Annotated in this window: 58 protein-coding genes and 1 riboswitch (2 of these 59 cut by a window edge); of the genes, 34 read left to right on the forward strand and 24 right to left on the reverse strand. The window is 43.6% G+C overall.

The features are described from left to right. From P8629_RS09495 to P8629_RS09515, 5 genes are all read left to right on the forward strand, one after another. On the forward strand, nt 1–468 hold the 3' portion of the coding sequence (locus tag P8629_RS09495) for a sensor histidine kinase (protein WP_278165894.1). Its footprint begins 1,710 nt before the window's first position; the window shows 468 of its 2,178 coding nt (coding positions 1,711–2,178); the start codon falls outside the window, past its left edge; the stop codon is at nt 466–468. A 24-nt stretch (nt 469–492) separates the two neighbouring features. Next, nucleotides 493–1,851 (forward strand): sigma-54-dependent transcriptional regulator, encoded by a 1,359-nt coding sequence (locus P8629_RS09500; protein WP_278165895.1) that lies wholly within the window; start codon nt 493–495, stop codon nt 1,849–1,851. 204 nt (nt 1,852–2,055) lie between these two features. Then, nucleotides 2,056–3,453 (forward strand): Trk system potassium transporter TrkA, encoded by a 1,398-nt coding sequence (trkA, locus tag P8629_RS09505; RefSeq protein WP_278165896.1) that lies wholly within the window; start codon nt 2,056–2,058, stop codon nt 3,451–3,453. A gap of 21 nt (nt 3,454–3,474) precedes the next feature. After that, on the forward strand, nt 3,475–4,926 hold the full coding sequence (locus P8629_RS09510) for a TrkH family potassium uptake protein (protein ID WP_278165897.1): 1,452 nt from the start codon (nt 3,475–3,477) through the stop codon (nt 4,924–4,926). Then, nucleotides 4,926–5,531, forward strand: coding sequence for a class I SAM-dependent methyltransferase (locus P8629_RS09515; RefSeq protein WP_278165898.1), 606 nt, complete (start codon nt 4,926–4,928; stop codon nt 5,529–5,531). The genes P8629_RS09510 and P8629_RS09515 overlap by 1 nt, the downstream gene beginning before the upstream one ends. Nucleotides 5,532–5,571: 40 nt before the next feature. Here P8629_RS09515 and thpR read toward each other — a convergent pair whose 3' ends face one another. The 6 genes from thpR to P8629_RS09545 form a co-directional block, all read right to left on the reverse strand. Then, nucleotides 5,572–6,129 (reverse strand): RNA 2',3'-cyclic phosphodiesterase, encoded by a 558-nt coding sequence (thpR, locus tag P8629_RS09520; RefSeq protein ID WP_278165899.1) that lies wholly within the window; start codon nt 6,127–6,129, stop codon nt 5,572–5,574. Nucleotides 6,130–6,169: 40 nt separating this feature from the next. Then, complete coding sequence (locus P8629_RS09525) at nt 6,170–7,084, reverse strand: lysophospholipid acyltransferase family protein (protein WP_278165900.1); 915 nt, start codon at nt 7,082–7,084, stop codon at nt 6,170–6,172. 5 nt (nt 7,085–7,089) lie between these two features. Beyond that, nucleotides 7,090–7,929 carry an ATP-binding protein gene (locus P8629_RS09530; protein ID WP_278165901.1) on the reverse strand — a complete coding sequence of 280 codons (840 nt, stop codon included), beginning with the start codon at nt 7,927–7,929 and terminating at the stop codon, nt 7,090–7,092. 81 nt (nt 7,930–8,010) lie between these two features. Continuing rightward, nucleotides 8,011–8,652 carry an MOSC domain-containing protein gene (locus P8629_RS09535; protein WP_278165902.1) on the reverse strand — a complete coding sequence of 214 codons (642 nt, stop codon included), beginning with the start codon at nt 8,650–8,652 and terminating at the stop codon, nt 8,011–8,013. A 34-nt stretch (nt 8,653–8,686) separates the two neighbouring features. Then, a complete protein-coding gene (locus P8629_RS09540) occupies nt 8,687–9,463 on the reverse strand; it encodes a heme ABC transporter ATP-binding protein (protein ID WP_278165903.1) in 777 nt (258 codons plus the stop codon). Nucleotides 9,464–9,475: 12 nt separating this feature from the next. After that, a complete protein-coding gene (locus P8629_RS09545) occupies nt 9,476–10,507 on the reverse strand; it encodes a FecCD family ABC transporter permease (protein WP_278165904.1) in 1,032 nt (343 codons plus the stop codon). A gap of 109 nt (nt 10,508–10,616) precedes the next feature. On the opposite strand from P8629_RS09545, the gene P8629_RS09550 reads away from it, so the two are divergent. The 3 genes from P8629_RS09550 to P8629_RS09560 all read left to right on the forward strand — a co-directional run bounded on the left by P8629_RS09550 (nt 10,617) and on the right by P8629_RS09560 (nt 12,825). After that, entirely contained in the window at nt 10,617–11,132 is a 516-nt protein-coding gene (locus tag P8629_RS09550) for a HugZ family pyridoxamine 5'-phosphate oxidase (RefSeq protein WP_278165905.1), read from the forward strand. Between the two features lie 90 nt (nt 11,133–11,222). Beyond that, on the forward strand, nt 11,223–11,726 hold the full coding sequence (locus P8629_RS09555; RefSeq protein WP_278165906.1) for a ferritin: 504 nt from the start codon (nt 11,223–11,225) through the stop codon (nt 11,724–11,726). Nucleotides 11,727–11,997: 271 nt separating this feature from the next. Next, nucleotides 11,998–12,825, forward strand: a complete 828-nt coding sequence (locus P8629_RS09560; RefSeq protein WP_278165965.1) for a DUF3616 domain-containing protein — start codon at nt 11,998–12,000, stop codon at nt 12,823–12,825. Between the two features lie 6 nt (nt 12,826–12,831). On the opposite strand, the gene P8629_RS09565 is transcribed toward P8629_RS09560, so the two are convergent. The 3 genes from P8629_RS09565 to trmA are packed head-to-tail and all read right to left on the reverse strand — an operon-like array spanning nt 12,832 to nt 15,688. Beyond that, complete coding sequence (locus P8629_RS09565) at nt 12,832–13,791, reverse strand: lipid A deacylase LpxR family protein (RefSeq protein ID WP_278165907.1); 960 nt, start codon at nt 13,789–13,791, stop codon at nt 12,832–12,834. Nucleotides 13,792–13,802: 11 nt separating this feature from the next. Further along, complete coding sequence (locus P8629_RS09570) at nt 13,803–14,567, reverse strand: sulfite exporter TauE/SafE family protein (RefSeq protein ID WP_278165908.1); 765 nt, start codon at nt 14,565–14,567, stop codon at nt 13,803–13,805. Then, nucleotides 14,564–15,688: a tRNA (uridine(54)-C5)-methyltransferase TrmA gene (trmA, locus tag P8629_RS09575; protein ID WP_278165909.1), complete on the reverse strand. Its 1,125-nt coding sequence runs from the start codon at nt 15,686–15,688 to the stop codon at nt 14,564–14,566. Before trmA ends, P8629_RS09570 begins: the two co-directional genes overlap by 4 nt. A gap of 286 nt (nt 15,689–15,974) precedes the next feature. On the opposite strand from trmA, the gene metH reads away from it, so the two are divergent. Beyond that, the gene (metH, locus tag P8629_RS09580; protein WP_278165910.1) at nt 15,975–19,694 is read left to right on the forward strand and encodes a methionine synthase; all 3,720 of its coding nucleotides are present in this window, start codon (nt 15,975–15,977) and stop codon (nt 19,692–19,694) included. A 25-nt stretch (nt 19,695–19,719) separates the two neighbouring features. Here the strand turns inward: metH and P8629_RS09585 are convergent, their stop codons facing one another. The 3 genes from P8629_RS09585 to P8629_RS09595 are packed head-to-tail and all read right to left on the reverse strand — an operon-like array spanning nt 19,720 to nt 20,503. Beyond that, on the reverse strand, nt 19,720–20,007 hold the full coding sequence (locus P8629_RS09585; protein ID WP_278165911.1) for a hypothetical protein: 288 nt from the start codon (nt 20,005–20,007) through the stop codon (nt 19,720–19,722). A 34-nt stretch (nt 20,008–20,041) separates the two neighbouring features. Continuing rightward, complete coding sequence (locus P8629_RS09590) at nt 20,042–20,293, reverse strand: hypothetical protein (RefSeq protein ID WP_278165912.1); 252 nt, start codon at nt 20,291–20,293, stop codon at nt 20,042–20,044. 24 nt (nt 20,294–20,317) lie between these two features. Then, the gene (locus P8629_RS09595) at nt 20,318–20,503 is read right to left on the reverse strand and encodes a hypothetical protein (protein ID WP_278165913.1); all 186 of its coding nucleotides are present in this window, start codon (nt 20,501–20,503) and stop codon (nt 20,318–20,320) included. Between the two features lie 202 nt (nt 20,504–20,705). Between P8629_RS09595 and kdpA the strand changes: the two genes are divergently transcribed. The 14 genes from kdpA (at nt 20,706) to P8629_RS09665 (ending at nt 37,304) form a co-directional block, all read left to right on the forward strand. After that, nucleotides 20,706–22,388, forward strand: coding sequence for a potassium-transporting ATPase subunit KdpA (kdpA, locus tag P8629_RS09600; RefSeq protein ID WP_278165914.1), 1,683 nt, complete (start codon nt 20,706–20,708; stop codon nt 22,386–22,388). 21 nt (nt 22,389–22,409) lie between these two features. Continuing rightward, complete coding sequence (gene kdpB, locus P8629_RS09605; protein ID WP_278165915.1) at nt 22,410–24,443, forward strand: potassium-transporting ATPase subunit KdpB; 2,034 nt, start codon at nt 22,410–22,412, stop codon at nt 24,441–24,443. 10 nt (nt 24,444–24,453) lie between these two features. Then, the gene (gene kdpC, locus P8629_RS09610; protein WP_278165916.1) at nt 24,454–25,056 is read left to right on the forward strand and encodes a potassium-transporting ATPase subunit KdpC; all 603 of its coding nucleotides are present in this window, start codon (nt 24,454–24,456) and stop codon (nt 25,054–25,056) included. Further along, entirely contained in the window at nt 25,053–27,680 is a 2,628-nt protein-coding gene (locus P8629_RS09615) for a sensor histidine kinase (protein WP_278165917.1), read from the forward strand. The genes kdpC and P8629_RS09615 overlap by 4 nt, the downstream gene beginning before the upstream one ends. 3 nt (nt 27,681–27,683) lie before the next feature. Then, entirely contained in the window at nt 27,684–28,370 is a 687-nt protein-coding gene (locus P8629_RS09620; RefSeq protein ID WP_278165918.1) for a response regulator, read from the forward strand. Between the two features lie 476 nt (nt 28,371–28,846). Further along, a complete protein-coding gene (locus P8629_RS09625; RefSeq protein WP_278165919.1) occupies nt 28,847–29,335 on the forward strand; it encodes a YeeE/YedE family protein in 489 nt (162 codons plus the stop codon). A gap of 12 nt (nt 29,336–29,347) precedes the next feature. Further along, nucleotides 29,348–29,854, forward strand: a complete 507-nt coding sequence (locus P8629_RS09630) for a DUF6691 family protein (RefSeq protein ID WP_278165920.1) — start codon at nt 29,348–29,350, stop codon at nt 29,852–29,854. A gap of 204 nt (nt 29,855–30,058) precedes the next feature. Beyond that, entirely contained in the window at nt 30,059–31,882 is a 1,824-nt protein-coding gene (gene typA, locus P8629_RS09635) for a translational GTPase TypA (RefSeq protein ID WP_278165921.1), read from the forward strand. A 136-nt stretch (nt 31,883–32,018) separates the two neighbouring features. Further along, nucleotides 32,019–32,990, forward strand: a complete 972-nt coding sequence (gene pip / locus P8629_RS09640; RefSeq protein ID WP_278165922.1) for a prolyl aminopeptidase — start codon at nt 32,019–32,021, stop codon at nt 32,988–32,990. Nucleotide 32,991: 1 nt separating this feature from the next. Beyond that, nucleotides 32,992–33,441 carry a D-aminoacyl-tRNA deacylase gene (gene dtd / locus P8629_RS09645; protein WP_278165923.1) on the forward strand — a complete coding sequence of 150 codons (450 nt, stop codon included), beginning with the start codon at nt 32,992–32,994 and terminating at the stop codon, nt 33,439–33,441. A gap of 84 nt (nt 33,442–33,525) precedes the next feature. After that, entirely contained in the window at nt 33,526–35,619 is a 2,094-nt protein-coding gene (locus tag P8629_RS09650) for a two-component system response regulator (RefSeq protein WP_278165924.1), read from the forward strand. 39 nt (nt 35,620–35,658) lie between these two features. Continuing rightward, nucleotides 35,659–36,012: an Hpt domain-containing protein gene (locus tag P8629_RS09655; RefSeq protein ID WP_278165925.1), complete on the forward strand. Its 354-nt coding sequence runs from the start codon at nt 35,659–35,661 to the stop codon at nt 36,010–36,012. A 9-nt stretch (nt 36,013–36,021) separates the two neighbouring features. After that, nucleotides 36,022–36,651, forward strand: coding sequence for a hypothetical protein (locus tag P8629_RS09660; RefSeq protein ID WP_278165926.1), 630 nt, complete (start codon nt 36,022–36,024; stop codon nt 36,649–36,651). Further along, complete coding sequence (locus P8629_RS09665; protein WP_278165927.1) at nt 36,648–37,304, forward strand: hypothetical protein; 657 nt, start codon at nt 36,648–36,650, stop codon at nt 37,302–37,304. Before P8629_RS09660 ends, P8629_RS09665 begins: the two co-directional genes overlap by 4 nt. A gap of 23 nt (nt 37,305–37,327) precedes the next feature. Here the strand turns inward: P8629_RS09665 and moaC are convergent, their stop codons facing one another. From moaC to P8629_RS09705, 8 genes are all read right to left on the reverse strand, one after another. Next, nucleotides 37,328–37,819, reverse strand: a complete 492-nt coding sequence (gene moaC / locus P8629_RS09670; RefSeq protein ID WP_278165928.1) for a cyclic pyranopterin monophosphate synthase MoaC — start codon at nt 37,817–37,819, stop codon at nt 37,328–37,330. A 14-nt stretch (nt 37,820–37,833) separates the two neighbouring features. Then, nucleotides 37,834–39,039 carry a molybdopterin molybdotransferase MoeA gene (locus P8629_RS09675; RefSeq protein WP_278165929.1) on the reverse strand — a complete coding sequence of 402 codons (1,206 nt, stop codon included), beginning with the start codon at nt 39,037–39,039 and terminating at the stop codon, nt 37,834–37,836. A 64-nt stretch (nt 39,040–39,103) separates the two neighbouring features. Continuing rightward, nucleotides 39,104–39,571 carry a molybdopterin synthase catalytic subunit MoaE gene (gene moaE, locus P8629_RS09680; RefSeq protein ID WP_442908697.1) on the reverse strand — a complete coding sequence of 156 codons (468 nt, stop codon included), beginning with the start codon at nt 39,569–39,571 and terminating at the stop codon, nt 39,104–39,106. A 3-nt stretch (nt 39,572–39,574) separates the two neighbouring features. After that, nucleotides 39,575–39,826: a molybdopterin converting factor subunit 1 gene (gene moaD / locus P8629_RS09685; protein WP_278165930.1), complete on the reverse strand. Its 252-nt coding sequence runs from the start codon at nt 39,824–39,826 to the stop codon at nt 39,575–39,577. A 43-nt stretch (nt 39,827–39,869) separates the two neighbouring features. Next, entirely contained in the window at nt 39,870–40,865 is a 996-nt protein-coding gene (moaA, locus tag P8629_RS09690; protein WP_278165931.1) for a GTP 3',8-cyclase MoaA, read from the reverse strand. A gap of 182 nt (nt 40,866–41,047) precedes the next feature. Next, nucleotides 41,048–42,121: a c-type cytochrome gene (locus P8629_RS09695; RefSeq protein WP_278165932.1), complete on the reverse strand. Its 1,074-nt coding sequence runs from the start codon at nt 42,119–42,121 to the stop codon at nt 41,048–41,050. After that, nucleotides 42,108–43,469, reverse strand: coding sequence for a sulfite dehydrogenase (soxC, locus tag P8629_RS09700; RefSeq protein ID WP_278165933.1), 1,362 nt, complete (start codon nt 43,467–43,469; stop codon nt 42,108–42,110). The genes P8629_RS09695 and soxC overlap by 14 nt, the downstream gene beginning before the upstream one ends. 228 nt (nt 43,470–43,697) lie before the next feature. Continuing rightward, the gene (locus P8629_RS09705) at nt 43,698–44,144 is read right to left on the reverse strand and encodes a hypothetical protein (protein ID WP_278165934.1); all 447 of its coding nucleotides are present in this window, start codon (nt 44,142–44,144) and stop codon (nt 43,698–43,700) included. 121 nt (nt 44,145–44,265) lie between these two features. Here P8629_RS09705 and hemB point away from each other — a divergent pair, with 121 nt between their 5' ends. Together hemB and aroE are read left to right on the forward strand one after the other, a co-directional pair. Next, a complete protein-coding gene (hemB, locus tag P8629_RS09710) occupies nt 44,266–45,267 on the forward strand; it encodes a porphobilinogen synthase (RefSeq protein WP_278165935.1) in 1,002 nt (333 codons plus the stop codon). Between the two features lie 4 nt (nt 45,268–45,271). Beyond that, complete coding sequence (gene aroE / locus P8629_RS09715) at nt 45,272–46,105, forward strand: shikimate dehydrogenase (protein WP_278165936.1); 834 nt, start codon at nt 45,272–45,274, stop codon at nt 46,103–46,105. Nucleotides 46,106–46,133: 28 nt separating this feature from the next. Here aroE and P8629_RS09720 read toward each other — a convergent pair whose 3' ends face one another. Both P8629_RS09720 and P8629_RS09725 read right to left on the reverse strand, forming a co-directional pair. After that, nucleotides 46,134–48,032, reverse strand: a complete 1,899-nt coding sequence (locus P8629_RS09720) for a putative bifunctional diguanylate cyclase/phosphodiesterase (protein ID WP_278165937.1) — start codon at nt 48,030–48,032, stop codon at nt 46,134–46,136. A 6-nt stretch (nt 48,033–48,038) separates the two neighbouring features. Next, nucleotides 48,039–48,578 (reverse strand): gamma carbonic anhydrase family protein, encoded by a 540-nt coding sequence (locus P8629_RS09725; protein WP_278165938.1) that lies wholly within the window; start codon nt 48,576–48,578, stop codon nt 48,039–48,041. A 304-nt stretch (nt 48,579–48,882) separates the two neighbouring features. On the opposite strand from P8629_RS09725, the gene P8629_RS09730 reads away from it, so the two are divergent. Then, nucleotides 48,883–49,215, forward strand: a complete 333-nt coding sequence (locus P8629_RS09730) for a PilZ domain-containing protein (RefSeq protein WP_278165939.1) — start codon at nt 48,883–48,885, stop codon at nt 49,213–49,215. A 39-nt stretch (nt 49,216–49,254) separates the two neighbouring features. Here P8629_RS09730 and P8629_RS09735 read toward each other — a convergent pair whose 3' ends face one another. Further along, nucleotides 49,255–49,737 carry a hypothetical protein gene (locus P8629_RS09735; RefSeq protein WP_278165940.1) on the reverse strand — a complete coding sequence of 161 codons (483 nt, stop codon included), beginning with the start codon at nt 49,735–49,737 and terminating at the stop codon, nt 49,255–49,257. Between the two features lie 155 nt (nt 49,738–49,892). Next, a riboswitch (TPP riboswitch) is annotated at nt 49,893–50,016 on the forward strand. Nucleotides 50,017–50,249: 233 nt separating this feature from the next. On the opposite strand from P8629_RS09735, the gene thiC reads away from it, so the two are divergent. From thiC to P8629_RS09775, 8 genes are all read left to right on the forward strand, one after another. Beyond that, nucleotides 50,250–52,142 carry a phosphomethylpyrimidine synthase ThiC gene (thiC, locus tag P8629_RS09740; protein WP_278165941.1) on the forward strand — a complete coding sequence of 631 codons (1,893 nt, stop codon included), beginning with the start codon at nt 50,250–50,252 and terminating at the stop codon, nt 52,140–52,142. Between the two features lie 55 nt (nt 52,143–52,197). Further along, nucleotides 52,198–53,250 carry a glycine oxidase ThiO gene (gene thiO / locus P8629_RS09745; RefSeq protein ID WP_278165942.1) on the forward strand — a complete coding sequence of 351 codons (1,053 nt, stop codon included), beginning with the start codon at nt 52,198–52,200 and terminating at the stop codon, nt 53,248–53,250. A 22-nt stretch (nt 53,251–53,272) separates the two neighbouring features. Continuing rightward, on the forward strand, nt 53,273–53,482 hold the full coding sequence (thiS, locus tag P8629_RS09750; protein ID WP_278165943.1) for a sulfur carrier protein ThiS: 210 nt from the start codon (nt 53,273–53,275) through the stop codon (nt 53,480–53,482). Continuing rightward, entirely contained in the window at nt 53,483–54,304 is an 822-nt protein-coding gene (locus P8629_RS09755; RefSeq protein ID WP_278165944.1) for a thiazole synthase, read from the forward strand. Between the two features lie 28 nt (nt 54,305–54,332). Continuing rightward, a complete protein-coding gene (locus P8629_RS09760; RefSeq protein ID WP_278165945.1) occupies nt 54,333–54,989 on the forward strand; it encodes a thiamine phosphate synthase in 657 nt (218 codons plus the stop codon). After that, nucleotides 54,982–55,827: a bifunctional hydroxymethylpyrimidine kinase/phosphomethylpyrimidine kinase gene (gene thiD / locus P8629_RS09765; protein ID WP_278165946.1), complete on the forward strand. Its 846-nt coding sequence runs from the start codon at nt 54,982–54,984 to the stop codon at nt 55,825–55,827. The genes P8629_RS09760 and thiD overlap by 8 nt, the downstream gene beginning before the upstream one ends. 66 nt (nt 55,828–55,893) lie before the next feature. Then, a complete protein-coding gene (locus P8629_RS09770) occupies nt 55,894–56,658 on the forward strand; it encodes a TIGR01458 family HAD-type hydrolase (protein ID WP_278165947.1) in 765 nt (254 codons plus the stop codon). 69 nt (nt 56,659–56,727) lie between these two features. Beyond that, complete coding sequence (locus tag P8629_RS09775; protein ID WP_278165948.1) at nt 56,728–57,048, forward strand: hypothetical protein; 321 nt, start codon at nt 56,728–56,730, stop codon at nt 57,046–57,048. Nucleotides 57,049–57,096: 48 nt separating this feature from the next. Here P8629_RS09775 and gorA read toward each other — a convergent pair whose 3' ends face one another. Next, nucleotides 57,097–57,671 carry the 3' portion of a glutathione-disulfide reductase gene (gene gorA, locus P8629_RS09780; RefSeq protein WP_278165949.1) on the reverse strand. The gene runs 796 nt beyond the window's last position, so the window shows 575 of its 1,371 coding nt (coding positions 797–1,371); its start codon lies beyond the right edge, outside the window — the gene reads right to left on this strand; its stop codon occupies nt 57,097–57,099.

A 57,671-nucleotide genomic window follows, 5' to 3' on the forward strand; every position in this document is an offset into this window, starting at 1 on the left:
GATACACCTGAAATTGAACTCAGCCAATTGAATCTTAACGTACTCATCAAAGATGTTGTGAGCATGTATAAAGATCCCAAAGCAAACTGGAAAGTGTCTTACAAAGTAGATGTCCAATGCCCAAAAATTACGGCAGATGCCTCAAAACTAAGACAACTGCTACATAACTTAATTAAAAATGCCATTGAAGCTTGTGGTGAACGGCCTAACACACGAATTGATGTTCAAACCAATTGTGCGCATGATGAGATTGAGTTTTCTATTTGCGATAATGGTCCCGGTATCCCTGAAAAAGCCAGGAATTGGATATTTGAACCCTATTCAACCGATAAACCTAAAGGGACAGGGCTGGGGTTAGCAATCGTGAAAAAAATTGTTGACGAACATCAAGGACAAATTCATGTAGAATCGGAACCCGAGCAAGGAACCTGTTTTATAATAAACTTACCACAACACACTAAAAGATAGCTGTCTAATAAAAATGACCCCACTATGAAACCAGGCAAATTACTGATCGTTGATGATGAAAAAGACATTCGTAGCCTCATGCAAGAAATTTTTTCTGAAGAAGGTTATGAGGTTATGGTGGCCGCCAATGGGCAGCAAGCTCAAGCTATTTGGCGCGATAAAGCGCCCGATTTAATTTTTCTAGACATATGGATGCCTGACATTGATGGTATTTCGCTTCTCAAAGAAATGATGGCCGAAAATGTGCTTGATCACAGCAGCGTCATTATGATGTCAGGGCATGGCACGATTGAGACGGCCATTGAAGCCACCAAACTCGGCGCGTATGATTTTTTAGAAAAGCCCTTGTCACTCGCGAAGCTTTTGATTACCGCTGAACGAGCAATGGAGCACCTCCACCTCCATAGTGAAAACCGTCACTTAAAACAGAAATTGCCGGATCAAATTTTACCGATTGGAAAAAGCAAACTGATTGTAGAGTTAAGAGATTCCATAAATCGGCTTGCCAAATATTCCATGCCAATTCTGGTCAAGGGTGAACCGGGCACGGGAAAGCATCGCTTGGCAGAAGCCATTCACAAATTAAGCGAACGCAAAGAACAGTCTTTATTCGAAATTCATGCCCCTGACTTTGATGAACAAGAAGAACTTATTCTTGGTTTAGAAACCGAACAAAACACCTTTCCTGGAGAGTTAATCCATGCATCTGGTGGGACTTTAGTCATTTCAGATGTCGAACAGCTCAGTACAAAAGGTCAGAATTTTTTCAGCCAGCTTTTATTCGACCAGTCTTTTGTTCGTCCCGGTTCCAATAAAAAAATTGCGTTAGACGTCCGAATCATTGCCTTAACAAAAGTGGGGTTAGAAGATTTAGCAAACAGTGGCCACTTTCGTAACGATTTATTTCAGCGTTTGAATGTCATGCCTTTGGAAATCCCTTCTTTACGCCAGCACACAGAAGACATTCCCGATTTGATTGATTATTTTTTGGATTACTTTCTCATGCATGAAGGACTGGAATACCGTGAATTTAATGTCGCTGCTAAAAATGTACTTCGGCAATACAGTTGGCCTGGAAACTACCGAGAACTGCAAAATCTGGTCCAACGTCTTCTGATTCTCGGAGAAGGAGAAGTCAATGATGACGAAATTCGCCGTGCACTCGAAAGCACCAAAAATGCCGATACAGTGTCTTTTTCCAGTATTAATACCTCCGTTAATTTAAAACAGGCCAAAGAACAATTTGAAGCAGCTTATTTGAGCCAACTACTCCGTGAAACCGGAGGGAATGTTACAGAAACGGCTAAATTATCAGGCGTTGAAAGAACCAATTTATATCGTAAACTAAAAGCACTCAAAATTGACCCGAAAAACCCGAAATAACTGAACCGCCTCATGCCACGACTTCTAAAGGTATAATCGGTTGTGATAAAAGCAAGAATTAGGGTTAATTTCAGGCTTAATACAGCGTAGAATACATAGCAGTAATATATGAACATGCAATCAATTGGTTACTTGGAAAGTGCAGGTAACACCATTTAAAATGCTTAGACAGCTTTTTAAGGAAAATTTAAATAACGCGCCCTTATGAACATAATTATTCTTGGTGCCGGACAAGTCGGTACATCCCTTGCAGAACTGCTTGCCATCGAAAACAATGATGTCACAGTGGTTGACCTTGATCGAATCAACCTTCAACGGTTACAAGATCGATTGGACATTCGAACGGTGAATGGTCATGCCTCTAATCCAGACGTCTTAAACCAGGCCGGCTTGGAAGAAGCCGACATGCTGATCGCAGCCACGCATGAAGATGACACCAATATCGTCGCGTGTCAGCTTGCTCAGATCATGCATAAAACGCCCACTAAAATTGCACGCGTGAGAAGCCAAAGCTACTTAAACCACCCCGAGTTGTTTGACCGAGAGCAAAATACGGACGCGATCCCTATCAATGTTTTAATCAGCCCTGAAACGCTGGTTAAAAACTATATCCTGCAACTGATTAACTACCCCGGTTCTCTTCAGGTCGTTGATTTTTCAGAAGGAAAAGTTCGATTGGTCGCCATTCGAGCCCACTCTGGCGGGATGATTGTTGGCAAAAAAATCCGGGAAATCAAACATCATTTACCCGATGGGGTACAACATCGGATCGTTGCGATTTACCGCCGAGATGAAATTGTCATTCCCACCGGCAATGTCACCATTCAGGTCGGCGATGAGGTTTTCTTTCTAGCCGAGCCTTCCAATATTCCTAAAATTGTTCAAGAATTAAGACGTGATAAACTTCGTCCTTCTAGAAACATCATGATCGCGGGAGGGGGGAACATTGGCTTCAACCTTGCCAAAGAGTTGGAAAAAGAGCATCAGGTAAAAATTATCGACCACAACATGACGCAAGCACGGAAAATCTCTGAACAGCTTGAGCAAGCCATTGTGATCCGAGGGGATGTCTCCGATAAATCCTTGCTCATTGAAGAAAACATTGATGAAATCGATTTATTTTTAGCACTGACGAATTCCGATGAAGCCAATATTATTTCCGGCATGCTGGCAAAAAAACTAGGTGTTCGTCGTGTCATTGCCTTGGTGAACAATCAATCTTATGTGGATTTAATTCAACTGAACAGTATCGATGTGGCCATCTCAGCCGACCAGATCACCACCAGTCGTTTACTGCACTACATGCGTCAAGGTGATACTGTCAAAGCGTTTACATTACGCCGAGGTGCGGCAGAAGCCATGGAAGTGATTGTGCATGGGAGTGAAAATTCTTCTGCCATTATTGGTAAAACCATTGGTGAAATTCAATGGCCAACCAGCATCACCATAGGGTGCATTGTGCGTGAAAATGAAGTCCTGTTTTCGCACCGGGATCTAACGATTGAAGCAGAAGACCACGTCATCCTTTTCTTGAATGACCCGAGCCAGGCAGCACAAATAACAGAGCTCTTTACCCCAAAGGAAAAGAAAAGTTGGTTTTAATTTTTAAGCAGTCCCGACCGTATGCACCCTAAAATTATTTTAAAAGTTCTGGGCATTTTATTAATGGTTTTCAGTTTAACGCTGATTCCACCGATTATCATTGCTTTAATTTATCAAGATGGTGGTATGTCAGACTTTGCATTGTCTGCCATTGGGCTCTTTATTGCCGGCTTTTCACTGTGGCTCCCCTCACGCAAAGAGCATCATGATTTAAAAATTCGAGACGGTTTTTTAATTGTCGTTATCTTTTGGACAGCCTTAGGCTTTGCCGGTGCCATTCCGATGTATTTTGCAACTGGCATCAACTTATCTTTGTCGGATGCTATTTTTGAATCCTTTTCGGGTTTGACAACCACCGGGGCCACGGTTATCAACGGCTTGGATAACCTACCGCATGCGATTCTATGGTATCGCCAACAGTTGCAATGGCTCGGTGGGATGGGAATAATTGTATTGGCGGTGGCCATTTTACCCATGCTGGGCATTGGGGGGATGCAGCTCTATCGTGCAGAAACCCCCGGCCCGATAAAAGATAATAAACTCGCACCGCGGATTTCGGAAACCGCCAAATCTCTCTGGTATATTTATCTGGGCATTACCACAGCTTGCGCTGTCAGCTTCTGGGTAGCCGGCATGAACTGGTTTGATGCGATTGGCCATAGTTTTTCGACCGTCGCCATCGGTGGATTCTCTACCCATGATGCCAGCATAGGCCACTTTGACAGTGTGCATATCGAAGTCATTACGATGATTTTCATGTACATTGCAGGCATCAATTTTGCTCTACATTTCACGGCTTTTCGTCACATGACCGTCCAGCGTTATTTGTCCGACCCGGAATACAAGGTTTATACGCTAATCTTGCTGGGGGGCATCCTCATTGTCAGCACCTATCTTTATAGCTCGCATACCTATGCCAGTTGGGAAGACGCTTTACGCTTCGGCAGCTTTCAAGTCATGTCAATTGCCACGACAGCCGGCTTTGCCAGTGCCGATTTTAGCAGTTGGCCGGCCTTTCTACCGATTTTCCTGATTTTAATGAGTTACATTGGCGGCTCAGCCTATTCCACCGGGGGCGGCATGAAAGTCATTCGAATCATGCTGTTGTTCAAACAAGGGCTACGAGAAGTGCATAAACTTCTCCACCCGAATGCGCTGATGCCAGTCAAGCTTAGCGGCAAACCCGTCTCGGAGAAAATTATGGCCGCTGTTTGGGGGTTCTTTTCGTTGTATGTGTTTATCGTGGTCTTGGCAACGCTCTTGTTAATGGCTATGGAGCTGGATCCTTTAACGGCTTTTTCCGCCGTTACCGCCACCATCACCAATTTAGGTCCCGGGCTGGGCGAAGTGGCGGCTAATTTTTCAGAGCTTTCCGATCCAGCCAAATTGATACTCTCCTTTCTAATGGTATTGGGACGTCTGGAATTATTCACCATACTGGTGCTGTTCACAGCTGCTTTCTGGAGAAAATAATGTCCCTTTCATTATCTGAAAAATGGGATCAGAAGTATGCCGATGTCGATCCCAAAAAACCCGTGCGCCCTGCATGGGCATTGAAACAACATCTTCACCAATTGCCTCTCACAGGGAAGGCACTTGATCTGGCCTGTGGCTTAGGGGGCAACGCGCGTTTTTTGGCGCAATGCGGCCTCACGGTGGATGCTTGGGATATTTCCGATACCGCGCTCACTCACCTCAATAATTGGGCGGCCGTGAATCGGTTACCCATTACCCCGACCATCTGTGATTTTGAACAAATGCTATTTCCTTATCAGCAATACGATGTGATCGTGGTCAGTCGATACTTAAATCGAAACCTCTGGCCTCAGATTGCACAGGCATTGAGACCCAATGGCAAAATATTGATCCAAACTTTTTTAGCACCGGTTCAGGAAAATGCACCAAGCAATCCGCATTTTTATCTTCAGACAGGTGAGTTGAGCCAACTGCCACAAACACAGCCTAGTTGGCGCGATTTTGAGATCAATGTTTATGGAGAAGGCTGGCTTGCAGATAATACCTCTAGCAAAAATCGCTATGCTTGGTTAATCGCGACTAAACCACCCGCTCAATCTTAATCGAGTGATTCAACCTTCGATTAGGTGAGTTAGAAAGATTTTAATCATAAGTATCTAATAGCTGACTCGCCAAAAGCTTATATTGATGGCGGCCGCGCCCTTGAGCACTTTCATAAAGATTCAGTCGATCCACACGCAACCAGGCCTGATCAAGAGGAACCTCTAACTCAGGAAAAGCGTCTTGCTCCCCTTGCCATTTACCTAAAGTGATATGAGGTCGGAATGCACGCTTTTCTTTGGGGATTTCAAAAGAGCGTAATTGGTCTTCTATTTCTCGAACCAGAGATTGTAAAAGCAGCGTTGCATCGAAAGTGGCGACAATAAAAGGACCCGACTTGGCTTGCGGAAACCCTTTAATCGCAAGAGCCTCTGCGTCAAAATAACTCATGCCTTCAGCAAACCAGTTTTGCATCGCTGTTTCAATAGATTTTGCCTGATCTGACGTTATTTCACCTAAGAATTTTAACGTCAAATGCCAATTTTCTTCTGGTACCCAATGCACAAGTGATGTCCAAGGTTGTGATTTTAACGTTTTAAGCTGACTCAGTAATACTTGCTTAAGAGTTTCGTTAACAGGCACCGCAAAGAAAGTTCGCATCGTTAACCTCAAACATACCTAAAACAGCCAGGCCTGGCTATTATTTTGTTTTTTTATACACATCTTCAACCCCTTCCGGAGGGTGTTTATAACGTTTGTAATTCCATTGATACTGAGTAGGAAGCGCTCTGGCACACTGTTCAACTCCGTGATTCAAGGCTGTTGTTGCCACCAGTTCATCTTGAGCAGCAACGTTTTCATCCGCTGGTATGAAATGAATATCATACCCTTGTCCTTTAGGCAGTCGTTTGGCATAAGCGAAAAACACAGCGCATTTCGACTTTGACGCCAGTTTGGACACCAACACCATTGTTCGCGCAGGATGTCCAAAAAAAGGTGCATAGGTACTACCATTTTTTCCGGGATCCTGGTCCGGTAATATCCCAATCATTTCATTTTTACGCAATGCTTGGCGCAAGGCTTTTACGCCGGATAAATCGGTGGGAACTAACGTGGAACCCGACCTTTCTCTAACTTGTCGCATAAAGTCTTCAATGGACGGCAGGTTGGGTGGGCGGTAAAGCGTTGTCATCGGATAGTGGCGGGAAAGATAAATGCCCATCACTTCCCAGGCCCCAATGTGCGGCGATAAAATAATAACCCCTTTCTCTTGTTGAAAAGCCTCATCAACCAGATGGGCGCCTTGCACCGACTGAATGAGGTCAAACACTCGCTTCGCATCCCATAACCATATAGGACCGAGTTCTGTTGTGGTTTTCCCCAGTTCAAGCAAACTTTGCTTTAAATACGTTTGCTGATCAGCCTCAGGCAGCTCTGGAAAAGCGATTTTTAAATTAATCTCAGAAATTCGTTTGGGCGATGATGGCAGCCACCACAATAAATAACCAATGGCTTTTCCCATCGCGTGATTAACAGGCAAAGACCACCAAGAAAAAAACTTCAGCAACCCAATAAAAAGCTTACCTTGCCATTTCTGTTGAGATTGATTCGTCATAACGCCTACTTCAAATCTGCCTTGCCAGCATGATTATCATCTGCCACCAACGGTTGCATGGCACGCCACAAGTTGGCATACAAATGTTGATTATGCTTTTCTTGTTCAAGCAAAAGCTCTTTCATACGCTGACGCTCTTGGGGTTTGGAATAACAGGCCGGACAATTATCTGGGATAATCGGAAGTTCTGCCATTTCTGAAAATGCTCTCGTCTGACTTTCTCGAACACGAACCAGCGGTCGAATAATACGAATATCTTTTTCGTTGTTTAAATAGTGAGCCTTCATAGTTCGAAGCTCTCCAGCATTGAACGCCGACATCAACAAACTCTCAGCCAGATCATCCAGGTGTTGCGCCAAAGCCAAAACGTTATAGCCTTCACGACGGCAAACCGTATAGAGTTTACCGCGCTTATGGCGTGCACAGAAACTACAGAAAGAATCGCCTTTCATATGGGCATCGGCTAAGGCCACCAAATCTTCTGATTCATAAAAGTATGGAACCTCCATCGAGGCAACCCATTCTTTCAAGGGTGATGGATCAAACCCTGGAATTTCAGGATCAATCGTGCAGGCAGCCAATTCAAACTTGACCGGCGAATGGCGCTGTAAATGTTTTAAAACAACCAATAAAGCCATGGAGTCTTTACCACCAGATAACCCCAGTAAAATACGATCTCCTTCTCGGATCATCTGATACTGAGCTACGGCTCGACCCACCAACTTTAAGATCGACTTAGGCGGCTTAATCCAATCTTTTTTCTTTTTCGATACGTTCACAACCTCACTGGCAATTTCTTCAACCAGTGCGTTTGCATTTTCGGGGAACTGTTCAATCTTTGACATGAAATACTTTGGTTCTTTATTTAAAAACGATGACACATATTTTACACGCTCACCGTTTTAACAGGCAATTAATACCCGACTTCAGTCGTCTTTAAACCTGCGAGTCAATGTTTGCCTAATGGATTGACTCCAGGAATCCGATAAGGCGGGATTTTCCAATGCCTCTTGCAAAACAGCATAATCATCCATGCTAGAAGCATTGAATTTAGCCAAAAATAAAGTCTGAATATTTTCGCCCTGCCCAGTTTTAAGGTGTTTAACAGGCATTGAAGCTTGAATTTCTCCAGCTGCCAGCACACGACAACAAAACCCAACTCGACCTGAAAAACTATAATTTTTTACAAATAGTTGTGACCCATTCATTTCGCCTAATTTCCAACAAGGAGAGCGAGGTTGAGTCACTTCTAATATCACATCATCGATTTGAAACCGATCCCCGACTTTCACTTGGCTTTCATCCACCTCGGAAAGAGAAATGTTTTCTCCCAAGAAACCAAAGGCATGCTGACTGACGCCGTGAAGGACATAGTTTGCAGTCGGAATGATTAATACCGCTTTATCCTCTCCGCCGTGATTTTTGAGGTCGGCCTGATGATCGCCTTCCAAACCCTTTTCAGTCACTAACACAGCTGTGTCAAGTGGTGTTTTATGAATACCTGATCGCGTTCCACCTCGCCATGGATAAGACTGAACTTGGCCGACATTTACCGAAACAACTTGCATGATATTCTCCTAAAGTCTTTTTAAGGTATAGAGATTAAGCCGGAACAATCATTGGCCAGCCCTTTGGATGGGGTAAAACTTGAACAGGAAAATCATACAGCTCTTCTATCTTGGATGGTATCAGCATGCTTTCAACCGACCCTTGATCTAATACTTTTCCCTGTTTTAACAATACTAAGTGATCTGCATATTGCGCCGCTAAATTCATATCATGCAACACCACTACAACCCCCATTTGATAGGTATTCGCTAATTTTTTGACCACTTCAAATACCTGATGTTGATGAGCAAAATCTAAATTCGAGGTGCATTCATCTAACAACAAATAACGCGGTGCGTCGGCCTGGGCAACGGGGGTTAGTAATTGAGCAACCACCCGAGCTAACTGCACTCGTTGCTGTTCTCCGCCGGATAACGTTTGATAATCGCGCTGCTTCAATGTCTCAATGCCAAACAACGCCAGGGCTTCATCCACTCGCAGTTGTTTATCGAATTGCCGTGGGATTTGCCACAGTCCCATTTCAACCAGTTCAGAAACTAAAAAGGCAAAATCCATTTGCACACGTTGAGGCATAACGGCCCTCGACATGGCCAACGCTTGCGAGGTATAAGAATCTAAGTTTTTTCCGTTTAAAAATACGTGCTGTTTCGCTTCACTTACATCGCCACTTAAGCAATGCAAAAGTGTCGATTTTCCAGCTCCATTTGCTCCTAAAATAGCGACAACCAGCCCTGGAGAAATCTCAACGGACACATCCGATAAGATACGATGCCCTTGCCGTTCAACACACAGTTTTTTCGCTGTTAACATAGCATCCCCCCCTTAAAGACCGACTCGTGAACGACGTTGTAACAACAACCACAAAAAGAAAGGGCCTCCAATAGCGGACATCACAATACCGATCGGAATTTCTGCAGGAGAAAGCAAGGTCCGCGCTAACAAATCCGACACCACAACGAGCATCGCCCCCATCAAGGCACTGCCAGGGAATAACCAGCGATGATCCGGCCCCAATAGCAACCGGATTAAATGAGGTGCAACCAAGCCGACAAACCCGATAATGCCACTGACAGAGACCGACGCGCCAACGGCTAAAGCACTCAACCCAATGACACCCCACTTCAATCGTTTAACTTGAAATCCCATGTGAGCGGAAACCGCTTCCCCCATCGAAAACGCATTCAATCCTCGAGCAAAATAAGGTAACAGAAGCACCGCGGCTAATATTGGCACAAACGCCATTGTTAAATCTGACCAAGTCGCACCAGAAATTGATCCCATTGTCCAAAAGGTTAAGTTTCGGAGTGCTTCATCTGTTGCCAAATAGGTTAAAAGCCCCGTTGCTGAAGCCGCAATCGCATTCACCGCTACACCAGTCAACAACATCAAACCAACGTCCGTATGGTCATTCCGGGTGGCAACTCGATAAATAATCCAGGTTACCAACAGTCCACCTAAAAAAGCCGCCACTGGCACCGAAGCCCCCTGTAATAATCCGACCCACCCCACCAACAGGGAGTGCCCAAGCACAATCACAGTGACGGCAGCTAACGCGGCACCACTGGACACCCCGACCAAAGCAGGATCGGCCAAAGGATTCCGAAACAATCCTTGCATAGCTGCACCAGCAACGCCTAACCCCGCACCAACCAGCATGCCTAATAAAATACGTGGTAGCCGTATTTCAGAAATCACCAGTGCGGTTTGTGCCGAATCAGATAAACCAAAAAGGGTCTTCAAAACATCAAAGGACGATATCTCAATCGGCCCAATACTGAGAGCATAAGTGCCCATCACAACCAACAATATACCCAATCCCGACAACACGGAAAAGGGTCGATAGCGCCTATTCAAAATAGAGAACTCTTTTTCATTGAAATTAAAAACTATTCTACTCTTTTACACCCCTAATAGAATCCTCTATCATAGAGTTGCTTTTACTTTATTATGCTCAGGAAAGCTTATGCCGCAACCCAAATTTCCCAAATGGTCTAAAACCACTTATCAAAGTTGTGCTGCTTTAATACAATCCCAGCAAAGCCTTCTACTATCAACTCTTGGTGAATTACAAACCCCGAATGCGAGTTATGCTCCCTTTATTCAATATCAAGAAGCCTTCTATATCTTTGTTTCTGGGTTAGCCGAACACACACAAAACTTATTGAATCATCCGCAAGCCAGTTTATTGATAATGGAAGGAGAAAAAGAAGCCGGAAATATTTTTGCACGACAACGCATCCAACTCCAAGTCAACGCTTTTTTTATTTCAAGAGAAGACGCACATTGGGAATCTAGACTGGAGGCATTTGAATCCAAATTCGGAGACCTTATCCTGACCTTAAAAGCTCTACCTGACTTTCACTTATTCCAACTTTCTCCTATATCCGGTCGATATATCAAAGGCTTTGGACAAGCCTACCCCTTGGCCTCTAACGAACTAAAAACCTTATTTTCTTTAGTAAATCAAAGTGTTAATTAAGTTTGAATTCCGTCTATTGTCTCCTCTATAATGAAGTTAACTTTATTTCAATTCTGAAATAATTCTTAACGCAAAAAAACAGGAGGCTACATGATGCTTAAACCTGAGATTGCAACCCTACTAAATAAACAAGTCAATGCTGAATATTATGCATCCAGCGTTTACCTCCAACTCAGCGCCTGGTGCGAAAATGCGGGATTAGAAGGTGCGGCCCTTTTCTTCCGGGGCCACAGCATGGAAGAGCGCACGCATATGGATAAGGTTTTTGATTATATGTCCGAGTGTAGTCTTCCCGTTAAGATTGGAGCCATTGAAGAACCACCGAGTGAATTCGACAACTTAATGGATGTTATTAATGCCGCCTATCAGCATGAATTAAAAGTCACTGAGATGATTAATCATCTTGCAAAAACGGCTTTTGAGTTACAGGACTATACGACTTTTAACTTCATTGAATGGTTTATTGCTGAACAGCACGAAGAAGAAGTGCTTTTTGGAAAAATCATCAGTAAAGCGGAAATGCTTGGATTCACAGGACAACCTGGGCAGCAATTACATATTATGGATAATTATTTACGCTTTATTAAAGGCTAACCCAACCCGCTCAGCACCATACAAAAGGGTGCTGAGTTCTTTCCTTTTATACTCATACAATGTCACACCTTTTATTGTATTCACACTATAATCTTAATCATGATTGATATGAATGCGACCGAAAAGGCTTTTTAAGATGACTCCCCCTAACCTAGTTATTTGCTTAATACTCGGGCTGCTCATTCCCTGCTTAAGTTCAGCTTCACCTGCTAACATTGACTCTATTTTCATCAAAGGGAAACTTTCCATCGATCCTAACAATATCAGTGGTATGGTAATAACAGATGACTTCATGGCTCTCGCAACAGATGAAGGAACAGCCATTCAAATTTTACCGCGCCAAAAGCATCAGTTCATTGCGCGGACAAGTAATAGAATCGTCCTCTCATCAGGAAAAGACGAGTTGGATATTGAAGGGTTAGCCTGGCAGGAACCTTACTTGTATGCTGTTGGCTCACATTCTAAAAAACGAAAAAAAATCAAAGCCGATTTTTCTAATAAAAAGAACCTTAAACGCCTCAGTCAGATTCATGACGAACCGGCGCGCAACCAACTATTTCGAGTCCGGCTGGATGATCAACTGAAAGTGCGTCAAATAGAGTCGCTCTCATTGATGCTGATTATAAAAAGTTTCCCACTTCTCAGTCCTTTTACGGCGCTTCCTAGCAAAGAAAATGGTGTCGATATTGAAGGTATTGCCGTACGTGGAAACCACTTATTCATTGGTTTCAGAGGGCCGGTTTTAAGAGGTGACTTAGTACCCATCTTAAAATTGAAAATGAACGATAAAAAATTCGCGGTACAAGCGTCTAAATTAAAGTTGGTCAACCTTGGTGGACTGGGTATTCGAGACATGATGACCTTTGAAGGAACCGTCTACCTGCTATCCGGCCCCGTCAATCATTTACCTAATGATTACCATATCCATGCATGGGATGGCAAAACGCAATTAACAATGCTACCGAAATTAAAAACCGTCCCCCATTCTATTGGAAAGCCAGAATCCCTAGTCGTCAAACGACGTTCAAAACAGTCCGATTTAATTTTTTGGATTGGACAAGATGGTCTTTATAACGGTGGTATTCAATCCTTTAATTAAAAGGCGCTACACCGGAAAAGAAATAATCAATGATGCAAAACGGAAAATGTCCTCCGTTTGCTCTCGATAAAACTTACCAAAAGAACTGCCAGAAAATACCACTGAAACCTCATTATAAACAAAGCCAGCGCCATACTGCACCGATGGAATCAAATCATTTGCGGGTTTCAGTGAAGTTTTTTCATCGACAAATAAACGTCCATCTCGAAAAGCGTTGTAGGCTTCATATCGAGCCGAGGCATCAACAAAAATCAACCAACCAAATCCTTTTTCCGGAGCGACAATATGATTTAAGCGGTTAAAACTCATTACCGCTTTCATATCAACACCGTATTGCATACCGACTCCGGCTGCGGCATAAATTTGGGGCGACCCGACCACGCCAGATAAAGAATGCACAAGCCTGAAGCGTTCATCTTTTGTGGTAAAAACAGTATGTCTATTTTCAAATCCAACTTGCAGTGTCGGTTGATCAGGCACTTGTCTATCCCAACCTGAAGCGTTGTCATTTCCAATTACCTGATGAATGGCATTTTGAATTTGTCGCCCACCGCTACTCGGGCCAATCCAACCGGCTCGAAAATCGAGAATGGATTGATTCTTTCCATACCAATAAAAGCGACGCCAGTCGACATGAGTCCAAGCGGAGTTGCTGACGGTTTCATTGCCGTGTTCGGTTTTTTGTTGCAACGTATAAAGCTCCGTACCCACCGTTAATTGGTCGGCTTGCTTGTAACCGGCAATGTTTTTATCCGGCAAAAGTCCTTCAAAAGGGGAAATCAATGCATCAACGAGCGCAATTTGATCGTCTGTCCAGCGAACTACAAAGCCGCCGGTATACTGTCGATCGGTACCAAATACAACGTCATTATCTAACTGAACAGTGATTTGACCGGCAGAGACTGAAGAAGCCATCAGGCCTGTACTGATAAAAGTTAACGAGACAATGAGCGTGCGCCAGATCATCAGCATCCTTTCTAGAAAAGGGATGGCATATTTTTGTATAAAATATACGCCCCCATTATGACCAAGAAAATCGCAAAGATGCGCTTCAGCATCGCTTGATCAACACGGCTACTCACACGATGACCGAGCCACCCCCCTACAATACCAATGGCAGAGAACATACCAATAATATGCCAGTCAATCGACAAAGACAGCGACTCCAAAACATGCAGATATTCATAAAACCCGACAAAAGATTTAGCGGCAATAATCACCAAACTGGTTCCAACCGCCAAACGCATGGACAAACCACCGAGCAATACCAATGCGGGAATAATCAGAAAACCACCGCCGACACCAACCAGCCCTGTCACGGCACCTACTGCTAACCCATCTAAAGCAATTTTATAAATAGCACGTTGTTGCGTTGAATCCTCTCCATCAAGCTTCACCGGTCTAAACATCAGGTAAGCGGCTGACAACAATAACGCGGCAAAAATTAACATTTGCACAGCGCTTGAAACATAATGCGCGCCCCAAGCTCCCATAAAGGCACCTAACATACCAGGAATCCCAAAAATAAAGACCGTTCGCCATTTCACCAACCCTTGTCTAGCATACGGCAGTGCCGAAAAGACACTGATGATACCAACAATCATCAAGGAGCCAGCAATAGCGACTTTTGGGTCTTGACCCACCACATAAACCAAGACGGGCACCGTTAAAATAGAACCACCAGAGCCTAATAAACCAAGACTTAAACCAATAAAGAGCGCACCAATCCAAGCTAAAATCATTTGGGTTTCCTTTTTAAAAATACACCGCTTTCAATATGATGAGTATAAGGGAACTGGTCAAATAAAGCTGTTTCCATCACTTCATGCGTTCGTTTAATTGCTTCCAGGTCAACTGCCAAGGTCTCTGGGTTACAAGAGATATAGATAATATACTCAAATTCGGTCACCATTTGGCGAGTCAAATCATCAAGCCCTGAACGTGGCGGATCGACAAAAATCGTATTAAAGTCATAAGCCTTTAAATCAATATCTTTTAATCGAAAAAACGATGTTCCTTGCAACGCGGCTGAAATTTCTTCGGCTGCCATTTTCACAACCGTCACATTCTCGACCTGATTGGCATCCATATTGAACTGCGCCGATGCCACGGAAGTTCTGGAAATCTCGGTGGCCAATACACGATGAAACCGATCTGACAAGGCAATTGAAAAATGACCATTCCCGCAATAGAGTTCGATAAGATCTTTTTGTCGGTCGGGATTTGCTTTCGCCGCCATTTTGCGAGCCCAATGCAACATATTCTGAGCCATTTTGGCATTCGGTTGAGTAAAACTGTTTTCAATCTGCTGGTAAGTAAAGATTTGATCATCTACCTGAAGTTTTTCGACAACATAGTCCTTATCCAAGCAAATCTTTTGTTTACGGGCGCGACCAATCACATGAGTAATCGGCAACCGATCTCGCAAAGCATTCGCCGCTCCAACCCAAGCAACATCATCCTCAACCCCCGTATCGGTTTTTTCTTGTAAGGATTTTCGATAAATTAACGTCACCAGCATTTCGCCGCTCAGTGTTGCTAAGAAATCCACTTGAAATAATTTCTGTCTTAAAACAGGGATTTGTTCAATGTCAGTCATCAATTTAGGCATTAACGTTGCAATCGACTCCAACGCCATAGGACAGTTTTGGATAATCACTTTTTCTTTGCTGGTTTGATCAAACATAATGTAATTGGATTGATCACCTTCATGCCACACCCTAAACTCGGCGCGAGCACGATAATGTTCTGGGTCAGAAGCAAATGCTTCAAAATTCGGTAAATCCCCCAGCAACTGCTCTAAACGGTGGTTTTTTTCCGCGAATTGCTCCGCGTAAGTCTCAGGATAGGTTTGGCACAACATGGCTTATGATTTCTTATCGTTATAAAAGGCGTGACATTAACGGCAAATTATAACAAACCCCACCGCAACAATAAATCGACTAAAGCATTTATCCCAACGCTGTCGCCAGCAACAAACCAAAACAGACACCCGATGATGACGTTATTTCCCTTAAAAATAACCAGGCCTGGGCATTTTTTCCAAAAAACCTTAATAAAAGCAGAGGATTTAAGCCTTCGACTCCTTATGATGCGCTGGTTTGAATTATGTTAAAATATCGCTTTTTCATTGCCTTAGAAGAAGTGTTATGTCCGAATTTGAAAATCGCCCAACCAGAATTGCTCAATTAAGAAGTTTACTCAGCCAGCGTATCGTGGTGCTGGATGGAGCAATGGGGACGATGGTTCAAGACCTAAAACTCAGCGAAGAAGACTTTCGCGGAGAACGCTTTTCCGACTATCACATGGATATCAAGGGCAATAATGATATCTTGGCCATGACACAGCCCACAATGATTCGGGATATTCACTTGGCGTTTTTACGCCAAGGGGCAGACATCATTGAAACGAATTCTTTCAATGCCACCACCATTGCTCAAGCCGACTATGACATGCAGGACATCGTCACCGAACTTAATATCGCCGCGGCAACCGTCGCCCGAGAAGCTTGTGAAATCGCTGAAAAAGAAGATGGAAAGCCCCGTTTCGTGGCCGGCGTGCTGGGACCAACAAATCGAACTGCCTCGATTTCACCAGACGTAAATGATCCTGGTAAACGAAACACCCATTTTGACGAGTTAGTGACTGCTTACAAGCAAGCCACACATGCCCTATTAGAAGGGGGCACCGATGTTATCCTGATCGAAACTATTTTTGATACTCTGAATGCCAAAGCCGCTATTTTTGCGGTAAAGGACGTTGAGGAAGAAATCGGTTACGAAGTACCCATTATGCTTTCCGGCACAATCACCGATGCCTCTGGCCGCACTCTTTCAGGGCAAACCACCGAAGCGTTTTATAACGCCATTGCTCATGCCCAGCCTTTATCAATTGGTTTAAATTGTGCCTTAGGGCCACAAGAACTTCGTCAGTATGTAGAAGAACTTAGCCGTGTCTGCGAGACCTATGTTTCCGTGCATCCAAATGCCGGCCTTCCGAACGAATTTGGAGAGTACGATGAAACTCCTGAGCAAATGGCGCACGAAATTGCCATTTGGGCTGAAAAAGGCTGGTTAAATATAATCGGTGGTTGTTGCGGCACCACGCCAGATCATGTCGAAGCCATGGCGAACGCTGCATTAGCGCACCCTGCCCGTGCCTTGCCTAAAATTGCGCCTGCTTGCCGTTTATCCGGTCTGGAGCCACTCAACATAGATGACAATAGTTTGTTTGTAAATGTTGGGGAGCGTAATAATGTCACTGGATCCGCTAAATTCAAGCGCTTGATTATCGAAGAAAACTACAACGAAGCCATTGATATTGCGGTGAAACAAGTGGAAGACGGCGCTCAAATCATCGATGTCAATATGGATGAAGGGATGTTGGACGCAAAAGCCTGTATGGTGAAATTTTTGAACCTGCTGGCTTCCGAGCCTGAAGCCTCTCGTGTTCCGATTATGATTGACTCCTCTAAATGGGAGGTGATTGAAGCCGGCTTAAAATGCATCCAAGGCAAAGGCGTAGTGAATTCCATTTCGTTGAAGGAAGGTGAAGACGCCTTTATCCAGCAAGCCAAGCTGGTCAAAAAATATGGCGCCGCGGCCATTGTGATGGCTTTTGACGAAGACGGCCAGGCCGACACCCTAAAGCGAAAAATTGAAATTTGTGAACGTTCTTATAATGTTCTGACGCAAAAAGTGGGCTTTTTACCCCAAGACATCATTTTTGATCCTAACATCTTCGCCGTCGCGACCGGGATTGAAGAGCATAATAACTATGGTCTGGACTTTATCAATGCGGTCACCTGGATCAAACACAACCTGCCTTATGCGAAAATTTCCGGTGGGGTGTCCAATGTCTCTTTCTCTTTCCGTGGCAATAACCCGGTACGAGAAGCCATTCACTCGGTCTTTTTATACTATGCCATCAAAGAAGGCATGGATATGGGGATCGTGAATGCCGGCCAAATGGCGATTTATGACGATCTGCCGGAAAAACTGCGTGTGGCGGTTGAGGACGTCATCCTCAATAAAGACCCTGACACGGGAGAACGTTTATTGGAAGTGGCTGAAGAATACCGAGGCGACGGTCAAGCCGCTTCCAAAGTCACCGATACCGCTTGGCGCGAAACCACTGTTGAAAAACGATTGGAACATTCTTTGGTGAAAGGCATCACTGACTACATTGAAGCCGATACTGAAGAAGCCTATCAAAAGCTAGGCGCACCGATTAACGTGATTGAAGGACCATTAATGGACGGCATGAATGTCGTTGGCGATTTATTCGGCTCCGGGAAGATGTTTCTCCCTCAGGTGGTAAAATCGGCACGCGTCATGAAGCGCGCGGTGGCATACCTTGATCCGTATCTGGAAGCGGAAAAATCAGCCGGACAGGTTCAGGGGAAAATTGTCATGGCCACCGTTAAGGGCGATGTACACGATATCGGTAAAAACATTGTCGGCGTCGTGCTGCAATGTAATAACTTCGAAGTCATCGACTTGGGGGTCATGGTGCCTGCTGAAAAAATCCTCGACACCGCCATTGAACAAAATGCCAATGTCATCGGGCTATCAGGCCTCATCACCCCTTCTCTCGAAGAGATGGTCAATGTCGCCAAACTGATGCAGGAACGCGGCATGAACCTTCCTTTATTAATTGGCGGTGCCACTACATCCAAAGCACATACAGCCGTCAAAATCGAACCTCAGTATGATCACCCAGTGGTTTATGTAAAGGATGCCTCTCGTGCCGTTGGGGTCGCACAAAGCTTAATTTCAAATGATTTGAAAGAAACGTTTGCCGCTAAAATCAAAGCCGACTATGAACAAGTCCGAGAAGAACGTAAGGCTCGCGCCAAGCAGGTTAAACGTATCCCGATTAAGCAAGCTCGATTGAATCCGGCGTTAAATGACCAGGCCTGGGAGAATTACACACCGGTTAAGCCAAGCTTCCTCGGCACCAAAGTGCTTGAGAACTTCCCTTTGGAAAGACTGCTTGAACGCTTTGACTGGTCACCGTTCTTCCAATCCTGGGAACTGCATGGCCTTTATCCGAGAATTTTAGATGACAAAGTGGTGGGAGAAGAAGCGCGCAAAGTGTTTGCCGATGCCCAAGCATTACTGAAAACCATTATTGATGAAAAATGGCTGACGGCCAAAGCCGTGTATGGATTCTACCCCGCCAACCGCGTTGGGGATGATATCGAAGTCTACACAGATGAAAGTCGAACTGAAGTGCTTCATACCTTCCATCATTTACGTCAACAAGCCGAGAAAAAGCGTGGCGGTGCCAACAACTGTCTTTCAGACTTTATCGCACCCAAAGAAAGCGGTGTCGCGGACTATATTGGTTTCTTTGCGGTCACGGCGGGTATTGGTATTGAAGAACATATTACGCGCTTTGAGAAAGAATATGATGACTATCATTCCATTATGCTGAAAGCACTCGCGGATCGATTTGCTGAAGCCTTTGCCGAAACGTTGCATGAAATTGTTCGTAAGGAAGATTGGGGCTATGCGCCCGATGAACAGCTTGAAAACGAAGACATCATTCGTGAACGCTATCAAGGTATTCGCCCAGCCGCTGGTTACCCTGCCTGCCCGGATCATACCGAAAAAGGCATTCTCTGGGATTTAATCAAACCGGATGAGGCAATCGGATTGGAAATCACTGAAAGTTTTGCCATGACACCGACTGCCGCCGTTTCAGGAACCTATTTTGCCCACCCAGAATCGCGTTATTTCGGCGTCGGATCAATTGGTCGAGATCAAGTGGAAGACTATGCCGTTCGCAAAGGCTGGTCGATTGAAGAAGCCGAAAAATGGCTGGCACCGAACTTAGGGTACGATCCTGAAGATTTTGCGAACTAATTCGGTTATCCTCGGAAACCAACAGTTAAATCGTTTGTTTTGAGGCCTCTGCAAGGGCTTCAAAATAAGGCGTTGCCAACCCTGGTTCTTCAACGTCCACAGCAATACTTTCGTAGCCTTGCGCGATTGTCAAAAGCTCACCATAAACGCCCTGTTCATCAACGAAACTTATTTTTATCGCATCATTGATAGGTAACTGTGACAAAAGCTCTTCCAACGCTTTTCCTATCAGGGTATCCAGCAACGAAAAAAGTCCGGCTAAATAATAACTGTCAACATTCGTTAAGCCTTTATTTTGAGCTAATCGGCGCATAAAAATCGCTCGCACTCTTGCAAGATTAAACAGTTCAGGTAAACCATCGTTTAATGCCGCAAGCGACAACATCTTCGCCCACGACTGTACCCGCTTTAATCCAAACAAACGCATGACTTCTTTTAAACTGTAAAGCCGGCATTCTTGCATTTCGGTACTGCTCAGAAAATTTCATTAACTTATGTGACAACCCCACATCTTTTTCAATGACATTGACCAGCTCATCCAAGTTAATATTTTCATTCGCAATCTTTTCAAGTAACTGCATCAAATTCAATTGGTTCACACTGAGTTGCTACCCCGTGATAATTTAGAGCTTGGCAAATAAATACCCCTGAAAATAATCTGCTCCGGCGTTTTTACACGCGTCAAACATCTCTTTGCTTTCGGCTCGCTCAGCGACGATTTTTGCTTGGGTCACTTTTTTCACTTTATTAAACAACACCGGCAAGTTCTCTAATTTGACATACTGAACATCCAACTTAATCAAAGGCACCTGTTTTTGCTTAAAAATAAAATCACCTAATGCAATGGTACAGCCATTTTAAATAATGTCGTTTTGATCAAGCTTAAGATAGGAATCTAAATTTTTACGTAAATTTTACGCTTAACGCCTACGTTACCAATAGAATTTTTATACCTCTTTCGTCTATTCTATAGCTACAAATTTAACATGTGCCTGGGAGGGGCGTGAAACCATGAATGAAGTCATTCTTATTTACTTAGTTACATTACTATTGGCATGGCCATTAGGGTTGTATATTGCACGAATTTATCAAACGGGTTCCGCGCCCTTGGATCGAGTTTTTTTACCGATTGAAAAAGGTGTTTACAAGCTGATGGGAGTCAATCCAAATGTTGATATGCATTGGAAGCACTACTTTAAGATTCTAATTATTTTTCATGCTTTTTTGGCCTTAGTGGTGTTTTTAATTCTACGGTTTCAGGGGCATTTATTTCTGAATCCCGACCAAATTCCAAACATGAGCTGGGACTTGGCTTTGCATACCGCCTTGTCTTTTTTAGGCAATGCGGATCAACAACATTATTCCGGGCAAGCACAACTGTCTCACTTAGCGCAAGGCACCGGGTTAGTCACCATGCAGTTTGTCGCACCCGCCGCCGGAATCGCGATTTTATTTGCGATTTTGCGTGTTCTGTTTAAAACGAAAGAAAACGTGGAACAGGGTCTGGTCGGAAATTTCTATCAAGATATGATCAGAGCCATTGTTCGATTGCTTATCCCTTTAGCCTTCATTCTATCCGTTATATTGACAAGCCAAGGGGTTCCGTCCAGTTATCAAGCAGCCGCACAAGTTGAAACGCTTGAATCATCTGAAGAGCAAGCCATCCCGCTTGGCCCAGTAAGCCCAATGGTTGCCATTAAGCAACTGGGTACCAATGGTGGGGGTTGGTACGGTGCAAACAGTGCGGTTCCGCTTGAAAATCCAACCGCCATCAGTAACTTTTTTGAGGCGATGGCCATTATGCTCATTCCAATGGCCCTAGTGTTTGCTTTGGGGTATTTCTCAGGGCGGAAAAAACTGGCCACCGTGGTAATGGGCGTAATGCTCAGTTTGTCGGTTGTTTCGAGTTCTTTAGCGATCTACTCAGAAAACCAACCCAATGCTGCGACGGCTGAATGGAGTCATCAAGCCAACATGGAGGGTAAAGAAGTACGCATCGGTGAAACCGCCACCGCGCTTTGGGGGGCTTGGGCCACGCAAACGGGTAACGGTTCGGTCAATGGTATGCACGACAGCTTTAACCCAATCGGTGGGCTCGTGGTCATGAGTAATATGCTGGTTGGGGCTATTTTTGGCGGCATTGGATTTGGATTGGTTTTATTTTTAGCTTATATGATGTTGGCCGCTTTTTTAGGATCCTTATTGATTGGCCGAACGGCCAGCTTTATGAACAAACCGCTTGAAGGCCATGAAATGAAACTGTTGGCCATGGTGTTCATGTTACAACCGTTCGTGTTATTGGTTTTTAGCGGCTTGACCTTAGCCATGCCCGCCTTGTCAGGCATTTCCAACCCAGGATATCACGGCGTCACACAAGTCATCTATGAATATACTTCGGCCTTTGCAACCAATGGCAGCGGCTTTGAGGGCTTGGGAGACGACAGTGTCTGGTGGAATTTGACCACGGCCGTGACCATTCTGTTAGGTCGGTTCGTGCCCATGTTTTTGGTTTTGGCAACGGTTGTCTCTTTGGTGTCTAAAAAAGCCACACCCAGTACGCGTGAATCCTTGCAAATCGAAACACCGACCTTTGCATTGGTCATCATCTTACTGATTGCATTTGCCTTCTTGAGCTATCTACCCTTTATTGTGTTTGGGCCGATTGCCGAATGGGTCAGCTTAATTAATCATTAATATCAGAATCAGGAATACATTATGAAAATGACAAATACTCAAGTTTTCTGGCGAGATGTTCCTATGAGGCAAGTTTTCTGGGACTCATTACATCGTTTTATGCCCAACCGTTTGATTAACCAACCCATTATTTTCCTGGTTGGTATTGGGATGACTCTGAGTTTTATGACAACACTCTACTATGCTGCGCTAGGACAAGCATGGGGGTACAGTTTATCGATCAGTCTTACACTGTTAGTAACGGTTTGGCTATCCAATTTTTCCATTGCACTGGCCAAAACGAGGGGGCGTGTTGTCGCAAGCCGCCTCATCCAAAAGGAACAAAAGAGAATCGCTAAACTTTGGCATTCGCAAGGTGAAACCACTGCCGTGCCGGTGACACAATTAAAGCGAGGGGATAAAATTTACGTTGAAGCCAACGATATTATTCCACTGGATGGTGAAATTGTCGAAGGGATGGCGACATTGAATGAATCCGCGGTGACAGGCGAATCGGCTCCGGTTTTACGCCAAGCGGATAGTGAGACGAGCAGTGTAACAGCCGGTTCAAAAGTCTTGTCTGATTGGCTAATCATTAAGGTGACGCATCCCGTGGGCACCAGCGTATTGGATAACCTGATGGAATTGGTTGAAAATAAACCACGGCAAAAAACACCGAATGAAATGGCCTTGTCCATTTTGTTAAATGCAGTTACCTTGGTTACCTTGGTGGTGGTATTGGGGATGATTCCGGCCAGCCAGTATTTAGGGTTAGAGCTTTCGCCCCCCATTTTGATCGCGCTGTTAGTGTGTTTGATTCCAACCACGATTGGCGGTTTACTGCCGGCGATTGGTATTTCCGGCATGGATCGAGCGTTAAAAAATCGTTATCTTGCCAAATCGGGAGATGCCGTTGAAATGGCGGGTAGCATTGATATTTTATTGTTGGATAAGACCGGAACCATTACCACAGGCGAACGCCGGGCCAATGAATTGTTTGAAGTTGGGCACATGCCTAAACAAACCTTTTATCAAGCGGCCTATAACTGTTCATTACAGGATGAAACGATTGAGGGGCAATCCATTATCGAGCTGATCACGCCGTTAAACACTGACATGGGTGAGCCGAATGTAAAGCGAGTAATAGAGTTTTCTGCCGAAACACGTCTTTCGGGTGTGGATCTGGAGGATGGAACTCGTTTACGTAAAGGGGCGGTTCAGTCTGTCATTCAATGGCTCAAAAGTCAGAATAAATTTTTGTCTCCTGAGCTTGAGGCTCAAGTCGAAGGCTTAGTCGAAAAATTAGCACGTAAAGGACGCACGCCCATTGCCGTGGCTAACCAGGATCAATTACTCGGCATTATTTCATTAAAAGATGTCATCAAACCCGACATTAAACTCCAAGTGGCACGCATGCGTATTTTAGGCATTCAAACCATTATGATTACGGGCGACAACCCATTAACCACTGCAACAATTGCCGCGGACGCTGGGGTGGATGATTTTATTGCGGAAGCCACCCCGGAGAAAAAACTCGATTATATTCTGGCTCAACAACAAAAAGGTTATCGCGTGGCCATGGTGGGTGACGGGATTAACGATGCGCCCGCCTTAGCACAAGCGGATCTAGGCATCGTGATGAATACCGGTGATGCGGGTTCTCGTAAAGCGGGTAATATTGTGGATCTTGAATCGAATCCGGCTAAGTTACCGAAACTGGTCAAAATCGGAAAGCAGCTACTCATTACCCGAGGCGCCTTAACGACTTTTTCATTCAGTAGTGATGTGGCCAAATATTTTGTCCTTTTGCCCGCTTTATTCAGTGCCAGTTTGCCTGCCATAGCGGAGTTAAATTTTTTACAGCTGTCCAGTGCCGAAAATATCGTTCTGTCCGCACTTATTGCTAACGCCATGATTATTTTAATCATGATTCCGGTTGCCATGCATGGCGTGCGTTTTCATGCATTTAATACCCATTTATTAATGAGTAAAAACCTGTTTATTTTTGGCGTTGGTGGTTTTATTTTGCCCTTTATTTTAATCAAATTGATTGATCTAGCGCTGATCAGCTTTTAGGAGATTTAAAATGCAACAGATGACTTATGAATCAAAAACAGAGACCTACGTCAAACCCTTCCAAGGCGTCTTGGTTATAATGGCGTTGTGCGGCCTACTCTACCCAGGCATAGCGGTTTTACTGAATCAAACGTTGTTTCCGAGCCAAGCAACCGGCAGTTTAATTTACGTTGGTGGCAAAGCGGTTGGCTCAAAACCTGTGGGACAACACTTCAGTTCACCCGCGTATTTTCATTCCAGACCCTCGGCGGCTGACTATCAGCCGTTTAACTTGGGCGGTAGTAATTTGGCTCCGTCAAACCCTGAGTTGCAGGCATTGGTGGCGGAACGAGCCAAGGCTCTTCTAGACCAGACCACTGCGCAAAAAGGGGAAATACCCGTTGACATGTTAACCGCATCCGGTTCCGGGCTTGATCCGCATATCTCGCCTTTGGCGGCAGAAATACAAATTTCGCGGGTGGCGACATCGCGCAACTTGACGAAAGCCGTCGTGCAGGAACTGGTTGGACAATACACTCAACAGCCGCTTTTTAATGTATTAGGCCAGCCTCGTGTCCATGTGCTGGCGTTAAATATGGCACTTGACACCTTAAGTGAACAGGTTCAACCATGACCCCGTCTACAAACAATCTTGCCTTAAATCAGAAAGATTTTAAACAAGGTAAGCTGCGTATTTTTTTGGGTGCAGCGCCAGGCGTTGGGAAAACGTACTCCATGCTGCAAGCGGCCCATGAGGCGCAAGAAAAAAACCGAGATATTGTTATTGGGGTGGTCGAAGCGCATGGGCGAGAAGATACTTTGGCAATGTCAGAGGGGTTGCCAAGGATTTCATTGCAGACGTTAAAACATGATGGGCATGCGTTTAAAGAGTTTGATCTTCATGCCGCCATTGAGCGCCATCCTGGCATTATTTTGGTTGATGAGTTGGCACATAGAAATCGTCCAGGTGCATTGCATCCACGCCGCTATCAAGACATTGAGGATTTATTGTCTCGTGGGATTGATGTTTGGACCACGCTCAATATTCAACACGTTGAAAGCTTAAGAGACGATGTCGAAACGATTACTGGGGTCAAGATGTATGAAACCGTCCCAGATACCTTGCTAGATCTTGCAGATGAAATTGTGTTGGTTGATCTATACCCTCAAACCTTAATTGACCGATTAAAAGAAGGGAAGGTCTATGAAGAGGAGCAGGCACAAAAAGCATTAGCCGGCTTTTTCTCGCTCAATAATCTAACCGCATTAAGAGATTTAGCGGTCAATCTTGTGGCCGATAGAGCTGATCAGGAAGTCCGAAAAACACTGGGCGATACGAGCCTACAAACCAAAGCAACACGCGTGAACATTTTAGTCGCCATTGACGGTGAGCCTAGCAGTGAATCTTTAATAAGAGCCGTGCGAAGAATTGCCGAACGCCGTCAAGTGCCCTGGACCGTGCTTCATGTTGAAACGGGAAGAGGTCACGAAGAAAAGACGCGTTATATTGAACATTGTTTTCGTTTGGCTGAACGCTTGGGTGGAAAGACTCGCTTATTATTTGGTGACAGCATTGTTGATGAAGTTTTAAACTATTGTCGAAAAACCCAAGTTAGAACGCTTGTTTTGGGACGGCATCCAAAATTGTTATGGCGTTGGTCAAAAATGGGGGGGCGATTGTTGCGCGAGGCGCCGGATATTGATTTAACCTTTATTGCAACAGAAAAAAAACTAAGGCCCTGGATACCCTACAAAAGCAAGGTTAAAAAACGAGATATTGCTTATGCGAGCTTAGGGGTCGCTTTCGCGGCAATCCTCTCATTTTTTATTTCCGGCTGGTTGCCCTTGGCGAATTTATCGTTGATTTTTTTAGGTGCCGTATTATGGGTAGCGATTAAAACCGGCTTGAAGCCAGCCCTTTTTGCGGCAGTATTTTCGACGTTGGTTTATAACTTTTTTTTCACCGAGCCGCGGTATACGTTTAATATCATTCATGCCGAAGAGTTTTTAACCGTCATGTTTTTCTTTTTGATGGCCTTGATTGGTGGTCAGTTGGCAGCGAAACTCCGGTACCAGTTGATTGGTTTAAGCTTGGCAACAGAACAAACGCAAAAACTGTTGTCATTTAACCGAGCTTTGGCTGCAACCAGCGATGAACAGAGCTTGCAGACGGATACCGTGAAAAAAATTTCGCGTTTACTCAATATGCGCGTTGTTTGGCTGGGTAGCCGGGAAAGAGACGGCGAAATCAAAATTTTGGCTGACAGTGCAAAACAGGCTTCGCCCACCATTGACTCAAGGCTTTGGGCAGCGGCTTCATGGTCTAGACAACATAAACGAATCAGTGGGAGCGGCACTGAAACCTTATCGGCGCTTAATTGGCAGTGTCTGCCAGTTATAATTAATAATGAAGTTGAAGCAATCCTAGCAATTGAATTATCACCAGGCCTGATGATGGATGCAGGCTTGACGAGCATGCTCGAAACCTTGGCCCATCACACCGGACAAGCTTTACAAAGAGTGAAACTGTCTCAAGCGCTGACTCAATCACAAATGTCAGAGGAAACAGAACGGTTGCGTTCGGCATTATTATCTTCCATCTCACATGATTTACGCACCCCCCTCTCTTCAATTATCGGCGCGGCCAGCAGTTTAAAAACGCTCGAAAATCAGTTAAACCAAGAGGATAAAGCAGCGTTATACGATTCAATATACAATGAGGGTGAGCGATTGAATCGTTATATCCAGAACCTGCTGGATATGACGCGGCTGGAACACGGTGGCTTGAACCTGCAAAAGCAATGGACATCTTTTAATGAAATTGTTTATGCTAGCTTAAAACAGACGAACCATTTTTTAGCACGTGAGCGAATCGATCTTCAGCTTCCCGACCCCTCACCTTCAGTCTATGTTCAACCCACGTTGATAGAACAAGTCTTGGTGAATCTTTTAGAAAATGCCGCTAAGTTTTCGCCGCCGGATTCGAAGATAGATTTAAAGGTTAGCTTGTGTGGTCAGTTACTTGAAATTTTAGTTTCCGATCAAGGTACCGGTATTCCTGATCAAGACAAACAACGGGTTTTTAACATGTTTTATACCGGACAAGGCAGTGATCGCAGTGCGTACGGAAGCGGGCTAGGGCTTGCCATATGTCATGGAATGATCAAAGCCCATGGCGGAACCATTCAAATCCAAGATAATGTTCATGGCGGAACCAGTGTACTGATTCGATTGCCGATTAAAGAAGAAGCAGAATAAATTTTGAAAACCAAGATACTCATTATTGATGATGAAAAGCAGATAAGACTTTTTTTGCGGGTGAGTTTAAAGGCTCAAGGTTATGATGTGCTCGAAGCCGAGACCGGACAAAAAGGAATTGAGTCTGTTGTGATGAACCAGCCTGATTTGATGGTATTGGATCTGGGTTTAAACGATTTAGATGGAAAAGAGGTGATTTCACAAATCCGTCAATTCTCAAATATCCCGATCATTGTGTTGTCCGTTCGGGATAGTGAGCAAGAAAAAGTGAACTGCCTTGATTTAGGCGCGCAAGATTATATGACGAAACCCTTCGGGGTTCAGGAATTTTTGGCAAGAGTTCGAAACCTATTACGATTGCACCCAGGTAAAGAGTCTTTAGGTGATTCCGAATTAACGGTCGGGTCAATTCGATTAGATATCCTTTCACATCAGGTTTATCTCAAAGACCAACGGCTCAAATTAACTCGAAAAGAATATCTTGTGCTCAAAACGTTGATGGAGCACCCTGGACAAGTAGTTACAAAAACTTACTTACTCAGAAGACATTGGGGAGATTCACACACTGAAGACACTCATTATTTGAGAGTTGTAATTGGTCGCCTTAGACAAAAAATCCAGACAAAAGGTAATCATGTCATTGAAACGGAACCTAGTGTTGGTTACCGGATTATTGACTCATATAGTTGAGTGTGCATTACCGTTCTAATTGAAATACTTTTATAGAACCTACCATTACTCGGTCATATATTCTTAGTCAACTTATTCAAAGTTGATTCGCATACACTTGGCGGCCATTACCCTAATAGGTTGTCGGCCTATAAAAAAATCGTTATTTGACATAACATACTGAAATTAAAGGAATGGTTCTTAGAGAATCACAGCTTATTTTTTCCTGAAGCATTTCCGTTGACTGACAGCAATAATTATTTTTATGCCTTGAAAAAATTTCTACAAATCGATTTTATAGACAGGCAAACATAATCAAATAAACTAAAACTCAATTATTCTTTAATAACAATTACTTATTAATAAGAACATTATTGATTCATTTTTTTTATATTCCATAAAATTTTTCTATAGCCTACCAAAAAACCTCTTTTTGACTATGTTTTTTCTATGTTTAAAATTACTCTTAATTAAACAATTTTATTCTAGGATAAGTGATGGAAGTTGTCGTTTGGAGCGCTTGGATTGCTGGAATTGCGATGGGATTATTCGTGATTTTCCATTTCTGGTTAATGGGAAAACCCGCAGGATGTTCAACAGGGTATGGAAACTTTTGCGGCATGATGTTCAAACGAGTCGAATATTTTCGTACCGGCGAATATAAAAACATTAATAATTCGCGCCTTTGGTTTTTATTAGGCATACCGATTGGAGGACTCATTAGCGCGCTTGGATCACCTGAACCATGGCACTTTAGCTTTGATATGGGCATGTATAACGACATTCTGCCTCAGACATTGGCTGGCAAGGCAATATGGCTCATTTTTGGTGGCGCTTTACTTGGTTTTGGCGCTCGCTTAGCTGGCGCCTGCACTACAGGCCATGCTTTAGTCGGTGGTGCAATGATGAACCCACCAAGCTTGTTAGCAGGGGCAATCTTCTTTATGAGCGCCTTTTTAACCACTCACTTATTATTTGGCACCTAAAGGACTCTCAAAATGCATAAACTACCGATTATTAAAAGCATTCGGCTTTATCTTGTTTCTTTTAGCTTTGTGTATCGAAATAACTTTTTCGGTTTGTTAATGGGAATTGCGTTTGGTTTCTTTATGAGTCATGCTGGCGCAACGACCTATGATTATCATGCCAAAATGTTTTTATTTCAGGACTTCCAACTTTTGATTGTCATTGCGATGGCAGTTGTCATTGCAATGATTGGTGTCACTCTCATGAAGAAGTTTCATGTCACTGCCATTGCGACGGGCGCAGAAGTCGATTTCGTTAAAAAACCCTATCAAAAAGGATTGATTGCAGGAGCGATGTTATTTGGGATTGGTTGGGGGATGACCGCTTCTTGTCCGGGAACCATTCCGGCCATGATTGGGGAAGGTAAAATAGCAGGTATCTTTGCATTGGTCGGACTCCTAATTGGTACCATGGCTTATGGCATCTTACAAAGCTATATCCGTCTCGAAAAAGCACAAAAAAACACTTCAGAGTCTTAAAAATCCTTCTTAAACGCTTAAGTGTAAAAGCCGGTGATCTAAAAAAACTCACTGGCTAAAAATCTTTCTTCCGCTCAATGCGGGGCTTACCTTCACTTTTTCCACTAAATTCTGCAATAAATCGTAATCATTTCATCAGATTACACAAACTTCTATTGTCATTCCAGTATAATACGTTTTTTTGAAAAATTGAGAGTCCCCTGCATGAACACAGATCATATTCGCAACATTGCCATTATTGCGCACGTTGACCATGGTAAAACGACCCTGGTTGACCAACTTCTAAGACAATCTGGCACCTTTGACGATACCCGTAAAGATATGGGGGATCGCATGATGGACTCCAATGATTTAGAAAAAGAGCGTGGTATCACAATCCTGTCTAAAAACACGGCCGTTAAATGGAACGATTTCCGTATCAATATCGTGGATACCCCGGGCCATGCCGATTTCGGTGGTGAAGTTGAACGCATCTTATCGATGGTAGATTCGGTATTACTTTTAGTCGACTCGGTTGAAGGTCCTATGCCGCAAACCCGTTTCGTAACTGAAAAAGCCTTAAAACAAGGTCTGAAGCCGATTGTTGTCATCAACAAAATTGACCGACCTGGCGCACGCCCTGACTGGGTATTAGATCAAACTTTTGATTTATTTGACCGTCTAGGCGCAACAGATGAACAAATGGACTTTGATGTCATTTATGCATCGGGTCTTAACGGGTTTGCTGGATTGGAAGAAGATGTTCGTGAAGGCGACATGACTCCTGTATTCAAAATCATCACTGAAAACGTTCCTGCGCCAAATGTTGATTTAGGCGGACCATTCCAGTTGCAGTGTATCTCTTTGGATTATGATAAATATAAAGGGGTCATCGGAACAGGGCGTATTAAACGCGGTGCTGTTCAAACAGGGATGCCTATCGTTATCGTCGATGCCCAGGGCAAAGAACGTAAAGGTAAAATGGGTGAACTATTTGGTTACCACGGTCTAGAGCGAATCAGTGTTGAAGAAGCACACGCGGGTGACATCGTTGCCTTTACTGGGCTAGATCCTTTGAACATTTCAGATACGTTATGTGATCCGAACCACCCTGAAGCTTTACCGGCGTTGACGGTTGATGAACCAACTGTGAGCATGACTTTCCAAGTAAACGACTCTCCTTTCGTTGGTCAGGACGGTAAGTTATTAACGTCACGTCAAATCCGTGAGCGTCTAGACAAAGAATTATTAACAAACGTTGCTCTGCGTGTTGAAGAAACAGAAGATGCGAACAAGTTCCGTGTATCAGGTCGTGGAGAACTGCATTTATCCGTATTGATTGAAACAATGCGTCGTGAAGGCTTCGAGATGGGGATTTCGCGTCCGGAAGTTATCTTCAGAGAAATCGATGGTGAAACGCAAGAACCTTATGAAAACCTAACGGTTGATGTTCCTGAAGATGCACAAGGCTCTATCATGGAAAAACTGGGTGAGCGTAAAGCTGAAATGCAAGACATGGTGCCAGATGGGCATGGTCGTGTGCGTATCGACTTTATCATCCCTTCTCGTGGTTTGATCGGTTTCCGTACTGAGTTTATGACAGCAACACAAGGGAATGGCTTGATCTTCTCGAGCTTCTCTCATTATGGTCCAAAATTCTCTGGCACACTAGGTGAGCGTAATAACGGTGTATTGATCTCAATTGGTCAAGGTAAAGCATTGGCGTTTGCTCTGTTTAACTTACAAGATCGTGGTCGTTTATACCTTGGTCACGGGGAAGAAGTATATGAAGGGATGATTATCGGGCTACACAGTCGTGCGAATGATTTAACCGTTAACCCTTTAAAAGGGAAACAGTTAACGAATATGCGTGCCTCAGGGACGGATGAAGCCTTAACTCTGACACCACCGATCATTTTCTCGCTAGAACAAGCGCTTGAATTTATCGATGATGATGAATTGGTTGAAGTCACACCGCATCACGTTCGTATTCGTAAAAAACTATTAACAGAAAACGAGCGTAAAAAAGCTGGACGCAGCAAATTATAAGTTAGACTCATAGTCAGTTTAACTCCTAAGCCCCTAAAAATAGCCAGGCCTGGTCATTTTTAGGGGCTTTTTTCGTTTAAGGCCTATCCAAAAGATTATTTTTGGCGTTCTGTTCTCTTTCGGCTAAAATTGAACTATGACGACTTTAGATCAGATTTTATACCCCCCCATCAAACCCTACAGTGAGCATAGCTTACAGGTTGATAACACCCACTCTCTTTATATAGAAGAAAGTGGCAACCCGTTAGGTATTCCTGTTTTATTTATCCATGGCGGTCCTGGCGGCGGAACCGCACCACTACAACGTAGTTTTTTCAATCCGGATGAATATCGCATTATCTTATTTGACCAGCGTGGATGCGGAAAATCTCGCCCTCATGCTTGTTTGACCAATAACACAACTGCTCACCTGATTGAAGACATCGAAAAAATTCGACGTCATCTAGACATTGATCGTTGGGTATTGTTTGGTGGTTCCTGGGGATCAACGCTGAGTTTACTCTACGCTGAAGCCTACCCTGAACGCGTTATCTCAATGGTGTTGCGAGGTATCTTCTTATGCCGGCATGAAGATACGCACTGGTTTTATCAGGAAGGTGCCAGCCGTTTTTTTCCGGATTACTGGCAAGATTTTATCGCCCCCGTTCCCGAAACCCAACGAGATAAGATCATCGAAGCCTATTATGAGCTGCTGACCAATGAGAATGAAATTGCGCGAATGAGTGCGGCTGAAGCTTGGTCAATTTGGGAAGGACGAACCTCTACGCTCAAAGCCGACAAAGACTTGGTCAATCATTTTGGCGACCCTTTCCATGCACTGGCAATGGCACGTATTGAATGTCACTATTTTAAATATCAGGCCTTTATTGAGCCTAATCAAATTTTGGACAACATTGGTTATCTTCAAAAAATTCCGACCAAAATCATTCAAGGCCGTTACGATATGGTTTGCCCGATTAACCAAGCCTATGCTTTGTCTGAAGCCATGCCAAATGCTCAACTCGTGATTTGTGACCATGCAGGACATTCTGCATTAGAGCTTGAGATTGCCCAGGCCTTAGTCGAGGCAACTGATCAAATTTATCTTGATGAAGATATTCCTACCTAATATGATTTGCTTACTGCAACGAGTCACACAAGGGAACGTCTCGGTTTCTGGAAACATCATCGGGCAAATTTCATCAGGTTTGGTGGTTCTGTGTGGATTTCAGCCACATGACACGTCTCAAACCTTAGACAAGATGGCGCATAAGCTTTTACACTACCGCGTATTTAGTGACGAAAACGACAAGATGAACCTAAACCTCCAACAAGCATTCAATGGCAAAGGCGGAGAATTATTACTCATTCCCCAATTTACCTTAGCGGCAGATACCCAAAAAGGTCTACGCCCAAGTTTTCATACCTCTGCTGCGCCCGATTTGGCGCAAAACTTGTTTAACGAGTTTGTGGATTTAATTACATTAAAATTTACTCCCCCACAAACAGGGAAATTTGGCGCAGAGATGCAAGTCAGTTTAACCAATGATGGTCCCGTTACCTTTTGGCTTGAAACCTAGTTTGATCAAAAGGCATAAAGGTTTTAATTTCAACAAAAAGCAGCTACACTTAGCCAAACAATTTAAGGGTGATACGAAACTCCAATGCCACTTTCTGAGACGAGCTCTAAGCAGATTGACCCCACATTGATACTGGTTGTTGAGGACGACGACAATACGCGATTAACCCTCAATAAAGTATTAACCAAATCCGGTTTTAAAGTGATTGATTCAAAAAACGGTCAAGAAGGCTTTTCAAAATTCATCAATGAATCTCCCTGCTTGATCCTAATGGACGTTATGATGCCCATTATGGATGGATATGCAGCCACCGAAGCGATTCGAAACTATGAGAAAACTCGTGCTGTTCCCATCTTAATGTTGACTGCACAAGATGACATGAACTCGATTGATCATGCTTTTATTAGCGGTGCCACTGACTTTATCACCAAGCCTATCAACTGGGCTTTGCTAAGTCAGCGCGTTAAATATGCGATTAACTCCTCTTTGATTGAAGACCAACTTAGAGCCAGCCAGTCTCAGCTCATGTATGCCCAAAGACTGGCAAAACTCGGATATTGGGAGTGGAATGCAAAAACTGATCACGTAACCGGAACCAACTCTGCTTTTGAACTCTTCGGCATTCCAAATCAAGCCGATGTCACTTTAGAGCAATTTTTTTCTAATATCATTCCAAAAGATTTACCATTAATTCAACAAGCCATCGCCGATGCCAGTCAGGGCTACAATGATATCCAAGTGAGTTTTCGAGTCCTGCATCACGACAACTCTATGTCTCATGTGGATTGTTTGGGAGAAGTCAGCTTTGATGAACACGGCGACATTGACAGAATTACCGGTTCGGCGCAGGACATCAGCCGTTTGCACAAAGCTGAAACACTCATTGATTACCAATCCAGTCATGACAAATTAACCGATTTAGCAAACCGCTCTTTCTTTAATAAAAACCTTACTAATTTTATTAAAGAATCCAACCCTAAAAAATACAGTGCCACCGTTATTTTGGACATTGATCGTTTCAAAAAGATCAATGACAACTTAGGACAGGAAAATGGTGATGCGCTGCTTAGGACAGTCGCTCAACGGTTAAAGAAAGTCACGCGTGAAGATGATTTTGTCGCGCGCTTGGGAAGCGACGAATTTGCCATTCTGATTAAAAACGCTGAAGATGCTCAAGAATTGAATTTATCTTTAAGTCGCATTTTTCATGACATCTCAAAAGCATTTAACATTAAAGAACAAGAACTGTTTATCACTTTCTCTATTGGTGTCAGCATTATTAACCAAGACGGTAACCAGGCAAGTGAACTAATCGCGCATGCCAATATCGCTCGCAGTCAGGCCAAATTGAACGGTGGCAATCAATTTTTATTCTATCAAATGGAAATGAATGCCGAGTCTAAAGAACAACTCATGCTTGAGAATGACTTAAGGAAAGCGCTGGCTCGTAAAGAAATTGAAGTTTACTACCAACCTCAGCTTGATGGTCACACCTTAAAACCTTATGGCGCAGAAGCGTTGGTTCGTTGGAACCACCCGACAGAAGGCATTATTTCACCGGGTATTTTTATTCCAATGGCAGAAAGCAATGGCATGATTGTCGACATTGGAGGCTTTGTCTTGGAAAACGCCATCAAAGAAGCGGAAAAGTGGCATGCAAGCGGGTTTGATGAGATGCGAATCGCGGTTAACTTATCCGGTCGACAATTTTCCAGCTCCAACCTCATCAAAGAAGTGCAAGATGTCTTACAAAAAACAAGCCTACCCGCAAAATACCTTGATTTAGAGATTACCGAAAGTTTAGCCATGAGTAATGCCGATCATAACATCAGCATTCTAAAAGGTTTAAAAGCCATGGGCGTATCCTTATCCATTGATGACTTTGGGACCGGATATTCTTCTCTCGCGTATTTGCATAGCTTTCCAATCGATGCGATAAAAATTGACCGTTCATTTATCGATAATTTAGATTCGCAGGAAGGGCAAGCCATCGTGAGAACGATATTGGCAATGGCTGACAGCTTAAACCTAAAAGTAGTCGCTGAAGGGATTGAAGAAGAATTCCATGTCACATTCCTGCAAAACAAAAACTGCGATATTTTCCAAGGATTCATGTTTGGAAAACCGATGCCTGCCAGCGAGTTTGAAGAATATCTTAACGCTCAAAAAGCACCTTAATACGCTATAATAAGCTATTCGTAGAATGGGAAAAATTACATGACTCAACCGGTTAATGTAGACAATTTGAGCCAGTTAAAAGAATTGATTGGTGACGATTTAAAAGATATTTTACAAACCTTTTTAGAGATCGCTCCAACATCTCTAAACGGTATTAAAATAGCCATCGCCGAAGAAAATGCTGAAGCACTGAGATATCAAGCGCACACGTTAAAAGGCAGTGCTGCAAATATCGGAGCAACCACTTTACCTGCTTTATGCTTAGCACTTGAAAACAAAGGAAAAGAAGGCGTCACTCATGGATTGGAGACTTTATTCAGTCAAATTGAAGATGAAACCAATCAGGTGATGGATTTTTTATGCCATACGATCGACCACTTTAGCCAACTGTAGAGAATTCTTATGCATTATCAAGTTACCGAGCAAGAAACACATCTTGCTAAAAATCCTCATCATATTTTTAATATCAACATCATCCTTACGCACTTATTTCTATCGATGATTATTTTGGAAATCGGTAGCACAGTGACATTGCTGATAATTCCTTTCCTTTCCAGTCTCGTGCTTGGATACATCTATCTTCATGGCAAAAGAGTACAACAAAAAGGTTCCTGGTTCGTTTCTGCTCACTGGGCATTAGCTTGGCAACGTAGTAAAACCTTATTAATCAGTTACGCTACTGCCCTAGTCATGGTACTGCTGTACATCCTCATAGACACCCTTTTTCCAGGCGGATTTTCCATGAATGATTTCTCTGCTGAAGGCTCCCAAACCAATCTAGGTGAAATCATCACAATTCGTTTTGCTGCGCTGGTTATATTCTTAGCCGTTCTGATTACCTTCTTGCAAACGGGTATCTCCGTTTATGAAGCTGGAAAAGGCATCATTGATCCTAAAATCGAAAAACATTTGCTTCGCGACACAGACGCTAATGCGGAACTTGGTGAAGGGGAAGATGAAGTGCATCATAAAGGGCAAAAACAGCTTAAATCAGAAAAAGCGATAAAAGAAACGGATAAAACAAACACATGAGCTCAACACATTCTAAAAACAAAGGATTTCCAACCTTTCTAATCGTACTGGGCCTTGGCATTTTCCTGACCGCGATGTTTATTTTGATTCCGTCTGAACGAGAAGAAATACCCGCTAAATTTTTACCTTGGAGCAGTCACTTTAACGCGAATAATCAGCTTGAAACATTAGGCTTGACCATTAACCAAAGCACACCTAACGATGCTAAAGCCATTTTTGGCGATGACGTCGAAGTCAAGTTGTTCTCTCATAAAGACGAAACTGAAAAAACAGCGGAAGTATACTTCCCTTCTATTCGCATAGGAACGATTCGTGGAGCAATTGCACTGACCTTGGATGTTGACCCAGACACATTAAATAAAATATACGACGAAGGCATCCAGACAACCGTCACTCAGACAGGAAATCGGCAGGTCACACCGAATACTGAGAATATCAATCGACTGTTACAAAAACCGATTAAACAAATCACCTTGCTTCCCAAGAAACACTTAACAGCAAGAGCAATTAGGATGCGCTTTGGTGAACCGCAACGCATCGAGAACCAATCTGATGGATTGGATCACTGGTTCTATCCAGAAAAGGGGTTGGAATTGATTATGGACCCGGAAGGGCCCGAAGCGTTGCAATACTACCCGCAAGCCAGGGAGTGATTGAACATATTTATGCGCCCTTTTTAAAGGGCTTCTTTTTTCCAATGGCCGCTCTTGCCACCTTTCTTTTCTAACAGCTGTACCTGATTAATCGTCATACCTTTATCAACCGCTTTACACATATCATACAATGTAAGAGCGGCGGTTGATGCAGCTGTAAGTGCTTCCATCTCCACCCCAGTTTGACCAACCAGTTTACAGATAGCGACAATTTCGACGCAGCTTTTATCTTCATTCGGAACCAGATCAACTTTGACAGAAGTCAGCATCAAAGGATGGCACATGGGAATCAAATCAGGGGTGCGTTTTGCTGCCATGATCCCTGCAATGCGCGCCGTAGCCATCACGTCTCCTTTTTTATGCTTCCCATCAACAATCATTTTTAAAGTGCCTGGTAACATTGTAATCACAGCCATTGCTCGTGCTTCTCGCTCGGTGTTTGCTTTTTCACTCACATCCACCATACGAGCCTGACCTTTTTCATCTAAATGCGTTAACTTCTGCTTGTCCTTCATAATCATTTCCCGCCTTAAATCATATCATTAAATGCATAAAAGGCGACTTTGCCTCCTTTTTTAACCGTAGTGTCTTCCGGGATTACAGCAAATCCTTCTGCCCAAACGGCTGAGGTCAACACACCTGACCCCTGATTTGGGAACAATTCAACAACAGTTTTTTGACTCTTTTCATCCACTTTTAATTTAGCCCGCGCAAACTCGCGACGAAAATTGGATTTAGGCCATTCGAAATCGGCTTCCAACCAAAGAGGCGTAATACAAATATGCTTTACACCTTGTTTGCGAAGCAAGTAAGGACGTGCAAAAAGATTGAACGTTGCGAATGCAGAAACTGGATTGCCAGGCAGGCCGATAAAGGGAGTGCCATTAATATCACCAAAAGCCAATGGCTTTCCTGGCTTCATTTTAACTTTCCACATATCCAATTGGCCTAGTGATTCAATTGCTGGTTTGATATGATCTTCTTCCCCAACAGAAACGCCACCCGTTGTCATGACAACATCTGCTACCTTCGCAGCTTGCTTCATCGCATCAATGGTATCTTCTAATGTATCTTTAACTCGACCTAAATCAATCAATTCAAACCCAAGTTGAGGGATTGCCCCCGCCAAGACATATCGGTTTGCGTTAAAAATTTTTCCTTTTTCTGGTGCTTCACCGGGTTCGAGTAACTCATCACCGGTGGTAAAGGTCGCAATTTTCAGTGGCTGGTAGACACTGACCTCTCCGATACCAATGGACGTAATCAAGCCCAGATCTTCTGAACGCAGACGGTGTCCCTTTTCCAAAATCACATGCCCTGTTTCAATATCTTCTCCAGTATGGCGGATATTTTGGCCAGGCCTGGTCGTTTTTGCAGTAATTTTGATTTTATCACCAACTTGCTCGGTTTCTTCTTGCATAATCACGGCATTTGCCTCTGCCGGAATGGGCGCGCCAGTAAATATTCTGGCAACTGTTCCTAATTCAAGCGCTTCTGGCTCTGAACCTGCAGGAATGCGCTGACTGATTTGAAAGGTATCTTCATGCGTTAAATCTAATAAGTTAATGGCATAACCATCCATTTGACTATTGTCATGTGGCGGGACATTAACGCCCGATGTAATCGGCTTTGCCAATACTTTACCTAAGGCCTGTTCAACCGGTAAGGTTTCCGTTTTTTGACTGTTTTTTGCTTGGCTGACTAAATAAGATAATGCTTCATCAAATGTTTTCATTGCTTGGCTCTCAAAAAAAATCCCCGCGGGTGCGGGGAAATATGACAGATAATAATTGTTTAATTTATTTTAACCAACGTGTTTCGGCTTCTTTATCCGTAACACGGGCATCAACCCAACGGGTTTCACCGTTAGGAAAAGTTTCTTTCTTCCAGAAAGGGGCATTCGTTTTTAAGTAATCCATAATAAAGTGCGCGGCTTCAAAAGCAGCTTCACGGTGTCTGGATGTCACCGCGACGAGCACAATCTGGTCACAAGGTTGCATCTCGCCAATCCGGTGGATGATAAGGCTACTTTGTAACGGCCAACGCTCGTGCGCTTCAAGACGGATATTTTCTAGGGCTTTTTCGGTCATCCCTGGATAATGCTCTAACTCCAGTACGGAGATGTCATCCCCCTCATTAATATCTCGTACCGTGCCAACAAATGACACCACGGCACCGATATCTTTATGCCCTGTTCTTAAAATTTTAACTTCTGTGCTTAAGTCAAAATCTTCCACCTGTACTTTTACAAAGGAGTATAAGCTCAAACCCTAGCCTCCTGTAACAGGTGGGAAAAAGGCAATTTCATCGCCAGGATTCAGTTCAGTTTGACGTGTCGCGACACTATGGTTTACTGCTATTTGCAGATTTGCATTGTCTTTAAGTGCTTGCTGCCAAGCCTCTCCACGTCCGGCTAAATCCTTCAAAACACACTCAACCGTCTTATAGTTTTCAACAGGCAGCTCTTCTTGAGCTTTCCCTAAAACTTCTCTAAAACTCGCAAAATATAAAATTTCTAACATTTTTTATCTCCAAAAATGTCTAAAAAGACAACTATTACCCTAATTATCCGCCCAAGGAAACCATTTGTCTAAATTCGATGTTATGTACATTTTCATTAAAGAAATGTTTCTCAGGTTTTTTAAGCATCGCATCTACAATCATTTGCTTTAAATCTTCGTCTGAAATCCCTTCACGAATGGGGGTTCTCAAGTCAACGGAATCTTCTTGTCCTAGACACAGCGCCAACACCCCTCTTGCGGTGAGTCTTACCCGATTGCAGGCTTCGCAAAAGTGATCAGATACTGCTGATATCACACCAATTCTGGCGTTCGTGCCTTTGATTAGGAAGTTCTTAGAAGGGCCATCATGACTCTTTCCCGTTGACGGGATTAAGTCCGTCCCCACATGAGCTTTAACCCTTTTCATAATCTTTTCCATTGGATAATGCTGATCCATTAGGCTAATACCCGCTTCTCCAATAGGCATGGTTTCGATAAAACGCACTTCAACACCCTTCTCGATACCATAATCGACCATGGCTTCAATCTCATCATCATTCGTGCCTTTCATCACAACCATATTAAACTTAATCGGGTTTAACCCCGCAGCTAATCCCGCATCAACTCCCGCCAGAACCTTTTCAAGGTTTCCACCACGAGTAATCTTATTGAACTTATCCGCTTGTAAGGAATCTATGGAAATATTGGCGCGTGACAAACCTGCTTCTTTTAATGCCACGGCGTGCTTATCAAGATGATGCGCATTGGTAGATAAAGCGATTTCGTCCAGCCCTTCATAAGGCCGAATCTCTTCAATAAAGCCTGGCAATCCTTTTCTTACGAGAGGCTCGCCCCCTGTGATACGAACTTTGGTCACACCCAACTCAACAAACGCTTTGATAATACGAGCCAATTCATCATAGTCTAAATATTCTGTATGACGTCCTTCAGGATGCGCACCTTGCTCAGGCATACAATAGCCACAACGATAATTACATTTATCCGTGACTGAAACTCTTAAATATTCAATTTTTCGATTGAAAGGATCTATTAATGACATACCGTTATATCCAATTGGGAATAACGGTATATTCTACTTTTTTTATTCATAAAAGCAAGTGTCATTTTGGCATTTTTATTGAATAAAACCCTTTGATTTTAAAGGGGTTTATTCAATAACTCATGACATAAAAAAACCCGCACAAGGCGGGTTTTTATTTTCATACTAAGACAAGCTTAATATTACATACCAGCGTGACCAACACCTGGTGGATCTTCATGCATACGTTGTGGAACGTTATACTGAGGCGTTCCATCTGGTAAACGACGTGCTTGAACGAAGTTGTTCACGTTTCCTTTACCATCACCAACCATCACATCAGGACAGTCTTTCATGCAACGTTCGTTATGAATAACCGGACGGTGATCACAGAAGAAGTTACCTTGGTTTTTCATGAACTTGTTTTGCTTCATTAGCAATTCAGAGTTATAGAAAGTATCATCATCTAGTTCAATCTTATTACCATCTTCATCAAGACCGATCGGAATATAGTTTGACTGCATGATGTAGCCAGTCATCCCCATGTAGCCTTTATCACCAATGAATGGTGCATTAGGCGTCCAGAAAGGCATTGTACGGCGAACATAATCAAAGAATGTCACTGCATATGGCCAGTAGTTACCAACTGTTTTCATCGGAGCAGGATCACGGAAGTCAGAAGTCACTAGGTTTTCTTCTACCGCTAGTGGTAGATACCCTTTAGCACCTTCACCAAACTCACCATGACACATTGCACAGAACTGCACATAAACACGTGCACCTTCTTCAACAGTCATCCCTACTGAAGGATCTGGTAAACCTTTACCGTCACCATCTACAGTAATATTCCATTTTGCTAATGCCGACTCAGCGATTGGCGTACCAAAGCCGTTTGCAACGAAGTTAGCATCGCTGTAGTAGTTCTTGTCAACACTTTCGTGAACTTCTACAAAAGCTGCAGGAACTTTACACTGAGCGTTACCATGGTTACCACCATCAATACTGTCATCAACTTCAAAAGAATATGGGTTAGCAGGATCTAATTTCCCTTCCATACCCGCACGACCATAAGTTGCATCTTTTCCTAAAATTGATTCAATCACTTTAGAATCTAGATACTTACCATCATTTTCTTTAATGATTTCAGCATAGTTAGAAGCGTATTTACCATCAGAACTATCTGAACCGCTTCCTGGCATTCCGCTCATTGCGAAAGCTGAACCAGTTGTCGCAAGTGCAAGACCTGCCGCTAGGATTGTTTTATTAGTACTGAACATTTTCAATCATACCTCCGTTTTTGCCGCCATCCCAAGCATGGATACGCCAAGTAACCATCGCAGTACGGTGGTAAACGTTGTTCGTACCTTCTAATTTACGCATTTGAGGCATAGGTGGCTGAACGTAACCAGTTTCATCTGTTACACGGCTCATCATAAAGGCTTCTGAACCATCCCAATCCCACTCTATTTCAAAGCGAGTCCAAGCTTTATCTAGTACAGGTGAAGTAAAGTGTGCTTCTTTCCAGTTTTTACCACCGTCAAAAGACACATCAACATGAGCCACTTTACCGCGACCAGACCATGCTAAACCACGTACAAAGTACTTACCAGGACCTTGCATTTTGAAATCAGGTGAAGGGTAAGTAATTACTGAGTTAGCTTCCATGTACCATGAGAAACGTTGTGCCGTTCCATCAGGCATCAATTCTGTATACTTAGAAGTTTCTTCACGGTGCTGCATAGGCACATCGTGAACTTGGATACGACGTAGGTATTTAACCCACATGTTTGCTTCACAACCAGGAACAACTAAACGAATTGGGTAACCTTGTTCACGACGTAGCGCTTCACCGTTCTGTGCATAAGCTACAAAACAATCATCCATTGCTAGGTCAATTGGAATTGAACGAGACATACCAGATGCATCCGCACCTTCTGGAAGAATCCACTTACCTTCAGGCTTGATACCCGCTTCTTTCAATAGGTCAGATAAACGCACACCAGTGTACTCAACACAAGACATCATACCGTGTGTCCACTGAACAGAGTTCAACTGAACCCCTTTCCATTCCATCGCACCATTCGCAGGACACTCAACAAAGTGAATACGAGAGATTGACGGGAAACGCTTTAAGTCATCCATTGTGAAAATAAGAGGACGTTCAACCAAACCGTGGATAACTAAACGATGCTTATCTGGATCGATAGTTGGCACACCACCATGGAAACGCTCAAAGTGAAGACCGTTAGGGGTAATGATACCGTGTAGGCTTTGTAATGGTGTCATGGTAATAGACGCCATAGAGTCAGGTGTTAACCACTCTAATGTACGACGCTGCACTTCTTTCTCATACGGAGAAGGCATACCATAAGGATATTTACGAACACCAAACCCTAAAGATTTACGTGCTGCTTGCACATCTAGGACTTCTGTCATTTCTTCTTTTCCAGCATAAGGCGCAACCGCTTTAGCAGGATCATATTTAGCACCTTCTGCTGCTGATGCGGCCTTTGTAAAAAGAACCCCACCGGCAACAGCCGCGCTTCCTTTTAGGAAAGCACGACGGCCTTGGTTGCGACTTTCATCAGACTGAACTGCAACCTTTTCAACGATTTTATCTGTCATTTATTGCTCCTTGATTGGCATTTTTCTAAAAAACACCTCAGATTCAAGAGTTTAACTATTTAATAGTAGCTTATTTTTATTAACTCCACTGCACGAGCAGAGCTAAGCACAGTTTTGCTAACCTGTAATAATATGTTTTATACGCCATGACTTCAAGTTTTTGGTACTGAAAAATTAGAATTTGCTGATATAAATTTTTTATGCCATCGTGATTAAAATCTATACTACTTAAAAATGCGGTAAGTTTTCCCGACGACAGATTGGATCCGCCTTAGGGTTTTCAATATCCTCGGCTACTTGGCTCAAAAATTTCTGTAATTCATCTATGGTTAACACCGACAAGATTTTATTCATAATTTGCGGGTGAATGGCGACTGTCGTAAATTCACCTGACGCTAACTGCACCTGAACACCGCAAGCATCAGCAATTGCACCCGATTCATTGCCTTCAACTTGCGCGGCTTGCTCTCCAAACAACAACTCACCATAAAGATCTTCTATCTGCTCAGCCTGCTCATCTGAAATCTGACCTTCGACCAGAACTTCAAAAGATGCCTCCCCACTCCCAGACTCTTCTGGTCTGACTTGGGTACTGAGTCCTAATGTTTGAACCTGTTGGCAAAACTTTTGAGCGACAGGTTCATCAAAAAAGGTATATTCAAAGTTTTCTAACATAATTATCCTTTTCAGTCGTGCTGAAACCGCCTCTTCCACGGTTTCAGTTCAGCACGACTTCGCTTTATTTTTTACATCGACAAGAGTATCATTCTTCCATCACAAACATCAGGAGCTCTTCATGATTGAACGCCAGTTTCCCATTACACGTATGCGCCGCATGCGAAAAGATCCCTTCTCTCGTCGACTTATGCGTGAACACGTTTTAACAACGAACGACTTAATTTATCCGATGTTTGTCATAGAAGGACATAACCGCCGCGAGCCGGTTAAATCCATGCCGGACATTGAACGTTTGAGTATAGATCTATTGATTACTGAAGCTCAAGAACTTTTTGAGCTTGGAATCCCAATGATTGCGCTCTTTCCAGTACCGGATCCGGAAACCAAATCGCTGGATGCGGCAGAAGCTTACAATCCAGATGGTCTGGCACAAAGAGCTGTTCGCGCCCTTAAAGAGGCCATTCCTGAAATGGGGATTATGACCGACATTGCCTTAGATCCATATACGACACATGGCCAGGACGGCATTATTGATGAAAATGGTTACGTGCTCAATGACGACACCATTGATGTCTTAATGCAACAAGCCATCTCCCATGCCGAAGCCGGAGCAGACGTTGTCGCCCCATCGGATATGATGGATGGCCGAATTATTGAAATTCGTGAGCACCTTGAAGAGCATGGCCATATTCACACTCGCATCATGGCTTACTCTGCGAAATATGCCTCTTCTTATTATGGCCCATTCCGCGATGCGGTAGGTTCCGCAGGCAATTTAGGGTCAGGCAACAAACATACCTATCAAATGGACCCGGCCAATAGCAACGAAGCGTTGCACGAAGTGGCGATGGACATTAACGAAGGGGCTGACATGGTCATGGTCAAACCTGGCATTCCTTATCTTGACATTGTTTACCGCGTTAAAAAAGAATTCCAAGCGCCGACCTATGTCTATCATGTTAGCGGTGAGTACGCGATGCTGAAAGCAGCTGCTTTAAATGGCTGGATCAATGAAAAAGAGGTTGTCCTTGAAACGCTATTGAGCTGTAAACGCGCTGGCGCCGATGGTATTTTGACCTATTATGCTAAGGTGGTCGCACAGTGGTTAGCGGAAAAATAACGTTATGACAGATTTATATGCCGTTGTGGGCAACCCGATTGCCCATTCAAAATCACCTCTCATCCATCGTTTATTTGCCGAACAAACTGATCAAGATTTGGTTTATGAAGCACTGTTAATCGATACAGAAGATACAACGTTTCAATTTGCTATCTCCGACCTAATCGCTCGAGGCTACCGTGGGATCAATATCACCGTGCCGTTTAAGCTCGATGCCTTTGAGCTTGCCGACGAACTGAGTTCTCGAGCAGAAGTAGCCCATGCTGTTAACACCTTCAGCTTTAAAAACGGTCAAATTTCAGGTGATAACACAGACGGTATTGGCCTAGTCACCGACATTGAAGAGAATGCTGGACGCCCCTTTAAAGACAAGAAGGTGTTAATTTTAGGAGCAGGCGGTGCCGTACAAGGAATCATGCAACCTTTATTGGAAAAACAGCCAGGCCTGGTCCATATTGCTAATCGAACAGCCAAACGGGCAGAAGTACTCGGAAATCGCTTTGAAACAGACATACCGATAACCACCAGTGATTGGGTAAACATCCCCGATAATACGTTTGACATTATCATCAATGGCACTTCGGCCAGTTTGGAAGGCAAGCTCCCCCCGATTAATCCGACTGTTTTAGGACAGAACAGCCTAGTCTATGACATGATGTACAGTGCTGAACCGACCGTTTTTATGCAATGGGCTCAACAAAACCAACCAAGTTGCCAAGTAAGAGATGGACTCGGAATGCTGGTTGGGCAAGCCGCTGAAGCCTTTTATATTTGGCGAGGGGTTCGCCCAGAAACGCAAAAAGTGATTGATGAAGTTCGTCGCCTAATTCAACCCTAACGGTTATTCTGTTTGAATCACCGTTAGGTTAGTGCGCTACAGCTCCGCAATCCATGTAAGGACAAAATTCAATTTCAGACATGGGTCTGGCTAACAAATAGCCTTGCAGCACATCACAGCCGATTTCTGCAAGCAAGGCTCTTTGGGCTTCGGTTTCCACCCCTTCTGCGACCACCGTTAAATCCATAATATGCGCCATCTGAATAATCTCTGCAACCAACGCTTTTTCTTGATCATTGTCGGTCATATTCTGTATAAATGACTTGTCCACCTTCAAGATGTCAATACAGCCTTCACGCAATACAGCAAATGCCGAATACCCGGTACCAAAATCATCCAATGCAATACTCACTCCGAATGCTCGCAACTCACTCAGAACATTGATTGCATACTCATTCCCGCCGATAAATAACGATTCGGTCACCTCAATTTTTAATAACTTAGGAGGTAAATCATACTGTTCCAACAATGACTTCACTTTATCAACAAAACCAATTTCTGATAGTTGATACGGAGAAGCATTCACTGAAAAGTAAACATCTTTTTCAGAACAAAACTCTGAGAGTTTTTTCGCTGTGATGATTGCTTGCTCCAAGATGGTTTCGCCTAATTTTCCAATTAAGTTGATATCTTCTGCAATCGGAATAAACTCATCTGGTGAAACCCACCCTAACTCATCATCATGCCATCGTGCCAAACATTCTACGCCAACCAAATTCCCTGATTGGGTTGAGAACATCGGCTGGTAAAAAGGCACTATGCGTTTGTCTTCTACCGCATTGCGGATTCGATTTTCAATGATTAACAAACGCTGATGATAGTGATCCACTTGACCTGAGTAACGTAAAGAATAAACACCTTGTTTTTGTTTTGCCATATGCATGGCAACATCGGCAAACCGTATTAAGCTCTCAACATCCGAGCCATCTTCCGGTGCAGAAACCCAACCAAAACTTGCTGAAATATGGAGATTCAATCCATTCAAATGCATAGGGCGTTCTACAACTTTTAAAAAATCTCGGATCATTTGTTCAACATCCTGCTCTTGACGAATACCAGGAATAATAAAAACAAATTCATCCCCCCCAAACCTTGACAGAAGCGCGCCTTGTGGTAAAACCAATTCAAATCGGTCTTTGATTTTCTGCAACATCAAATCCCCTACTGAATGACCAAGGGAATCGTTAATGGTTTTGAACCGATCCAAGTCCATCATAATCAACACAAAAGGATAGATCGCATCCAGCATCTTTTCCGCTTCTAAACTCAGATGCCGACGATTTGGAAGCCCCGTCAATGAATCTTTTAACGCCAATTCTTTCATGGCTTCCGTTTGGCTGACCTGCTCGGTAATATCGGTATTGGTCGAGCTGATGGCCACTAATTTACCTTTTTCATAAATTGGGCGGGAGACATGACGAATCCAAATCAGCCCTTTATGTTTGGTGGTTAAACGGACATCAATCGCATCTAATCTGTCGCCCTCAGCAATGCCTCTTTCATAGGCGAGCCATTTTGGAAAATCATCTTCATACACCAAATCAGAAAACAGATTGGGCATTTGGTAAAAAATTGAAACATCATATCCCGTTAACTTTAGAACAGAGGGAGAAATAAAACGATAACTTCGATCAAGGTTTTGAAAATAAGACACCTCTTCAGCCATTTCAACAATAGAAGAAAATTCCATTTGCTTGGCTTCAATACGATCTCTCAATATTCGATACTTTGCTATCAAAAAACCGACAATTAATCCTACAATACTGGGAACAATTAAAAACTTAGGCGAAAACTTACCATAAATTAGAAAGAACTGAATATTTGCCAGCCCCATCACCAACAACCATGCGCCCAACATATAGGCCAAATATATCGGCCAATGACCACTACACACCTTAAATAGCTGAGCGACATTCTTCAAACGCATAGTGTTTTACACCTCTTCAACCGACTGCTGAAAATCATTTTTTAATTTGACGTAATGCTCGGCAGAATATTTAAAAAAAGCCTTTTCGTCATCTGTTAACGGTCTTAATTGCTTTACTGGAGACCCCACATATAAATACCCTGATTCCAGCACTTTCCCCGCCGGCACCAAACTATTCGCTCCAACCAAAACGTGCTTTTGTACCACGGCATTATCCAACACGACCGATCCCATGCCGATCAGGCACTCATCTTCTATCACACAGCCATGAAGGACTACATTGTGACCAATCGTCACATCAGTACCGACAATGCATTGTGACCCTTTGGTCATGGGAGAATCATGTGTTGTATGACAAACGGTTCCATCTTGGATATTGCTTCGGGCACCGATTTTAATCGCATTCACATCCCCTCTTAAGGTTGCGTTAGGCCAAACACCAACATCTTCTCCTAGTTGGCACTGACCGATTACGACAGCCGACGGATCAACCCAAGCGGTTGTTTTAATTTCAGGCGTAAATTCTTTATAACGACGAATCGACATTCTGCTGCTAACCTCTCATTGCGCAACAAAAACAGTTACGCATTAATTCTAATTTAATAATACTATACTGTTTTTGTCGGACATTAAAAGTTTGTCAATAAACAAAATAACAGCACGTTAATCACAACTTCCCAAAAAATTGATAAAAAATACCTGAATAATCAAGGGGTTTTAATCGAAATGCTATCCAAATATTGTGTTATAACGTTTTTTTATCCTTGCGCATAATTTTTGATTTATGAATTTATACCAATAATCACTATGATGGTACCAAAGCACCCAGAATAATTATTAAGGAAAAATTGTGACTGCTCTTGTCAAAAATGAAAAACGCCAACATGTTCGAATTCCCGCCAATCGTCCTGTCGTAATGGTTATAAATGAGGCCTGCATCTTCGCAACCATGACTGATTTTTCAAAACACGGTATTGGCTTTATCACACAGGCAGATGTCACTCGTGGTGATATCGTCGAAGTGCATTTCGATATTTCATATAACAAAGGATTTCATGGCTTTCAGTTTAAAGCCACTGTCAAACACTGTTTAAAAATAGAAGACAAACGCCATGTAGGCGTTCGCTTAAAGATTGACGAGAATGAATACACCACTTTATTTGACGAAATTTACGCTGCTTAAAGACTAAGCAGTTTAAAAAAATAGCCAGGCCTGGCTATTTTAAAACGTGATTACTGGCCAAAAAGGTCCTGATGCGCCAATAACAACTTCAATAACCCCTAACATTAGGTTAATAGCAATAATCGGGCGCATTTGAGCATTCATGATATGCCCTGCCTCTGTAAATTCATATTGCGCCATCCGTATCTTAAACTTGGCGAACGGCCAGAAAAACAACCAGATAAACAAAACAACCATCAACCAACCAATCCACTCCATTAACTGCAGATACAGCGGTGCTTGTTCAAATGAACCGAGACGTGTTATCCAGTCCCAGTATCCAGAAACAACCAGTACTAAAATAAAAAACCAAACCCAGCCAAAAAAACGTCGGAAGACTTTTTCCCATAAAACAAGACGATCTCTAGGCTCCAAAGATAAAGCTGAAGGTCTTAGAATTCGATAAGCAAAGAAGATCCCTCCAACCCAAATAACGGCAGCAAGCGCATGCAAAGAAGTCAAAATCATTGTTTCCAAGTTCATGTTTTTCCTTTTTAAGACGTTTGACAAAATTAAACCCTAAGCGCTTTGCAAAATCAAACCTATCTATCATAACCGACCAAAATTCAATACAAATAATTGATTTTTAAACTATTTTTTATTTACTCAATTTTTATTTTTTCTTCTGTTACAATATTTTTCATCTCTCGGGGTGCACGCCAAAGTGCTGAGACGACTAAGTGGAAATTGAATTTCCCGGCTGTCGGGCCCGTTGAACTTGATCTGGTTAAAGCCAGCGTAGGGAAGAGAAGATTCTAAGGAAAACGCACGCCAGTCGTTTTCTGTAGATTGCTTTTAAATACCTTTGAGCGATAAGACTTGCTAATAAAAAGCTTTTCGTATCAAGTAGAAACAGGGACTTTAAAAGCAATTATCACGTCCCTTTTTCTACTTTTCAACGGTATGACAAGTGCACAATCTTAATGATTAAGATTTTTGCCCATCTTTTTACGCTGTTTTTTTCATCCTTTGAACGAACGAAAAGTGAGAAAAACATGAGTACCTTTAAAAACGCACTCCCCGCATCGAATGACATCCTGACCCGTGACCCGTTACCGGCGTCCCATAAAACCTATATTCCAGGTGAGATTCACCCGGATATTCAAGTGCCTATGCGCGCCATTACCTTAACCAACGGCGAAACCGTCACCGTTTACGATACTTCTGGTCCCTATACCGACCCGACTATAGACATCGATGTGGCGCAAGGGATTCCAGCCATTCGAAAAGACTGGATTGCCAACCGTGACGATGTAGAAACCTATGAAGGTCGCGTTATCGACCCAAAGGACAATGGGTATAAAAGCCGCACACAAATGGAAACCGCCATTGCCGGTGCTTCAAGCTTAATGCGCCAACCATTGAAAGCAAAACCTGGACAAAACGTCACGCAATTGCACTATGCCCGCCAAGGCATCATCACGCCTGAAATGGAATTTATCGCTATCCGAGAAAACCAACGACGCGATATGACACGTCGTTACCTCAATGATCCTGAACGCGAAGCCCGTTTAAAAGGGGAAAATTTTGGTGCCAATTTGCCTGAAGACATCACGCCTGAATTTGTACGAAAAGAAGTGGCTGAAGGGCGTGCCGTCATCCCGGCCAATATAAACCACCCAGAATCGGAACCAATGATTATCGGCCGTAACTTTCTGGTGAAAGTAAATGCCAATATCGGCAATTCCGCCACCACATCATCAATTGGTGAAGAAGTGGAAAAAATGGTTTGGTCCACTCGCTGGGGGGCTGACACGGTGATGGATTTATCCACAGGACAAAACATTCATACTACGCGTGACTGGATCTTACGAAATGCTCCTGTGCCAATTGGCACAGTACCGATTTATCAAGCATTGGAAAAAGTGAACGGCGTTGCGGAAGACCTTACCTGGGAAATATTCCGAGACACTTTGATTGAGCAAGCGGAACAAGGGGTCGACTATTTCACCATTCATGCAGGGGTTTTGTTGCGCTATGTCCCAATGACGGCGAAACGTGTCACCGGCATCGTTTCACGCGGAGGCTCCATCATGGCTAAGTGGTGTATAGCGCATCACAAAGAAAGTTTTTTATACACCCACTTTGAAGATATCTGCGAAATCTTAAAGCAATACGACGTTTCTTTCTCTTTAGGGGATGGTCTCCGCCCTGGTTCCGTAGCGGATGCCAACGACGAAGCGCAAATTGCCGAACTCAAAACGTTGGGAGAACTCACTCAAATTGCTTGGAAGCATGATGTCCAAGTCATCATTGAAGGGCCAGGTCATGTGCCGATGCATATGATCAAAGAAAACATGGACAAACAGCTGGAGTATTGTCATGAAGCCCCTTTCTATACATTAGGTCCTTTAACAACGGACATCGCGCCAGGCTATGACCACATTACTTCAGGGATTGGAGCGGCGATGATTGGTTGGTTTGGAACCGCCATGTTATGTTATGTGACGCCTAAAGAGCACCTTGGCTTACCCAATAGAGATGATGTTAAAGAAGGATTGATCACCTATAAACTGGCCGCTCATGCAGCAGACATCGCAAAAGGCCATCCCGGCGCACGCTCAAGAGATGACGCCCTCAGTCAGGCGCGCTTTGAATTCCGTTGGGAAGACCAGTTCAACCTAGGATTGGATCCCGAAAAAGCACGTGCCTTCCATGATGAAACCTTGCCGAGAGATTCGGCTAAAGTCGCGCACTTCTGTTCGATGTGTGGTCCTAAATTCTGTTCGATGAAAATCTCACAGGAAGTCCGCGACTATGCGGATAAGCAAGGGCTATCCACAGAAGATGCGGTCAACAAAGGGATGGAAGAAATGTCACAAACCTTTAAGAACCAAGGCAGTGAAGTGTACGTCAACGTCGAAGACATCACCAAAACAGGCTCTTAAGCCCCGATTATTCACGTCGTTGCGACCTTTGTTGTCGTAACGCGAGGAGTTGATTATGACAACACAAACCATTGGCATTGCCGGTGCTGGACTGGTCGGGCGCATTTTGGCGTTGAACTTAATCAAATCGGGTCACAAAGTGACCTTATTTGAAAAAGATTCCACTGCGTCTGAAAATGCCGCCGGGCTGGTGGCGGCCGGGATGCTGGCACCTTTTGCTGAACTGGAAACAGCCGAGTCCGCCATCTTTGATGCCGGCATGCGCTCCATTCAACTTTGGCCTGAACTGTTGGCACAAATAAAGGTTCCTCATGCATTTCAAAAACAGGGCAGCTTAGTCACCGCTCATCGTTCGGACATGCCTGAATTAGTGCATTTTATTACTCAATTACAATCAAAAATTCCGGCCGCTGCTTCAATTGAAACATTGGATCAAGCTGCAATTACAGCTTTGGAACCCGAACTCACTCAGCACACAAAGGCGTTTTTTCTGCCCACAGAAGCGCAGGTCAATGCACAGCAGTTCATGGAACAAAGCACAGTTTTCTTACAGAAACACCCTTCGGTTAAATGGAAAACGCATCAAATCGTGTCCCGAGTGTCTAACGGTCAAATTGAAACCAGTGAAGCATGCACTGATTTTGACTGGGTCTTTGATGCGAGAGGCTTAGGCGCTAAACCTGATATTTCCGACCTTCGAGGTGTCAGAGGAGAAGTCTTTTGGCTTGATGCACCGGATGTCTCACTTTCTCGACCGGTGCGCTTAATGCATCCGCGTTATCGAATTTACATTGTGCCACGCCCCCATCATCGTTATGTGGTGGGCGCCACTGAAATTGAAAGTGAAGATCAAAGTGACATGTCTGTGCGTTCCAGTTTGGAATTGCTTTCAGCCGTTTACAGCGTACATTCCGGATTTGGAGAAGCACGCATTGTCAAAATGCTCACTAACTGTCGCCCAGCATTAAAAGATAATTTACCGCGAATCCAACATGAGAATAAAACTACTCGCATTAATGGCTTATACCGCCATGGCTATTTATTAGCTCCTGCTGTGGTTGAAAAAGCCTTAAACGAAACCCCTATCCTGTCTGATTCAGCAGCTTAGTCTTACTTAAAAGGAAAGACATATGACGACCATTACTGTCCAGATCAATGATGAGATAACGGCGGTTCCCGCCTCATTATCTTTGACCGATCTGCTAATTCATTTGCGCTATCAGGAACACAATTTTGCGGTTGCCATCAACGAAGCTTTCGTACCGCGCAGCCAGTATGAAAAAACGTCCATTCAAACAGATGATCGCATTGAAATCGTCGCACCGATGCAAGGAGGTTAAATGAACCTGACACCTGAACACGCTCAAAAACCGTCTCCCATGTCATGGACGGTAGGCGGAAAAACGCTTAATAGCCGTTTATTAATCGGCTCGGCGCTTTACTCCTCTCCCCAAGCGATGCAAGGGGCGATTAAGGCTTCTGGTGCTGAAATTGTCACCGTATCATTACGTCGGCAATCAGCCGGCGACCAAGCCGGAAAAACGTTTTGGGACATGATTAAGTCTTTAAACTGTCATGTTCTGCCCAATACAGCAGGCTGCCATTCAGCGAAAGAAGCCATTACCACCGCTCAAATGGCGCGTGAAGTCTTTGAAACCAACTGGATCAAATTGGAAGTGATCGGCGACCAATACAATTTGCAACCCGACCCCTTCGAGCTCCTGAAAGCGACTGAATTTTTAGTGAATGAGGGCTTTGAAGTCTTTCCTTACACAACAGATGATTTAGTTTTAGCGCAACGGTTAGTGGATGCAGGGTGCAATATTCTAATGCCTTGGGGCTCACCGATCGGTTCGGGCAAAGGGTTGATGAATCCATACAACCTAAACGCAATCCGACAGAGATTTCCAGATTTAACACTCATCGTCGATGCCGGCATTGGAAAACCATCTCATGCCGTTCAAGCTTTGGAAATGGGGTATGACGGCATCCTACTCAACTCTGCGGTAGCGTTATCACCCAATCCAATCACTATGGGAAAAGCTTTCAAGTCCGCCGTTGAAGCAGGCGTGTATGCGTTTGATGCTGGCACGATGCAGGAAAGAGATCTGGCATCACCTTCAACCCCGGTGCTTGGCACGCCTTTTTGGCATCAAAATTAACCAGGCCTGGCCGTTTTAAGGAACCATCATGCAATTCCAAACCTGTCATTCTCCTGACAAACCACTGGGTATTTACCCGCTGGTGGATCGTGCTGAGAAACTGAAACCCCTTTTTGACGCCGGCATCACTACCGCTCAAATTCGTGTAAAAGATTTAGACGGACAATCATTAGAAAATGAATTGGCGCAAGCCGATCGCCTTGCTAAGTCCTACCAAGCCAGGCTCTTCATCAATGATTTTTGGGAAATGGCACTTTATCTCAACAGTTATGGCGTACATTTAGGGCAAGAGGATGTTTTGCAGGCCAACCTGTCTGCACTCCATCAGGCAGGTATTCGATTAGGGATCAGCACGCACACACCAGAAGAAATTGACTCGGCATTAACCATACAGCCCTCTTACATTGCCATTGGCCCCATTTTTGAAACCCAAAGCAAACAGTTATCTTACCTAACAACCGGTTTAATTAATCTTCAACATTGGGTGGAAACGTTGAATGTTCCCGTGGTTGCCATTGGTGGTATTCAACGGCATAATCTTACTGACGTCATACAAGCTGGAGCGAACGGTATCGCCATGATTAATGGACTCAATCTGCCTGGCTATACAACAATGGAAAGTGCACAAAAACTCATCGACACATTTAATGAGGCCTATCAAACAAGAGCGTTGCCCTATGTCTAATCACACCCCCACCGTATTGAGCATTGCAGGGTCTGACCCTTATGGCGGCGCTGGAATTCAAGCTGATTTGAAAAGTATCCATGCGCTAGGAGGCTACGCCCTGACTTGCATTACCGCTCTAACAGCACAGAATTCCCAAGGCGTTGCGCACGTTGCTGCGACCTCGGCCGACACCTTAAGCCATCAGCTGGAGACCTTGCTGCAGGACATTAAGGTGGATGCGGTCAAAATCGGCATGCTTGCCAATGCAGACTTAATTCACGTGGTCGCTGACAAAATCACTCAGTACTCACTGAAAAATATCGTGTTAGATACCGTACTCATCAGCTCGAGTGGGCATCCTCTTTTAGACGAAAATGCGGTGGCGGGCTTAAAAGAACAACTGTTTCCTAAAGCCACTGTCATTACTCCAAACTTACCTGAAATCAACCACCTCTTAGGCAAAGATTTTCATGACATTGCTCCTGAACTGGACACGATCAGTGACGCGTTTGTTAATATGGGTGTCCAAGCGATGGTGGCAAAAGGGGGACATGGCTTGGAAACCAATCTGGCGACCGATGTATTACTTCAGCCAGGTCATTCTCCTATGCCCTTTTCAAGCCCTCGTATTCAAACCTCTCATACACATGGTACCGGATGCAGCTTTTCATCCGCCATTGCAACGTTCCTTGCTCAGGGTAAAGATTTAGCTTCTGCTGTCCAGCAGTCCAAACAGCAAATGCATCAGTGGTTTAATCAAAGTGAATCACTCCAATTAAACTATCAATCCAACCTTGGGCATCGTAAAGAACCCTTACTACATTTGGACTTGGGTAACGAACAGTCAAGCAATTAACAACACACTTCGTTTCACTGGGTCTTTTTGCTAAGATTAAATTCCTTATACTGAAAGATGATGATTATGACTTCTCCTTCCAACCCCAATATTAAAGCCGTGCTGTTTGATCTCAGTGGCGTACTCTATATCGGAACAAAAGCCCTTCCTGGTGCGGTTGAAGCGGTCCGTCGTTTAAAGCAGCAAGGCTTTATTCTTCGCTTTGTCACCAATACGGCCAGCCAACCCAGTGACATGATTTTAAAACAACTGGATCAGCTTGGATTTGATGTGAAAGAAACCGAGCTTTTTACCGCACCGAAAGCTGCTAGACAGTACCTTTTACATCATCAACTTCGACCATACTGTTTAATTCATAGCCTTTTAAAACCCGAATTTGCAGACATCAATCAAACAAACCCAAATTGTGTGTTGCTGGGAGACGCTCAAGAGAACTTGACCTATCAAAGCTTGAATAAAGCCTTCAATTTGCTTGAGCAGGGCTACCCTTTAATTGGTATCGGTAACAACAAATATTACAAAGATGCCGAAGGATTCAAGCTGGACGCGGGCGCTTTTGTCCATGCATTGGAATGGGCCAGTGATACGCACGCCATTATTACCGGAAAACCGGATAAAACTTTTTTTGACGAAGTCGTCGCCTCGACAGGTGTGCCTGCTAATCAATGTTTAATGATTGGAGATGATGTCCGAGGTGATGTGGAAGGCGCCGTTAACGCTGGTTTACAAGCAGCACTGGTTCGCACGGGAAAATTCAAACCCAGCGATGAAAAAATACTGCCTGATGTGGCTTGGATACTGGACAGCATCCAAAAACTTTCTTTATCTTAAAATACGATTAATGCTGTTAAATGAATTTAAAATACTTAAATTTTTATAAAAAACAAAAAAGGATTTTATATGAAACTTCTTTATACACTTGTCTTCAGTTTGTTTTTGGTCATTATCTCCGCCTGTTCTAATACCTCAGATCCAGGACCTTTAGCTGGAAAATGGCATTTAACAGGCCAAGTAGAAATGACGATGATCTTTCGACCTGGTGAAACAGAGACAAAGGATGTCGTTGAAAAGGTGCGCTACAAGACAGAAGGAAAAGACGTCTTAGTGACTTACTTGGAAGGCATGGCCAAAGGCATGACCATGCGATATACCATGATTGATGACAATACCGCCGTCACCAATTTAGGCACGCTCAAAAAAATATCATCTAATCCAGATTAAACGATAAAGCCAGTGCTTCACATGAAACGTGAAGCACTTGAAAAAAGGTTATTTTAAAATCATCGGTTGCATGGTCACCAGCTCTTCTGAAGAAGAAGGGTGAATCGCTATCGTAGCATCCAAATCCGCTTTAGTTGCGCCCATCTGAACCGCTACAGCAAAGCCTTGCAACATTTCATCTGCACCATCACCGACAATATGAATGCCAACCACTTTTTGGTCTTCTCCGACACATACCAGCTTTAACGCTGTTTTAATTTGATGTTCGGTAAAGGCATAACGCATCGGGGTAAACACCGCACTATAAACCTCAACATTATCATGACCATATTCTTTACGAGCATCATGTTCTGCTAGCCCAATCACACCAACGGGCGGGTGAGAAAACACGACGGTCGGCACTTTTGATAAATCCATTTTCAGCTCAGGCTGGTTGTTATACAAACGTTCCGCTAAATAACGCCCGGCTCGTATTGCAACAGGGGTTAGCTGCGCCTGTCCTGTCACATCGCCAATTGCATAAATATTGGATACTTGTGTTTGGTGATACTCATTCACATCAATATAGCCTCGACCATTCGGCACAAGCCCGACTTTATCCAAAGCTAATGGCTCAGTTAAGG

It is taken from the genome of Hydrogenovibrio sp. 3SP14C1 (assembly GCF_029625905.1).
In the GTDB taxonomy this organism is placed as follows: domain Bacteria; phylum Pseudomonadota; class Gammaproteobacteria; order Thiomicrospirales; family Thiomicrospiraceae; genus Hydrogenovibrio.

Coding starts and splice junctions, on each gene's coding strand:
- soxC (WP_278165933.1), bottom strand. CDS start 43,469: ATGACAGATAAAATCGTTGAAAAGGTTGCAGTTCAGTCTGATGAAAGT.
- P8629_RS09775 (WP_278165948.1), top strand. CDS start 56,728: ATGAAACTTCTTTATACACTTGTCTTCAGTTTGTTTTTGGTCATTATC.
- kdpA (WP_278165914.1), top strand. CDS start 20,706: ATGAATGAAGTCATTCTTATTTACTTAGTTACATTACTATTGGCATGG.
- trkA (WP_278165896.1), top strand. CDS start 2,056: ATGAACATAATTATTCTTGGTGCCGGACAAGTCGGTACATCCCTTGCA.
- moaA (WP_278165931.1), bottom strand. CDS start 40,865: ATGTCATTAATAGATCCTTTCAATCGAAAAATTGAATATTTAAGAGTT.
- moaC (WP_278165928.1), bottom strand. CDS start 37,819: ATGAAGGACAAGCAGAAGTTAACGCATTTAGATGAAAAAGGTCAGGCT.
- dtd (WP_278165923.1), top strand. CDS start 32,992: ATGATTTGCTTACTGCAACGAGTCACACAAGGGAACGTCTCGGTTTCT.
- P8629_RS09695 (WP_278165932.1), bottom strand. CDS start 42,121: ATGTTCAGTACTAATAAAACAATCCTAGCGGCAGGTCTTGCACTTGCG.
- P8629_RS09630 (WP_278165920.1), top strand. CDS start 29,348: ATGCATAAACTACCGATTATTAAAAGCATTCGGCTTTATCTTGTTTCT.
- trmA (WP_278165909.1), bottom strand. CDS start 15,688: ATGTTGTGCCAAACCTATCCTGAGACTTACGCGGAGCAATTCGCGGAA.
- P8629_RS09555 (WP_278165906.1), top strand. CDS start 11,223: ATGATGCTTAAACCTGAGATTGCAACCCTACTAAATAAACAAGTCAAT.
- pip (WP_278165922.1), top strand. CDS start 32,019: ATGACGACTTTAGATCAGATTTTATACCCCCCCATCAAACCCTACAGT.
- P8629_RS09665 (WP_278165927.1), top strand. CDS start 36,648: ATGAGCTCAACACATTCTAAAAACAAAGGATTTCCAACCTTTCTAATC.
- P8629_RS09705 (WP_278165934.1), bottom strand. CDS start 44,144: ATGTTAGAAAACTTTGAATATACCTTTTTTGATGAACCTGTCGCTCAA.
- thpR (WP_278165899.1), bottom strand. CDS start 6,129: ATGCGAACTTTCTTTGCGGTGCCTGTTAACGAAACTCTTAAGCAAGTA.
- thiC (WP_278165941.1), top strand. CDS start 50,250: ATGAGTACCTTTAAAAACGCACTCCCCGCATCGAATGACATCCTGACC.
- aroE (WP_278165936.1), top strand. CDS start 45,272: ATGACAGATTTATATGCCGTTGTGGGCAACCCGATTGCCCATTCAAAA.
- P8629_RS09770 (WP_278165947.1), top strand. CDS start 55,894: ATGACTTCTCCTTCCAACCCCAATATTAAAGCCGTGCTGTTTGATCTC.
- thiO (WP_278165942.1), top strand. CDS start 52,198: ATGACAACACAAACCATTGGCATTGCCGGTGCTGGACTGGTCGGGCGC.
- P8629_RS09535 (WP_278165902.1), bottom strand. CDS start 8,652: ATGCAAGTTGTTTCGGTAAATGTCGGCCAAGTTCAGTCTTATCCATGG.
- thiS (WP_278165943.1), top strand. CDS start 53,273: ATGACGACCATTACTGTCCAGATCAATGATGAGATAACGGCGGTTCCC.
- P8629_RS09525 (WP_278165900.1), bottom strand. CDS start 7,084: ATGACGAATCAATCTCAACAGAAATGGCAAGGTAAGCTTTTTATTGGG.
- P8629_RS09530 (WP_278165901.1), bottom strand. CDS start 7,929: ATGTCAAAGATTGAACAGTTCCCCGAAAATGCAAACGCACTGGTTGAA.
- kdpB (WP_278165915.1), top strand. CDS start 22,410: ATGAAAATGACAAATACTCAAGTTTTCTGGCGAGATGTTCCTATGAGG.
- moaD (WP_278165930.1), bottom strand. CDS start 39,826: ATGTTAGAAATTTTATATTTTGCGAGTTTTAGAGAAGTTTTAGGGAAA.
- P8629_RS09560 (WP_278165965.1), top strand. CDS start 11,998: ATGGTAATAACAGATGACTTCATGGCTCTCGCAACAGATGAAGGAACA.
- P8629_RS09570 (WP_278165908.1), bottom strand. CDS start 14,567: ATGATTTTAGCTTGGATTGGTGCGCTCTTTATTGGTTTAAGTCTTGGT.
- P8629_RS09720 (WP_278165937.1), bottom strand. CDS start 48,032: ATGCGTTTGAAGAATGTCGCTCAGCTATTTAAGGTGTGTAGTGGTCAT.
- P8629_RS09660 (WP_278165926.1), top strand. CDS start 36,022: ATGCATTATCAAGTTACCGAGCAAGAAACACATCTTGCTAAAAATCCT.
- typA (WP_278165921.1), top strand. CDS start 30,059: ATGAACACAGATCATATTCGCAACATTGCCATTATTGCGCACGTTGAC.
- P8629_RS09615 (WP_278165917.1), top strand. CDS start 25,053: ATGACCCCGTCTACAAACAATCTTGCCTTAAATCAGAAAGATTTTAAA.
- P8629_RS09675 (WP_278165929.1), bottom strand. CDS start 39,039: ATGAAAACATTTGATGAAGCATTATCTTATTTAGTCAGCCAAGCAAAA.
- P8629_RS09500 (WP_278165895.1), top strand. CDS start 493: ATGAAACCAGGCAAATTACTGATCGTTGATGATGAAAAAGACATTCGT.
- P8629_RS09510 (WP_278165897.1), top strand. CDS start 3,475: ATGCACCCTAAAATTATTTTAAAAGTTCTGGGCATTTTATTAATGGTT.
- kdpC (WP_278165916.1), top strand. CDS start 24,454: ATGCAACAGATGACTTATGAATCAAAAACAGAGACCTACGTCAAACCC.
- P8629_RS09755 (WP_278165944.1), top strand. CDS start 53,483: ATGAACCTGACACCTGAACACGCTCAAAAACCGTCTCCCATGTCATGG.
- P8629_RS09725 (WP_278165938.1), bottom strand. CDS start 48,578: ATGTCGATTCGTCGTTATAAAGAATTTACGCCTGAAATTAAAACAACC.
- P8629_RS09565 (WP_278165907.1), bottom strand. CDS start 13,791: ATGATCTGGCGCACGCTCATTGTCTCGTTAACTTTTATCAGTACAGGC.
- P8629_RS09735 (WP_278165940.1), bottom strand. CDS start 49,737: ATGAACTTGGAAACAATGATTTTGACTTCTTTGCATGCGCTTGCTGCC.
- P8629_RS09760 (WP_278165945.1), top strand. CDS start 54,333: ATGCAATTCCAAACCTGTCATTCTCCTGACAAACCACTGGGTATTTAC.
- P8629_RS09650 (WP_278165924.1), top strand. CDS start 33,526: ATGCCACTTTCTGAGACGAGCTCTAAGCAGATTGACCCCACATTGATA.
- P8629_RS09625 (WP_278165919.1), top strand. CDS start 28,847: ATGGAAGTTGTCGTTTGGAGCGCTTGGATTGCTGGAATTGCGATGGGA.
- P8629_RS09515 (WP_278165898.1), top strand. CDS start 4,926: ATGTCCCTTTCATTATCTGAAAAATGGGATCAGAAGTATGCCGATGTC.
- P8629_RS09585 (WP_278165911.1), bottom strand. CDS start 20,007: ATGCGCCGATTAGCTCAAAATAAAGGCTTAACGAATGTTGACAGTTAT.
- P8629_RS09550 (WP_278165905.1), top strand. CDS start 10,617: ATGCCGCAACCCAAATTTCCCAAATGGTCTAAAACCACTTATCAAAGT.
- P8629_RS09540 (WP_278165903.1), bottom strand. CDS start 9,463: ATGTTAACAGCGAAAAAACTGTGTGTTGAACGGCAAGGGCATCGTATC.
- thiD (WP_278165946.1), top strand. CDS start 54,982: ATGTCTAATCACACCCCCACCGTATTGAGCATTGCAGGGTCTGACCCT.
- hemB (WP_278165935.1), top strand. CDS start 44,266: ATGATTGAACGCCAGTTTCCCATTACACGTATGCGCCGCATGCGAAAA.
- metH (WP_278165910.1), top strand. CDS start 15,975: ATGTCCGAATTTGAAAATCGCCCAACCAGAATTGCTCAATTAAGAAGT.
- P8629_RS09655 (WP_278165925.1), top strand. CDS start 35,659: ATGACTCAACCGGTTAATGTAGACAATTTGAGCCAGTTAAAAGAATTG.